The organism is Asticcacaulis tiandongensis (assembly GCF_006475605.1).
GTDB classification, from domain to species: Bacteria; Pseudomonadota; Alphaproteobacteria; order Caulobacterales; family Caulobacteraceae; genus Asticcacaulis; species Asticcacaulis tiandongensis.
Genome location: NZ_ML636837.1, coordinates 672,040 through 729,710 on the forward strand (window position 1 = coordinate 672,040; position 57,671 = coordinate 729,710).

General features: G+C 57.9%; 43 protein-coding genes (2 of these 43 only partly in view). 13 read left to right on the forward strand and 30 right to left on the reverse strand.

The window, feature by feature from the left end; genetic code table 11:
* Positions 1 to 318: the 5' portion of a signal peptidase II gene (gene lspA, locus E5201_RS03045; RefSeq protein WP_140984519.1), read on the reverse strand. Its footprint begins 210 nt before the window's first position; only the first 318 of its 528 coding nucleotides appear in the window; its start codon is at positions 316 to 318; its stop codon lies off the left edge, out of view.
* A 95-nt stretch (positions 319 to 413) separates the two neighbouring features.
* Positions 414 to 3,305, reverse strand: coding sequence for an isoleucine--tRNA ligase (gene ileS, locus E5201_RS03050; RefSeq protein ID WP_140984520.1), 2,892 nt, complete (start codon positions 3,303 to 3,305; stop codon positions 414 to 416).
* Positions 3,306 to 3,660: 355 nt separating this feature from the next.
* Between ileS and E5201_RS03055 the strand changes: the two genes are divergently transcribed.
* Positions 3,661 to 6,093 carry a glycosyl hydrolase 115 family protein gene (locus tag E5201_RS03055; RefSeq protein ID WP_140984521.1) on the forward strand — a complete coding sequence of 811 codons (2,433 nt, stop codon included), beginning with the start codon at positions 3,661 to 3,663 and terminating at the stop codon, positions 6,091 to 6,093.
* Positions 6,094 to 6,289: 196 nt separating this feature from the next.
* On the opposite strand, the gene ribF is transcribed toward E5201_RS03055, so the two are convergent.
* Positions 6,290 to 7,297 (reverse strand): riboflavin biosynthesis protein RibF, encoded by a 1,008-nt coding sequence (gene ribF, locus E5201_RS03060; protein ID WP_246050363.1) that lies wholly within the window; start codon positions 7,295 to 7,297, stop codon positions 6,290 to 6,292.
* A 10-nt stretch (positions 7,298 to 7,307) separates the two neighbouring features.
* The gene (locus tag E5201_RS03065) at positions 7,308 to 7,739 is read right to left on the reverse strand and encodes a MaoC family dehydratase (protein WP_140984523.1); all 432 of its coding nucleotides are present in this window, start codon (positions 7,737 to 7,739) and stop codon (positions 7,308 to 7,310) included.
* 313 nt (positions 7,740 to 8,052) lie between these two features.
* On the opposite strand from E5201_RS03065, the gene E5201_RS03070 reads away from it, so the two are divergent.
* Both E5201_RS03070 and E5201_RS03075 read left to right on the forward strand, forming a co-directional pair.
* Complete coding sequence (locus tag E5201_RS03070; RefSeq protein WP_140984524.1) at positions 8,053 to 8,439, forward strand: response regulator; 387 nt, start codon at positions 8,053 to 8,055, stop codon at positions 8,437 to 8,439.
* A gap of 23 nt (positions 8,440 to 8,462) precedes the next feature.
* On the forward strand, positions 8,463 to 9,404 hold the full coding sequence (locus E5201_RS03075; protein ID WP_140984525.1) for a protein phosphatase CheZ: 942 nt from the start codon (positions 8,463 to 8,465) through the stop codon (positions 9,402 to 9,404).
* 26 nt (positions 9,405 to 9,430) lie between these two features.
* Here E5201_RS03075 and E5201_RS03080 read toward each other — a convergent pair whose 3' ends face one another.
* The 11 genes from E5201_RS03080 to E5201_RS14750 form a co-directional block, all read right to left on the reverse strand.
* Entirely contained in the window at positions 9,431 to 10,300 is an 870-nt protein-coding gene (locus E5201_RS03080) for a TIGR01459 family HAD-type hydrolase (protein ID WP_140984526.1), read from the reverse strand.
* 131 nt (positions 10,301 to 10,431) lie between these two features.
* Positions 10,432 to 11,484, reverse strand: a complete 1,053-nt coding sequence (gene leuB / locus E5201_RS03085) for a 3-isopropylmalate dehydrogenase (RefSeq protein WP_140984527.1) — start codon at positions 11,482 to 11,484, stop codon at positions 10,432 to 10,434.
* A gap of 79 nt (positions 11,485 to 11,563) precedes the next feature.
* Positions 11,564 to 12,163 (reverse strand): 3-isopropylmalate dehydratase small subunit, encoded by a 600-nt coding sequence (leuD, locus tag E5201_RS03090; RefSeq protein WP_140984528.1) that lies wholly within the window; start codon positions 12,161 to 12,163, stop codon positions 11,564 to 11,566.
* A 141-nt stretch (positions 12,164 to 12,304) separates the two neighbouring features.
* The gene (gene leuC / locus E5201_RS03095; RefSeq protein WP_140984529.1) at positions 12,305 to 13,711 is read right to left on the reverse strand and encodes a 3-isopropylmalate dehydratase large subunit; all 1,407 of its coding nucleotides are present in this window, start codon (positions 13,709 to 13,711) and stop codon (positions 12,305 to 12,307) included.
* A 114-nt stretch (positions 13,712 to 13,825) separates the two neighbouring features.
* On the reverse strand, positions 13,826 to 14,749 hold the full coding sequence (locus E5201_RS03100; RefSeq protein ID WP_140984530.1) for a branched-chain amino acid transaminase: 924 nt from the start codon (positions 14,747 to 14,749) through the stop codon (positions 13,826 to 13,828).
* Positions 14,733 to 16,316 carry a 2-isopropylmalate synthase gene (locus tag E5201_RS03105; RefSeq protein WP_140984531.1) on the reverse strand — a complete coding sequence of 528 codons (1,584 nt, stop codon included), beginning with the start codon at positions 16,314 to 16,316 and terminating at the stop codon, positions 14,733 to 14,735. The genes E5201_RS03100 and E5201_RS03105 overlap by 17 nt, the downstream gene beginning before the upstream one ends.
* Before the next feature lie 11 nt (positions 16,317 to 16,327).
* Entirely contained in the window at positions 16,328 to 16,600 is a 273-nt protein-coding gene (locus tag E5201_RS03110; protein WP_140984532.1) for an ACT domain-containing protein, read from the reverse strand.
* Positions 16,578 to 18,266 carry an acetolactate synthase 2 catalytic subunit gene (gene ilvG / locus E5201_RS03115; protein ID WP_140984533.1) on the reverse strand — a complete coding sequence of 563 codons (1,689 nt, stop codon included), beginning with the start codon at positions 18,264 to 18,266 and terminating at the stop codon, positions 16,578 to 16,580. The genes E5201_RS03110 and ilvG overlap by 23 nt, the downstream gene beginning before the upstream one ends.
* A gap of 270 nt (positions 18,267 to 18,536) precedes the next feature.
* Entirely contained in the window at positions 18,537 to 19,580 is a 1,044-nt protein-coding gene (gene ilvC, locus E5201_RS03120; RefSeq protein WP_219993535.1) for a ketol-acid reductoisomerase, read from the reverse strand.
* A gap of 16 nt (positions 19,581 to 19,596) precedes the next feature.
* Positions 19,597 to 20,163, reverse strand: coding sequence for an IlvD/Edd family dehydratase (locus tag E5201_RS03125; protein ID WP_219993536.1), 567 nt, complete (start codon positions 20,161 to 20,163; stop codon positions 19,597 to 19,599).
* A 122-nt stretch (positions 20,164 to 20,285) separates the two neighbouring features.
* On the reverse strand, positions 20,286 to 20,438 hold the full coding sequence (locus E5201_RS14750; RefSeq protein ID WP_181404511.1) for a hypothetical protein: 153 nt from the start codon (positions 20,436 to 20,438) through the stop codon (positions 20,286 to 20,288).
* A 358-nt stretch (positions 20,439 to 20,796) separates the two neighbouring features.
* Between E5201_RS14750 and ilvD the strand changes: the two genes are divergently transcribed.
* Together ilvD and E5201_RS03135 are read left to right on the forward strand one after the other, a co-directional pair.
* Positions 20,797 to 22,662 (forward strand): dihydroxy-acid dehydratase, encoded by a 1,866-nt coding sequence (gene ilvD, locus E5201_RS03130; protein WP_140984536.1) that lies wholly within the window; start codon positions 20,797 to 20,799, stop codon positions 22,660 to 22,662.
* Positions 22,663 to 22,782: 120 nt separating this feature from the next.
* Complete coding sequence (locus E5201_RS03135; protein ID WP_246050364.1) at positions 22,783 to 23,508, forward strand: DUF4197 domain-containing protein; 726 nt, start codon at positions 22,783 to 22,785, stop codon at positions 23,506 to 23,508.
* 121 nt (positions 23,509 to 23,629) lie between these two features.
* Here the strand turns inward: E5201_RS03135 and E5201_RS03140 are convergent, their stop codons facing one another.
* From E5201_RS03140 to E5201_RS03155, 4 genes are all read right to left on the reverse strand, one after another.
* Positions 23,630 to 24,307, reverse strand: a complete 678-nt coding sequence (locus E5201_RS03140) for a CHAP domain-containing protein (protein ID WP_342774699.1) — start codon at positions 24,305 to 24,307, stop codon at positions 23,630 to 23,632.
* A gap of 414 nt (positions 24,308 to 24,721) precedes the next feature.
* Positions 24,722 to 25,096: a YdbL family probable chaperone protein gene (locus E5201_RS03145; protein ID WP_140984538.1), complete on the reverse strand. Its 375-nt coding sequence runs from the start codon at positions 25,094 to 25,096 to the stop codon at positions 24,722 to 24,724.
* Positions 25,097 to 25,123: 27 nt separating this feature from the next.
* Complete coding sequence (locus tag E5201_RS03150; protein ID WP_246050365.1) at positions 25,124 to 25,330, reverse strand: YnbE family lipoprotein; 207 nt, start codon at positions 25,328 to 25,330, stop codon at positions 25,124 to 25,126.
* A gap of 83 nt (positions 25,331 to 25,413) precedes the next feature.
* Positions 25,414 to 28,959 carry an intermembrane phospholipid transport protein YdbH family protein gene (locus tag E5201_RS03155; RefSeq protein ID WP_140984539.1) on the reverse strand — a complete coding sequence of 1,182 codons (3,546 nt, stop codon included), beginning with the start codon at positions 28,957 to 28,959 and terminating at the stop codon, positions 25,414 to 25,416.
* A 519-nt stretch (positions 28,960 to 29,478) separates the two neighbouring features.
* Here E5201_RS03155 and E5201_RS03160 point away from each other — a divergent pair.
* Positions 29,479 to 30,945 carry a M23 family metallopeptidase gene (locus tag E5201_RS03160; protein WP_140984540.1) on the forward strand — a complete coding sequence of 489 codons (1,467 nt, stop codon included), beginning with the start codon at positions 29,479 to 29,481 and terminating at the stop codon, positions 30,943 to 30,945.
* A 158-nt stretch (positions 30,946 to 31,103) separates the two neighbouring features.
* On the opposite strand, the gene E5201_RS03165 is transcribed toward E5201_RS03160, so the two are convergent.
* Entirely contained in the window at positions 31,104 to 32,351 is a 1,248-nt protein-coding gene (locus tag E5201_RS03165) for an MFS transporter (RefSeq protein WP_246050366.1), read from the reverse strand.
* Positions 32,352 to 32,442: 91 nt separating this feature from the next.
* Between E5201_RS03165 and dapE the strand changes: the two genes are divergently transcribed.
* A complete protein-coding gene (gene dapE, locus E5201_RS03170; RefSeq protein WP_140984542.1) occupies positions 32,443 to 33,606 on the forward strand; it encodes a succinyl-diaminopimelate desuccinylase in 1,164 nt (387 codons plus the stop codon).
* 1 nt (position 33,607) lies between these two features.
* On the opposite strand, the gene E5201_RS14755 is transcribed toward dapE, so the two are convergent.
* Both E5201_RS14755 and E5201_RS03175 read right to left on the reverse strand, forming a co-directional pair.
* Positions 33,608 to 33,769 (reverse strand): hypothetical protein, encoded by a 162-nt coding sequence (locus tag E5201_RS14755; protein WP_181404512.1) that lies wholly within the window; start codon positions 33,767 to 33,769, stop codon positions 33,608 to 33,610.
* Positions 33,770 to 33,774: 5 nt separating this feature from the next.
* Complete coding sequence (locus tag E5201_RS03175) at positions 33,775 to 34,251, reverse strand: Fur family transcriptional regulator (protein ID WP_140984543.1); 477 nt, start codon at positions 34,249 to 34,251, stop codon at positions 33,775 to 33,777.
* Positions 34,252 to 34,369: 118 nt separating this feature from the next.
* Between E5201_RS03175 and E5201_RS03180 the strand changes: the two genes are divergently transcribed.
* From E5201_RS03180 to E5201_RS03190, 3 genes are all read left to right on the forward strand, one after another.
* The gene (locus E5201_RS03180; RefSeq protein WP_140984544.1) at positions 34,370 to 36,439 is read left to right on the forward strand and encodes a TonB-dependent receptor; all 2,070 of its coding nucleotides are present in this window, start codon (positions 34,370 to 34,372) and stop codon (positions 36,437 to 36,439) included.
* A 149-nt stretch (positions 36,440 to 36,588) separates the two neighbouring features.
* Entirely contained in the window at positions 36,589 to 37,389 is an 801-nt protein-coding gene (locus E5201_RS03185) for a SapC family protein (protein ID WP_140984545.1), read from the forward strand.
* 145 nt (positions 37,390 to 37,534) lie between these two features.
* A complete protein-coding gene (locus tag E5201_RS03190) occupies positions 37,535 to 38,977 on the forward strand; it encodes an alkaline phosphatase (protein WP_140984546.1) in 1,443 nt (480 codons plus the stop codon).
* A 269-nt stretch (positions 38,978 to 39,246) separates the two neighbouring features.
* On the opposite strand, the gene carB is transcribed toward E5201_RS03190, so the two are convergent.
* Together carB and carA are read right to left on the reverse strand one after the other, a co-directional pair.
* On the reverse strand, positions 39,247 to 42,543 hold the full coding sequence (carB, locus tag E5201_RS03195; RefSeq protein WP_140984547.1) for a carbamoyl-phosphate synthase large subunit: 3,297 nt from the start codon (positions 42,541 to 42,543) through the stop codon (positions 39,247 to 39,249).
* A 140-nt stretch (positions 42,544 to 42,683) separates the two neighbouring features.
* A complete protein-coding gene (carA, locus tag E5201_RS03200; protein ID WP_140984548.1) occupies positions 42,684 to 43,859 on the reverse strand; it encodes a glutamine-hydrolyzing carbamoyl-phosphate synthase small subunit in 1,176 nt (391 codons plus the stop codon).
* A 361-nt stretch (positions 43,860 to 44,220) separates the two neighbouring features.
* Between carA and dnaG the strand changes: the two genes are divergently transcribed.
* Complete coding sequence (gene dnaG / locus E5201_RS03205; protein WP_140984549.1) at positions 44,221 to 46,125, forward strand: DNA primase; 1,905 nt, start codon at positions 44,221 to 44,223, stop codon at positions 46,123 to 46,125.
* Between the two features lie 72 nt (positions 46,126 to 46,197).
* The gene (rpoD, locus tag E5201_RS03210) at positions 46,198 to 48,258 is read left to right on the forward strand and encodes an RNA polymerase sigma factor RpoD (protein WP_140984550.1); all 2,061 of its coding nucleotides are present in this window, start codon (positions 46,198 to 46,200) and stop codon (positions 48,256 to 48,258) included.
* A gap of 65 nt (positions 48,259 to 48,323) precedes the next feature.
* On the opposite strand, the gene E5201_RS03215 is transcribed toward rpoD, so the two are convergent.
* Genes E5201_RS03215 through E5201_RS03240 form a run of 6 tightly spaced genes read right to left on the reverse strand, consistent with a single transcriptional unit; the run spans position 48,324 to position 56,583 of the window.
* Entirely contained in the window at positions 48,324 to 49,379 is a 1,056-nt protein-coding gene (locus E5201_RS03215) for a COG3904 family protein (protein WP_140984551.1), read from the reverse strand.
* 55 nt (positions 49,380 to 49,434) lie between these two features.
* Positions 49,435 to 49,617 carry a hypothetical protein gene (locus tag E5201_RS03220; RefSeq protein WP_140984552.1) on the reverse strand — a complete coding sequence of 61 codons (183 nt, stop codon included), beginning with the start codon at positions 49,615 to 49,617 and terminating at the stop codon, positions 49,435 to 49,437.
* 47 nt (positions 49,618 to 49,664) lie between these two features.
* Positions 49,665 to 51,299 (reverse strand): alpha-L-fucosidase, encoded by a 1,635-nt coding sequence (locus E5201_RS03225; RefSeq protein ID WP_140984553.1) that lies wholly within the window; start codon positions 51,297 to 51,299, stop codon positions 49,665 to 49,667.
* A gap of 19 nt (positions 51,300 to 51,318) precedes the next feature.
* Entirely contained in the window at positions 51,319 to 52,389 is a 1,071-nt protein-coding gene (locus E5201_RS03230) for a glycoside hydrolase family 43 protein (protein ID WP_219993537.1), read from the reverse strand.
* 15 nt (positions 52,390 to 52,404) lie between these two features.
* Positions 52,405 to 54,369, reverse strand: coding sequence for a sialate O-acetylesterase (locus E5201_RS03235; RefSeq protein ID WP_140984554.1), 1,965 nt, complete (start codon positions 54,367 to 54,369; stop codon positions 52,405 to 52,407).
* An 18-nt stretch (positions 54,370 to 54,387) separates the two neighbouring features.
* Entirely contained in the window at positions 54,388 to 56,583 is a 2,196-nt protein-coding gene (locus E5201_RS03240) for a WD40/YVTN/BNR-like repeat-containing protein (protein ID WP_140984555.1), read from the reverse strand.
* Positions 56,584 to 56,804: 221 nt separating this feature from the next.
* Between E5201_RS03240 and E5201_RS03245 the strand changes: the two genes are divergently transcribed.
* Positions 56,805 to 57,671, forward strand: partial view of a LacI family DNA-binding transcriptional regulator gene (locus tag E5201_RS03245; RefSeq protein WP_246050367.1) — the 5' portion only. 234 nt of this gene lie beyond the right edge of the window; 867 of the gene's 1,101 nt are visible here — the first part of the coding sequence; the start codon lies at positions 56,805 to 56,807; its stop codon lies beyond the right edge, outside the window.

Below are 57,671 nucleotides of genomic sequence, written 5' to 3' on the forward strand. Positions count from 1 at the left end.
ACCATAGGTCAGAACCGGCTTTGTACCCTTGCGCAACCAATCGATAAGAAAGACCGCTACACCAAGGGAAAACACCACCAGAACCCATCGGCCCCAGCCATCGGACGATAATAGACCGAAGCTGACGCCCTTGTTCCACACCATAGTGAAAGAGAACAACGGCGAAATCTTGACCTGTTGCAACAGGGCGAGATTCAGTTCGTATAAAATCCACCATTTCGATACCTGATCAAGGATCAGGGCGACGAGGGCGACCAGAAGGCCTTTGCGGCCGAGAGCCGTGGTGATGGGGGCGGCGAAATGGGTGTTAAGCGACATGGATGTGGCTCCCCCCCTCCGTCAGCGACGTTGCGCTGCCACCTCCCCCGTAAACGGGGGAGGATGTAAAAATTCTGGCGTCGCGTTTTATATTATTAGCCATGGGCGGCGTCCCACTCGGCCACGGCTTCGGCATCACGCAATGACAGGTCAGGATAGCGCGGGTCAGAGCCGACTTCGGGCAGGATGCGCCAGGAACGCTGGCACTTATTGCCTTCGGCACGTGGTACGGTCACGCCAATGCCCGCCGTGTCTTCAAGGCGGAACGCGCCTTCCGGAGCGGCTTCGTTTTTAAGTGTCGCCTGAGACGTGCGGAAGATTTCGGCGGCATCATTGCCTTCAAAAGCCGCGATCAGGTGGGCGTCTTCGACATAGACCACAGGGGCGGCTTCCAAGGCACCGCCAATGCGCTTTTCACGGCGTTCGATCTCAAGGGCGGCGGTGACGACCGACAGCACTTTTTCGATGCGTGCCCAGCGGTCGGCTTCGGCGGGGTTGTGCCATTCGGCGGGCACAGGTTCCAGCACACGGAAGATATTTGCGCCCTCATTGTAACGCGAGGCATGGGCTTCTTCGGTGGTGAAGGTGAGGATCGGGCCAAGCCAGCCGGTCAGGCGCTCAAACAGGATGTTGAGCACGGTGCGACAGGCGCGGCGTTTCAGATCGGACGGCTGATCGCAATAGAGGCTGTCTTTGCGGATATCGAAATACAACGCCGACAGGGTTTGCGAGGCGAAATCGGCCACCGGACGGATGACGCCTGCGAAATCATAACGCAGATAGGCGTCGCGCACATCGGCATCGAGTTGATGTACACCGTGCAGGATATAGCGTTCCAGTGACGGCAGGTCTGTATATTCCACGGCTTCGGAAGCGTCATAGCCTTTGAGCGCGCCCAAGAGATAGCGGATCGAATTGCGCAGTTTGCGGTAGGCATCGACGGTCGTCTGGATGATCTGTTTGCCGATACGCAGGTCGTCGGAATAGTCGGACAGGGCGACCCACAGGCGCAGGATTTCGATGCCGTATTCCTTGGCTACGTCCTGAGGGGCAACGACATTGCCCTTGGATTTCGACATCTTCTCGCCGTTCTCATCCAGCACGAAGCCGTGCGTCAGGACGGCCCTGAACGGGGCAACGCCGCGTGTGCCGCAGGATTCCAGAAGCGACGACTGAAACCAGCCGCGATGCTGATCGGAGCCTTCGAGATAGAGGTCGGCGACTGGGTAGGCGCTGTCGGGTTTGTTGAAGGTAAAGGCGTGGGTGGAGCCGGAATCAAACCACACATCAAGGATGTCGGTGATCTTCTCGAAATCCGCCGGATTATAGGTGTTACCGAGGAAGTCTTCGTCGGGACGCAGGAACCATGCGTCGGCCCCTTCGGTTTCGATCAGTTTGATGATGCGGTCGTTGACGGCTTCGTCTTTCAGCGGTTCGCCGGTTGCTTTGTTGACATACATGGCCAGCGGCGTGCCCCAGTTGCGCTGACGGCTGATAAGCCAGTCGGGGCGCGTTTCAACCATGGCACCGATACGGTTGCGGCCCTGATCGGGGTAGAAGGTCGTTTCCTTGATGGCGGCGATAGCTTTTTGACGGAGTTGGCCTTCGCCATCCATGCGGATGAACCACTGGGGCGTGTTGCGGAAGATGACCGGTGCCTTTGAGCGCCATGAGTGCGGATAGGAGTGTTCGACACGCCCGCGCGCCAGCAGGTTTCCGGCCTCGATCAGTTTGTTCATCACCTCAGTGTTGGCGGGGCCGAATTTACCGGCTTTTTTGCCTTCGGTCTCGATGACCTTCAGGCCCGCGAACAACGGCACATGCGGGTAATAGGCCCCGTCGGGGTCAACCGTGTCAGGGATGGCGTCGAGGCTGAAGCCGGATTTGAGCCAGATCAGATAGTCGTCCGCGCCGTGGCCGGGAGCGGTGTGCACAAAGCCCGTACCGGCATCGTCAGTGACGTGATCACCGGCCAGCATGGGGACGTCGAAACCGTAGCCTTCGTCGAATTGCGCAAGCGGGTGCGACAGGACATAGCCCTGAAGCGTTTCAGGCATAAGGCTTTCGACCTTGACAAAGGCCGTAGCATTGGCGGCTTTGAGCACGTCATCGGCCAGTTTTTCGGCCACGATCAGGCGATCACCGGCCTTGGCCCATGGCGCGAAGCCAAGGGCTTCTTCGGTAGCCATTTCGGTGATTTCATAAACGGCGTAGGCGATCTTCGGGTTGAAGCTGACGGCGCGGTTGGCCGGTATTGTCCACGGGGTCGTTGTCCAGATGACAACGGATGAGGTTTGCCCTCTGACGGGGAACTTTACCCAGACGGTGGGCGAGGTGTGGTTGGCATATTCGACCTCGGCATCGGCCAGAGCCGTGCGTTCGACCGGCGACCACATGACCGGCTTTGAGCCGCGATAAAGCTGACCTGACATCAGGAATTTGTGGAATTCCTTGGTCACGGCCGCTTCGGACGAGAAATCCATGGTGGCGTAGCGCTTATCCCATTCACCAAGCACGCCAAGACGCTTGAACTCCTCGCGCTGAATGTCGATCCATTTCGCGGCATATTCACGGCAGGCCTTACGGAATTCTTTGGCAGGCACCTCGTCCTTTTTGCGGCCCTTGGCGCGGAATTCTTCTTCGATCTTCCATTCAATCGGCAGGCCGTGGCAATCCCAACCGGGGATATAGTCCACGTCCTTACCCAGCAGGAACTGCGAGCGGACGATGAAGTCCTTGAGGATCTTATTGAGTGCATGGCCGATATGGATATTGCCATTGGCATAGGGGGGGCCATCGTGCAGCACATAGGTTTCCGCACCGGCCGCCTGACGGGCCTTACGCACCGCGTGATACAGGTCGGCGGCTTCCCACTTTTTGAGCCATTCCGGCTCGGCCTTGGGCAGGCCTGCGCGCATGGGGAATTCGGTTTCGGGCAAAAAGACCGTTTCGCGGTAGTCGCGGGGCGTTTGGGATTCGGAAGACATAGTGTCTGATATGATCTCTGGAAATGGGGGCACAGAAGGGGGCGCGAGCATATGTCCCGGCACAGGCCCTTTGATATGAGGGGCCTATACCGGGCTGGAAATTCGGAAAGTCGCCCGTATCATAGACATAACTCATGCGTTTATCAGAGGCGGGCAGGGTTGCCTAGGGTTTTTCGGGTTTGATAAGCGGCAGAGATCAAGGCAAGCCAGATGCCCCACCCGTCATCGCTCACGCGATGCCACCCTCCCCGACAAGTCAGGGAGGTATGAAGTTATCTGATAACGGGGTTGATCCGGCGGGCTATGAACGATACTGATTGTTTCTAACCTATAATGATCAAAAAGGGATGTGACCATGCGGGTCTGGCTGACGATGCTATGCGGATTGGTGTTGCCTTCGGTGGTTTGGGCGGACGCCTCATGGATCAGTGAAGCGCCGAAACGCGGCGGTATGGCCATTGTGGGGGCGTCCCCGGCTGATATTGTGGTGTCGGCCACGGATGCGCCGGTGGTCGGCATTGCTGCTGAAGACCTGAGTGAGGACATTGCACGCGTGACGGGTCAGAAGCCGTCGGTGTCTGGTTCGGGCAGCGCCACGCAGCAGATATGGATCGGTACACAGGGCGTTAATCCGCTGATCGAGGAGCTGATCAAGCGGCGCAAGATCAATGTGTCGGCGCTCAATGACTGCTGGGAATGTTATGCGGTCATCAGCGTGCAAAAGCCCATTCAGGGCGTTGACGCGGCGCTGGTGATTGTCGGTTCTGACCGGCGCGGAACGGCCTATGGCGTCTATGCCTTGTCGGAAGCGATTGGCGTATCACCCTGGTACTGGTGGGCGGATGTTGCGCCTCAGAAGAAGGCGGCGCTCTATACGGGGCAGGTCAAGTATCTCTCGGAAGGGCCGTCGGTGAAATATCGCGGCTTGTTTATCAATGACGAAGACTGGGGCCTGTTCCCGTGGGCGGCCAACACCTTTGATCCGGAAACGGGCAATATCGGGCCGAAAACCTATGAGAAGGTGTTCGAGCTTTTGCTGCGCCTGAAGGCCAACACGCTGTGGCCCGCCATGCATAAGGTATCCACACCGTTCAATGCTGATCCGGAGAATGCGAAGCTGGCGGATCGTTATGCCATCGTCATGGGCTCAAGCCATGCCGAGCCGATGTTGCGCAACAATGTGGGCGAGTGGAAAGAGGCCGGATCACAGTTCAACTATGTGATCAATGCCGAAGGGGTGAAATCCTATTGGCGCGAACGCCTGAAGACCAACCACGCCTATGAAAGCCACTATAGTCTGGGGATGCGCGGCATCCACGATTCCGGCATTGTCGGCGTCGATACGGTTGAGGAGCGCCGTGACCTGCTTGACCGGATTATTACCGATCAGCGTCAGATGCTGCGCGAGGAGGTGGGTGACCCCGAAGGTCTGCCGCAGATGTTCGTGCCCTATAAGGAGGTGCTGGAAATCTATCGGGCGGGCCTGAAGGTGCCTGAGGATGTCACCCTTGTCTGGCCGAACGACAATTTCGGCTATATCCGCCAGTTCCCCAATGCCGATGAACGCAAACGCAGCGGCGGGTCGGGCGTCTATTATCACCTGTCCTATCTGGGGGCACCGATGGCCTATCTGTGGCTGTCGACCACGCCGCCAGCCCTGATTGGTGCGGAACTGACGCGGGCCTATGATAACGGCATTGACCGTTTCTGGATGATCAATGCCGGGGATATCAAGCCTGCCGAGGTCAATCTGTCCTACGTGTTTGATCTGGCGTGGGATGTGGACGGGGTGCGCAAGCTGTCGCAGCGTGAATATCTCAATCAGTTTGCGGCAAAGACTTTTGGGGCAACTCAGTCCGAAGCCATTGGCGGGGTGCTGGATCAGTATTACCGCCTGAATTACGTGCGTAAGCCGGAGCATTTGCAATATCACCTGCCGACCGCAAGGCGTGGGCGTTCGGGTCTGCCGATCTATGAGGTGTTGCCGCGTCTCGGGGCCTTTAAGGCCATGACGAACGACCTTGAGGGCGTCAAGGCGGCGGTGCCAGAGGCGCAGCGCGACGGGTTCTTCCAGCTGGTTGAATATCCGGTCAAGGCCTCCGCGCTGGCCAATGAGCGGTTCTTTGCACTGGAATCCTTTGCGGGGAGCTATGAAAATAACCCTGAGCGCGGGATGATCCATGCCTATAAGGCGCGGGCGGCCGATGCGGCGCTCAAAGACCTGACGCGGGCCTATGGCGAGGATATTGCCGGTGGCAAATGGCGCGGGTTCATCAATGAGGAACCGGCGGATAATCTGTGGCTCTCCTATCGTCTTGCGGCCCCGATGCTGCCTGCGGAAGGGATGGCAAAAGACGGTGAACTGCCGATGGTCAAGATACATGATCCGGTGATCCGGCTTGAGGCGACGGCCAACAAGGATTGGGCCTTTGTGCAGGGATTGGGCCGTGGGGAAGGCAGCGTGCGGGCGTTGAAGGCCGGTGCGCAAAACCGTGTGACGGCAGACGTGCCGGAGGCGGGTAAATGGACCGTGACGGCGCATATTATACCGATTTATCCGACCGATGGGGCGACGGCCTGGACGCTCAATCTTGTGGTCAACGGCCAGACTAAGACACTGACCTTTGATCGTGCCGATCAGAACGCCTATTGGGCACAAGGGGTGTTGAATAATCGCCTGAGCGAAAGCGTGACGCTGGACTTGCCAGCGGGGACGCAGACCGTGTCAATCATCAGTCCGCAGGCGGATTTGATTCTGGACGGGATTGATATTCAGCCCGCGAAGTAGGTTTAAGTGTATGCCGTCATACCTCCCCATCTTTGATGGGGAGGGGGACCGCCGCGCAGCGGGGATGGTGGGGTGTCTTGTCTGAATTTGGGGCGTGCTGTTAAGTCAGTAAGATACCCCACCCGTCATCGCTTACGCGATGCCACCCTCCCCGACAAGTCAGGGAGGTATGAGGGGGCCGTCTTTAAAGTAAGCCCTAATCTTTGAAGTAGGCTTTGGCGGTTTCGGCGTCTCTGGCGATCTGAGCCTTGAGGGCGTCGAAACTGTCGAATTTCTGTTCGGGTCTGAGATAGTGCAGAAGTTCGACCTCGATGACGCGATCATAGATTTCATGATCAAGGTCGAAGATGTGGGTTTCAAAGCGTTCGGAAAGGCCGTTGACCGTCGGGCGGTTGCCAAAATTGGTCACGCTGCCGTAGACCTGCACGTCCCCATCTCCGGCATCAAGCGTCGTGCGGGTGACATAGACGCCCTTTTTCGGGCGCAGATAATCGCTCATATCGATATTGGCCGTGGGGAAGCCTATGGTGCGGCCAATCTGGTCGCCACGCGTCACGAGGCCACGATAGGCCTGAGGCCGTCCGAGTATGTGACCGGCCAGTTGTACATTGCCGTCAAGCAAGGCCTCGCGCACGGCGGATGACGACAGCTTGTGGCCGGTTTCATCCGTCTGACAGGCGGTTTCAGAGGTCGTAAAGCCAAACTGTGTCCCCAGTTGCGCCAGCAAGGGGGCATCTCCCGCGCCCTTATTGCCGAAACGGAAGTCAAAGCCACAGGCGACATGAATAATCTTAAGATGCTCATGCAGCAGGATGCGCACAAAGTCTTCGGGGCTAAGGCTTGCCAGTACCGGATCAAAGCGCAGGACAAACACCGTGCCGACCCCAAGCGCCTCAAAGGCCTTAAGCTGCTGGGGAAGTGACATCAGGCGAAACGGTTCGACCGCTTTACCAGCCTTTTGCAGGAAATAGGCCTGAGGATGCGGATCGAAGGCGATGACGGCGGACGCGGCATTGTGCCTGCGCCCTGTGGCCACGGCGTTTTCAATGACGCGCTGATGGCCCTGATGCACGCCATCAAAGCTGCCTATGGCGGCGGATACGCCTTTGGGCAAGGCTTGCGAGATGGCGGCCTCATTCAGGGCGCTGGAGCGCAGGTCACCGCCCGGTTCGAGCGTCAGAAGGAAAGCTTTGAGCGAAGACACGGACGGACTCTCAGGCTGGACGGCGCGGCGCGATGACTTCGGACTGGCCATCGGCAAACAACTTGTTACGCACCTTGGCAACGGTCGAAAGAATGACACGACTGGTCTTGAGATCGATGTCGGTAACCGTCAGGGTGATGGTGACCTCATCATCAAGCTTTACCGCCCGTTTGAAGTTCAGGTTCTGCGAGACATAGATAGAGCCGCGCCCCGGCAAGCCACCGGCGATGGTGGCGGAAATCCATGCGCCCAGCAGGGCGCCGTGTGCGATGCGACCCTTGAAAGGGGTGGTGGCGGCAAAGTCTTCGTCGACATGGATAGGATTATGATCTTCGGAGACATCGGCAAAGGCGCGGATCACGGCATCAGTGGCGGTGAAATGGCGTTCATAGGTTTGGCCAATGGTAAGGTCTTCGAGGCAGACCGTTTGGGCATCGCTCATTGATAAGGCGTCCTGAATTCTCTGTGGCCCAAAGCCTTACGCACAGTCGATGGGTTTGCCAAGCCGTCTGACGGCCTAGGTGAGGGGCAAAATCGCGGGTGGAATTTGTGCCAATCTGGTATTTTCTTTGGCATCACGGTTCACAAAAGCCCTGATTTTCATGGTTAATAACTGTTATATTGTTGAATATTATCAATATTTTTCAAAACGGGTTTTAACCCTATCTTATCGGGTTCTGGTCATTATGGGGCTCTCTTCCAAGAAGAGCCCGCATAAGGCGGCTCGTATTTATTATAGGTGGGGCGTTACACTCATGGCCGTCGATATGTCCATGCCGATCCTGGTGGTTGATGATTACAAAACCATGCTGCGGATTATTGGCAATCTGCTGAAGCAACTGGGTTTCGAGAACATCGAAGAAGCATCTGATGGCGCAGAAGCGCTGGATAAGATGAAAAAGAGCAATTACGGTCTGGTCATTTCCGACTGGAACATGGAACCCATGACGGGTTATGAGTTGCTTCTGAAAGTCCGTTCGGACGATTCGCTCAAAAGAACACCCTTCATCATGGTTACGGCCGAATCCAAGACCGAAAACGTGATTGCCGCCAAGAAGGCGGGTGTGAACAACTATATCGTCAAACCGTTCAACGGTGCGACGCTGAAGCAAAAGATCACGGCCGTTCTCGGCGAGTTTTAAGTTTACTGATAAGCAGGTTTCCAATGGGCCAGGTTGCTCACACACAGACAGAGCCGATGGATATGGACGGCGTTGACGCCGGTCTGGTCGCGGAACTGGAGCCGAAGCTGATTAACCTCATGCAGCAGTCAGAAGCCCTTGTGGCCCTGATGCGCGGTTTTTTCAAGCAGCTCGACAAACGTCGCGCCGAGGAATTTCGCGTCATTGCCGGTTATATCTCGAAGGCAAAAGAGGAAATCCGCGAACTGCGTCCGCAGGATCTGTCACAGGAGCGCATCCCGACAGCGGGGGCGGAGCTTGAGGCGATCACGCGTGACACGGAGGCCGCTACCCACACCATCATGAATGCCGCCGAGGCCATCATGGGTATGGATGCGTCCGACCCCAAAGCCTATAAGGCGGCGGTGGACGATCAGGTGATGATGATCTTTGAAGCCTGTTCGTTTCAGGACATTACCGGTCAGCGCGTTTCCAAGGTCATTCATGTGCTTCAGCAGATTGAAGAACGGGTGACCAAGCTGGCCTCTGCCCTTGGGGTTGAGGACAAGGCGGTAGAGACCTTAAGCGAGCGCGAACAGCGTGCGCGTGACCTCTTGCTCAACGGCCCGGCTATCGGTGGCCCTGAGACCGCTCAGGATGCGATTGACGCCATGTTTGATGCCCCGGTTGCGGCCCCCACACCGGCAGCACCCGCCGCACCGGCACCTGAGGTAAAGGTTCAGGCCCCCAAGGTCGAGGCCCCTAAGGCGGCCCCTGTGGCCCCCGTAGTCGCAAAAGCGCCGGTCGCACCCGTGGCACCGCCGCGTGTCACCCCGCCTGTACCGGCTCCAGTCCCCGCCCCAGTCCCCAGCAAGGCGGAAAGCGTTGATAATTCGCAGGATGATATCGACGCCTTGTTCGATATGTCGCCTGAAGATCTCAAGAAGACCAACTCACAGGACGATATTGACGCCCTGTTTGACTAATAAAAATAAATAAGTTTGGTGATGGTTTACCAGCTTAGAGCGCGGGTCACATAGCGGGCCTGCGCTTTTTGCGTTTCCAGTACCTTTGCCAGCAGGCGGGCATCGAGTTCACCGAGGTCGTTGGTGGCTTCGGTGGCATGGATACCGGCGGCGACAAACACCAGATCAAGACCTTGGCCATTGGCCCCTAAAACATCGGTCGGCAGGCCGTCGCCTATGGCCAGAATGCGGGATTTATCGGCAGGCTTACCGGTCGTCTTTTCCAGCGCCTGATAGCAAAGATCATAGATCGGGGCATAGGGCTTACCGGCCATGATCGCTTCGCCGCCAAGGCTCATATAGAGATCGGCCAGAGAACCGGCGCAGAGGATGATCTGGTCGCCGCGCTGGACGATGCGGTCGGGGTTGGCACAGACGAACGGCAGCTTACGCGCGGCGGCGATTTTGAAGGCTGCCTGATAGTCGGACAGCTGATCGGTTTCGTCGTCATAAAGGCCGGTGCAGCTAATGAAAGCGGCGGTTTCAGGCGTGCCGGACAGATCGATATCCAGCCCATCATAAAGGGCCTTGTCGCGGTCAGGGCCGACGACCCAGGCCGAACCGGTGGGGGCATAGTCTCTCAGGAACTGGCGGGTCGCATCGCCTGAGGAGACAATGGCACTATAGGCGTCATCAAATACGCCGAGATCATTCAGCTGTTTTTCAAGCCCTTCACGGGGGCGGGGTGAGTTGGAGATCAGAACCACCGGCCCGCGTTCGGCTTTGAAGCGGCGCAGGGCCTCATAGGCGGCGGGGAAATGTTGCTTGCCGTTGTGGATGACCCCCCAGATGTCGCAAAACACAGCCTCATAGTCACTGGAAATTTCGGACAGACCATTGAGCAGGGTAGAGGACATGGGAGGGTTCCTTGCAACATTCCCTCTCCCCATTAGGGAGAGGGTTAGGGTGAGGGGGTAAGGGCAGAGTGGGCGCAGTTGCCCCTCATCCGGCCTTTGAAGGCCACCTTCTCCCCTAAGGGGAGAAGGTTTTAAGCGGCGCGGATTTCGGCGACGATGGCTTTGGTGACTTCGGAACCGGCGGCGGTGCCACCGAGGTCGCGGGTCAGGATGCCTTTTTGAATGACCGCTTCGATAGCGGCATCAAGGGCATCGGCTTCGGCATTGAGGTTGAGCGAGAAGCGCAGCAGCATAGAGACGGACTTCAGCGTACCGATGGGGTTGGCCAGATCCTTACCGGCGATGTCGGGCGCTGAGCCGTGGATCGGCTCATAGAGACCCTTGCCGGTGGCCCCAAGCGAGGCCGACCCCAGCAGGCCGATAGAACCCGGCAGAACCGAGGCCAGATCGGACAGGATGTCGCCAAACATGTTTTCCGTGACGATAACGTCAAAGGATTTCGGACGGGTCACGAGGTGCATGGCCATCGAATCGACCAGCGCATGCTCAAGCTCGACATCCGAATATTCGGCGGCATGCAGTTTGTTGACCGTTTCACGCCACAGACGCGAGGTCTCGATGACATTGGCCTTATCGACCGAGGTGACCTTGTTACGGCGCTTGCGGGCGGCCTCAAAGGCGATGCGGGCGACGCGCTCAATTTCTTCGACCGTATAGACACATTCGTCCGTGGCCGAGGTTTCGGTGCGGGATTGCTTGCCGAAATAAAGACCGCCGGTCAGTTCGCGCACGATCAGCATGTCGGCACCCGAAACGATGTCTTCTTTCAGGGGCGAACGGAAAGCCTGAGAGGCGGCGACATCCATCGGACGCAGATTGGCGAACAGGCCAAGGGATTTACGCACGGCCAGCAGGCCCTGTTCGGGGCGCTTGGGCTTCAGGTCCCACTTCGGGCCACCAACGGCACCAAGGATTACGGCGTCAGCGGCCTGACAGGCGGCGTCGGTATCGGCAGGATAGGGATCGTCGCGTTCATCAATGGCGATGCCGCCGATCAGCTTTTCTTCAAACGCAAAGCTGTGGCCATAGACCTCACCAATGGTTTTCAGGGCTTCCACGCCAGCGGCGGCCACTTCAGGGCCAATGCCATCGCCGGGGAGAACGACAATCTTGAATTCTGCCATGTTCAGATACTTTCCAATAAAAAACGCGCCTGACCGGAGCAAGGCGCGTTTGTCATGATGCCGCTGCAGGCATCAGAAATCAGGCGGCGGCCTTGCCGGTTCTTTGTTCGTAAGCCTCAATAGAGGACACGCGATTCAAAATCCAGCCCATAGCGTCAACGCCTTCAAGCAGGCACTGACGCGAGAAGGCGTCGATCTGGAACACGAACACGGTGCCGTCTTCGAAACGCAGTTCGCAGGCCTCAAGGTCGATGGTCACGCGCTGCTGCGGGTTCTTCGTCAGCTTGTCGTGAATGTCCTGCGGCACGACGATCGGCAGCAGGCCGTTTTTGAGACTGTTCGAGCGGAAGATGTCGGCGATTTCTGTTGAGATCACCGCCTTGAAGCCATAGTCGGTCAGGGCCCACGGGGCGTGTTCGCGTGACGAACCGCAACCGAAATTGTTGCCGCCGACCAGAATGCGATGCTCCTCAGGATCGATGATATTGAGGATGCAGTCGGCCTTGAGCGAGCCGTCATTATTGTAACGCCAGTCATTGAACGCCACCTTGCCGAGACCGGCCTTGGTGGTGGTGGTCAGAAAGCGGGCGGGAATGATCTGGTCGGTGTCGATATTGGCTTCGGGCAGCACAACAAGGCGCGACGAGAAGGTGTTGATCGGTTCCTGATTGGACGACATGCTGTAGCCTCTGAAACATACCGGCAAAGCCGGTCATAGGATAAAAAGTCAAATCAGGGCGTAGAACCGCTTCAAGCCCTGATTTGCCGATATGGATTACGCTTAAAAGTACACTGAGCGAAGCGAAGGACTTTTAAGCGATTAGGCGATATATTGGCGCGGATCGGCCACGTGACCGGCGATGGCCGAAGCCGCAGCGGTGGCCGGTGAGGCCAGAACCGTGCGCGAACCCGGCCCCTGACGGCCCTCGAAATTGCGATTGGAGGTCGAAACCGCCAACTGACCCGGTGCGACGAAATCGCCGTTCATGGCGATACACATCGAACAACCGGGCAGACGCCATTCGGCACCGGCCTCTTCAAAGACCTTATCAAGGCCTTCGGCAACGGCTTCAAGGCGCACTTTTTCCGAACCCGGAACCACCAGCATACGCACGCCTTCGGCAACGTGGCGGCCACGCATAACTTCAGCGGCGGCCCTGAGGTCAGCCAGACGTCCATTGGTGCATGAGCCGATGAACACGACATCGACCTTAGCGACATCACGCGAATCGCCGCCGGTCAGGCCCATATATTTCAGGGCCTTCACGTCGTTTTCATTGGATGGCAAGGGCACACCGGCGCGGATAGCGCCGCCCTGATCCGGTGTGGTGCCCCATGTTGCCATGGGCTCGATGGCTGAACCGTCGATGGTGATTTCCTTATCGAAGACCGCGCCTTCGTCGGATTTCAGCGTCAGCCAGTCAGCGGCGGCGGCCTCGAAGGCTTCGCCCTTGGGGGCATAGGCACGTCCGCGCAGCCACTCGACCGTGGTCTGGTCAGGGGCGATCATGCCGCAACGGGCACCCGCTTCAATAGACAGGTTACAGACCGTCATGCGGCCTTCCATATCCAGAGATTCGATGACCGAACCGGCATATTCCAGCGCATAGCCGGTACCGCCACCAAAGCCCAGACGCTGAATGATGGCCAAAGCCACGTCCTTACCCGTGACGCCCTTTTGCAGGGTGCCGTTGACGGTGATGCGCATGGTTTTCGGCTTGCGCTGGGTCAGGCATTGCGTCGCCAGCACGTGGCCGACCTCGGAGGTGCCGATACCGAAGGCGATACAGCCAAAAGCGCCGTGGGTTGAGGTATGCGAGTCACCGCAGACGACCGTGAAGCCTGGCTGTGTCAGACCCATATCCGGCCCGATAACATGCACCACGCCGCGATTGTCAGAGTCCCAGCCAAACAGCTTTACACCGTGGTTTTTGGTGTTCTGCTCAAGGGTTTCGACCTGAATTTTGGCCTGAGGCGTGAAATAGGGGCGCTCACCATTGGCATCCGGCGCAAGCGTCGGTATCGAGTGATCGAGCGTCGCAAAGGTGCGGTCCGGACGGCGTACCTTAAGGCCACGCGCGTCGAGTTCGGAAAAGGCCTGCGGGCTGGTGACTTCGTGTACCAGATGCAGGTCGATATACAGAACCGCAGGCTTGTCGGCGGATTCATCCTCGACGATGTGGCGTTCCCACACCTTTTCAAACAGGGATTTGGCAGTCGATGACATGGTATATATTCCGTTGTGGGCAGGGGAGATTATACCCCTGAACAGAAAAAGTGAAAAGCCGCCGCAGGGTGTAACCCTTGGGGCGGCTTCCCGTTAAAGAGAAAACGACGTGGCTCAGACGTAGTCGAGCCAGCCCCATTTATCTTCGGTCTGACCGTTAAATAGGCCTGAAAAACGCGCTTGCAAGAGCTTGGTGATCTCACCGGGGCCACCTGCGCGGGTCGGGATATCATCGATCGAGCGGATCGGCGTGATTTCCGCTGCCGTACCGGTCATGAAGACTTCGTTGGCCAGATACAGCATTTCGCGCGGCAGGGCCTGCTCGACGATCTCGATACCTTCGGCACGTGCCAGAGTCAAAACCGTGTCGCGGGTAATGCCGCCCAGAATGGAAGAGGCGACCGGCGGGGTGTGCAGCTTGCCATTCAGGATGACAAACAGGTTTTCGCCAGCACCTTCGGACAGACGGCCATCGGTGCCAAGACCTAAGCCTTCGGCATAGCCGCGCGTGCGGGCTTCACGGCCGATGAGGTAGGACGACAGATAGTTGCCCGAAGCCTTGGCGGCGGCGGGGATGGTGTTCGGGGCAACGCGCTGCCATGAGGAAACGCAGACATCGACGCCCTTGGTCAGGCCGTCTTCGCCGAGATAGGCGCCCCACGGGAAGGCGGCAATGGCGACATCAACGCGGATATTGTCAGCCTTAGGCGTGACACCCAGACCACATTCGCCCAAAAAGGCGATGGGGCGCAGATAGGCAGATTTCAGGCCATTGGCCTTCAGGGTTTCCTTACAGGCCGCATTGATCTGCTCGACCGTATAGGCCATCGGTAGATGATAGATGCGGGCCGAATCGAGCAGGCGCTGGTTGTGTTCCGTTAGACGGAAGACAGCCGACCCCTTAGGGGTGTCATAGGCGCGGATGCCTTCGAAGACACCTGTGCCGTAATGCAGCGCGTGGGTTAAGACGTGAATCTTCGCGTCTTCCCATTGTTTTAGTTCACCGTTGAACCAGATTTTTTCAGCGAGCGGTTTCATGGATTTTTCCAGAGTCAGAATTTTGAGCCTTCATCTTTCTGTCGTGCAGAAAGACATATTTTTCAAAGCCATCACATATGGCGCGTAATCCGGCCCACACTGGGTCGGGGCCGCGACCACGGCCCCGATACACCTCACCCTTGATTTGCAAGCTGATTTCGGCGAACGCGCCGCCGTCGAAAGTGAAGCCCGACTGAATGATTTCACAGTCATTGACGCGGGCTTCGATCTGATAGGCGTCCACCAGCGCACGGAAACCGGCCTCAAAGGCATTCAGCCCCGAAGCGGTAACTTGCAGCGGATCGCCATTGTCACGGAACAGATCAAGCGTGATCGACACGCTGTCGCGGGTCGTTTCGGACGTGATCTTGAACAGACGCGCATCGTCCTTATCGGCATTGGAGCGCGTCAGCAGGGACATGAGTTCAAATTCATCGATCTCACCGATTTCATCGGCGCGACGTTTGAACGCGGTAAACAGTTCACCCAGAGCCAGTTCGTCCAGCTCATAGCCCAGCGCTGCCGCCTGTTTGGCGATGGCGTGACGACCGGAGTGCTTGCCGAGAACCAGATTGGATTTTTCGATCCCGACATCTTCGGGGTTCATGATCTCATAGGTACGGGCATTAGACAGCATGCCATGCTGGTGGATGCCGGATTCGTGGGCAAAGGCGTTTTTGCCGACCACGGCCTTGTTACGGACGACGACCGTGCCGGTGGCGCGCGACAACAGGCGGCTGGTGTGGGCCAGCTTGGTGGTGTCGATGCCGGTGTGCAGGCCGTAAACGTCCGGACGGGTGCGCAGGGCCATGACGACTTCTTCGAGGGCGGCATTACCTGCACGCTCACCGATGCCGTTGATGGTCAGTTCGATCTGACGGGCACCGGCCTCAAGCGCGGCCAGCGTATTGGCAACGGCCAGACCGAGGTCGTTATGGTTATGTGCCGACAGGATGATGTCCGGGTGATCCTTCAGGGCCGCCTTGACGTCCGCGAAAATCTTGAAGATTTCCTTGGGCGTGGTGTAGCCGACCGTATCGGGCAGGTTGAGCGTCGTCGCACCGGCCTCAGCCGCCGCAATGCAGACCTCGGCCAGAAAATCAGGCTCAGTACGGATCGCGTCTTCGGCGGAAAATTCGATGTCATCGAACGACTTTTTCGCGTGGGCAATGGCCTTTGCGGTGATTTCGACGACCTGAGAACGGCTCTTTTTCAGTTTGAACTCGCGGTGGATCGGCGAGGTAGCCAGAAACACGTGGCAGCGACGGTTTTTCGCCGGTGCCAGGGCGCGTGTGGCGGCGTCGATGTCTGATTCCAGCGCACGGCACAGCGACGCGAAGGTCGGGCCATGGACCTCGCGGGCGATGGTCTGAATGGCCTCTTCGTCACCGGGGGAGGAGGCGGCAAAACCGGCTTCGATGATGTCAACGCCCAGATCCTTCAGGGCGTGGGCCATCATCAGCTTGTGCTCAACGCCTAAGCTGAAGCCGGGGGCCTGTTCGCCGTCACGCAAGGAGGTGTCGAAGATCAGTACGCGGTTAGGGTCTTTGGTACGCTCGGTGCTCATGATGTTTACTTTCAGGCGCTTATCTTTTGTTGATCTTCGGCGGCGGCAGTCTTAGGGCCTTTCAGGCGCTTGATGCCGTAGAGCCGGTCGATTTGCAGACCCAGCGTGTCAATGCTACGTTTTTCATCGCGTGGCCGAACCGTGATCGTCGCCAGACGCGTGTCTTCGTCAATGCCGGTCAGTTCCAGACCGTCAATGTGAAACCCGCGACGCTCAATCAGGCCGAGAACGCGCAGAAGCGTGCCTTCCAGCCGGTCGATCTCAATACGAATCAATTGACTCATCCCAGCGCTCCTCCATCATTTCCGTGTTAGACGCCCCCGGTGGCACCAGCGGCCAGACGTTCTCGCGCGGATCAATCAAAACATGCAACAATGTCGGGCCGTCAGCCGCCAGCAAGCGGTCAATAGCCCCTTCGACTTCGTGGCGCAGCGTAATACGGAAAGCGCTGATACCAAAAGCCTTGGCGACTTCGACGAAATCGGGGTTATCCGACAGGTCGATTTCGGAATAGTTTTCTTCGTAGAACAGTTCCTGCCACTGACGCACCAGCCCCAGCGAGCTGTTGTCGAGCAGGACGATCTTCAGAGGGATACCATAACGACGCAGGGTAGCCATTTCCTGAATGTTCATCATGAATGAGCCATCGCCGGAGACGGTGACGACATGATGATCCGGCAGGGCCAGCTTGGCACCCATACCGGCAGGCAGGCCATAGCCCATAGCCCCCGAACCGCCTGAGGTCAGGTGGGCGCGGTTCTGGGTAAATTCGCAGTGCTGGGCGACCCACATCTGATGCTGGCCGACGTCGCAGGCAACGATGAATTTCTCGCCAGCCTTTTCAGACAGGGATTTCAGCAGGGCCGGGGCGTAGATACCCTTGCCGGGTGCGTCATATTTAAAGCGGTGTTGCCACTTGTTGTCCTTGTTGAACTTAACCCACTCAGACAGGTCGCCGATCTTAGGGTTGAGCGCAGGCAGGGCAATTTTCAGGTCACCGATAACCGCGACATCCGCACGGCGTGTCTTGTTGATCTCAGCCGGATCGATATCGAAGTGGACGATCTTCGCATTGGGAGCAAAGGCCGACAGCTTGCCCGTGGCGCGGTCATCGAAACGCGCACCAATGGCGATCAGCAGATCGGCTTCGTTGACGGCGATATTAGCCGCACGCGTGCCATGCATCCCCAGCATGCCCAGATACAGGTCTTCGTAGGTCGAGATCGTCCCGATACCTTTGAGGGTCGAGACAACGGGAATGCCGGTGCGGGCAACCAGATCACGCAGTTCCTGATCGGCTTCGGCCATGTGTACGCCGCCACCGATATAGAACAGGGGCTTTTTCGCGTTTTCGATCATGCTTGCGGCGGCGGCAATCGCCTTCATGTCCGGTGCAGGCGGGACATAGGCGGGCAGTTCGCCCATGTCGGACACCTCTACGAAGCTTGCGGCTACGTCCTTGGGGATATCGACAATGACCGGGCCGGGGCGGCCTTCCTTGGCGATGGCAAAGGCGCGGGCAATGACCGATGGAATTTGCGCCGGATCGCGAACCAGCCAGGAGTGCTTGACGATCGGCAAAGTCATGCCGATCAGGTCAACTTCCTGAAAGCCGTCCGTGCCCAGAAGGCTGGTGCCGACCTGACCCGTGATACAGACCATCGGGACAGAATCCATATAGGCGTTGGCTATGCCGGTAACGAGGTTGGTCGCACCGGGGCCGGACGTGGCCATACAGACGCCAACGCGGCCTGTGGCGCGGGCATAGGCGTCAGCGGCAAAGGAAGCGCCCTGTTCGTGACGAACCAGAATGTGACGCAGGCCGGACCCTGCCAGCGCGTCATAGATAGGCATGATGGCACCGCCGGGATAACCGAATAGCACATCGACCCCCAACGCTTTCAGCGTGGAGATGACTAACTGTGCGCCGGTGGGCTTATTGGTGCTCATGATGAAATCCCTTGCGCGAAAGTTTGTCGCTGCGCGCCAATACTTTCTTGCATCTTTCGGTGTTGTGAAAAATATCCCGGAAACGCTTTGGTGGCGGCCCTTCAGATATTTTCCGCTTTCTTATTGGGGCGGGTTCCGGCGAACCGGAACCCGTTTTGCCAAAAAGTCTGGACAGGGCGAAGAACCGCTTCGAGCCATGTCCAGTCCTTAATGGAACCACGAAAATGTATTTGACGCGAAGCGGCAAAACGTTTTCGTGAGGCAGGGCTTTTAGCCGTTACCCTTTTGGTTCAGCCAGCTCATGCGCGAACGCAGGTCCTTGCCGACCACTTCGATCGGATGCTCAAGGTCCTGACGCATCAGGGCGTTGTAGCGTGGACGACCGGCCATGTTCTCAAGGATCCAGTCGCGGGCAAAGTCGCCGGACTGAATGTCGTTGAGTACTTCTTCCATGCGCGCACGGGTTTCTTCGTTGATGATGCGCGGGCCGGAAACCAGATCGCCGTACTTGCAGGTTTCAGACACGAACTCGTGCATCTTGGCGAAACCGCCTTCGTACAGCAGGTCAACGATAAGCTTCAGTTCGTGCAGAACTTCGAAGTAAGCGATTTCCGGACGGTAGCCCGCGTCAACCAGGGTTTCAAAGCCGGTCAGGATCAGTTCGGTCGTACCACCGCACAGAACGGCCTGTTCGCCGAACAGATCGGTTTCGGTTTCTTCCTTGAAGCTGGTTTCGATCACGCCACCGATGGTGCCGCCGATGCCACGGGCATAACCCAGAGCTTTGCGGGCTGCGTTGCCGGTTACGTCGCGGTCAACCGCGAACAGGGTCGGAACGCCGCGGCCGCGCTGATATTCGCGACGAACGAGGTCGCCCGGGCCCTTAGGGGCTACGAGGATGACGTCAAGGTCAGGACGGGCATTGACGCGACCGTACAGAACCGAGAAGCCGTGGGCGAACAGGATCGCTGCGCCCTGAGGCGCGTTAGGGGCGATTTCGTTGGCATAGATTTCGGCGTGAGCCATGTCAGGCGTCAGAAGCGCGATGATCGTCGCGTCCTTAACGGCTTCGGCGATTTCAGCGGTCGCCAGACCGTCATGGGTGGCCTTTTGATGGCCTGCACCGCCAGCGCGCACGCCGACGATTACATCAGCGCCGGAATCACGCAGATTCTGCGCATGGGCGCGGCCTTGAGAACCGTAACCGATAATGGCGATACGTTCGCCCTTCAGGCTGTCGGGGGAAACGTCGTCATTAGTATAGATTTTCACGTCAGATAGCTCCGTTTTGGATTGGCCTGAGGGCCGGTGCATTGGGAAGTGGTAATTATTATGCCGCTGTATCAGCCGCCTGTGAGGCCGAATCCAACATTGCAGCGTATTTTGCAAGAGGGGCGAAGCCGTTTTTTACTTTTCCGCCGTTTACAGTCGCAGCAGGGGCTTCCCCGCTACGGATCGTCAGGTCGGCGTCTATGTTCAGGCGGCGACCCTTTATGTCAATGGTAATGGTGTCGGCGTTCTGAACATAACGGATGGATTTGCCGACATGGCTTATGGTGATGCCATTGGTTGACGGGGCGAATTTGCCGTTTGAAATCAGGGCGATGTCTTTCAGTTCTGCCGAAGACAGGGCCGCGAAAATGGCCGACATTTCGGCCTCGTCAGCCGCCGCGATGATGATGGCTTCACCCGATGCGACGCGGCCATCCGTAATGGCGGCAATGGCACCGGCTTCGGTGGCGAAGACGCGGGCCTTCGCTTCAAAGGGATCGCGGCCAAAACCGGCACCGGTCATCACGCAGCCCTCGCGTGCCAGTGAACCGTGCAAAATGACAAACCCCTGAGGGTTTTCTGCATCGGCAGGGGCATCAGTGATTTCGGCGATGTCGATTTTCATTTGGGCGGTCATGACAGGGCTCGGTTGATCAGGCTAAATAACGGGCATATGCGAAAAATCCCGCTCTGGGCGAAGGAGCGGGAGGATGGTTTTCCTCAAGAAATCAGGCGGTTAAGCCGTCTTCACCACTCCGGTATCATGGGGCGTACCACAGATACGCCTACCACAAGCAGGTTGAGAAGGCTTAGGAGAACGGCAGCCATAACAAAGCTCTGGCCCAGAACGCGGATGTTCTGAGTGTCTTTAGTTGCAGCAATGGCAATCGCTTTGCGCAAAATGCACGTCTCCGTTGGCGGGGCCGTTGTGGCTCCGTAGTCAGGCTATATAGACCCAAGACTCAACAAATTGCAAAGACAAAATTGGAAAATTATTTCCGGTTTGGCGGGTAATGGCAAAATTGTTAGAAAAATAATCACAATAAAAAGCATAATACCGAAAAAATATACCTGAAATTGACCTCTGTGGATTAAATGATTGCTTTGGTTGGCGTGAATCCGGAAAGCTTTCGCGGGCGCAAAAAAGTGTACGGTGGCGCCGACAGGCGCGGGCCTGTTGCATTTATGTGTAATGGTTTTATATCGCACACATAACGCTATATATAATGACACCCTGTCTCACCGAAGGTTTTGTATCATGCCCGCTTACCGTTCCCGCACCACGACATTTGGACGCAATATGGCCGGTGCCCGTGCGCTCTGGCGGGCCACGGGTATGACCGAGGCCGATTTCTCAAAGCCCATTATTGCGGTGGTCAATTCGTTCACCCAGTTTGTGCCCGGTCACGTGCACCTGAAAGATCTGGGGCAACTGGTGGCGCGAGAGATCGAAAAGGCCGGTGGCGTCGCCAAGGAATTCAATACGATTGCTGTTGATGACGGTATCGCCATGGGCCACGGCGGGATGCTCTATTCGCTGCCATCGCGTGATCTGATTGCCGACAGCGTTGAATATATGGTCAATGCGCACTGTGCCGACGCCATGGTCTGTATCTCGAACTGTGACAAGATCACGCCGGGTATGCTGATGGCGGCGATGCGTCTGAACATTCCGGCGATCTTCGTGTCCGGTGGGCCGATGGAAGCCGGTAAGGTCGTGTGGCCAGACAAAGACGGCGTGGCGCGCACCCATGCGCTCGATCTGGTCGATGCCATGGTTCAGGCCGCTGACGACAGCATCTCTGACGAGCAGGTTCAGGCCGTTGAAGAAAACGCCTGCCCGACCTGTGGCTCCTGTTCGGGGATGTTTACCGCCAATTCGATGAACTGCCTGACCGAAGCGCTGGGGCTTTCGTTGCCGGGTAACGGTACGACTCTGGCGACACACTCAGATCGTCAGGCTCTGTTTGAAGAAGCCGGGCGTACGATTGTTGAGATTACGCGTCGTTATTATGAGACGGACGACGAAAGTGTTCTGCCGCGTTCGATTGCGACGTTTGAGGCCTTTGAAAACGCCATGCGTCTGGATATCGCCATGGGCGGGTCGTCCAACACGGTGCTGCACCTGTTAGCGGCGGCGCAGGAGGCCGGTGTTGACTTCAAGATGGCCGACATTGATCGACTGTCACGCACTACGCCGTGTCTGTGTAAGGTCGCACCGGCGACTTCGGACGTGCACATCGAGGATGTTCACCGCGCTGGCGGCATTGTCGGCATTCTGGGGGAACTGCATCGCGGTGGCATGCTGCATGGCGAGGTGCCGACCGTGCATTCGCCGACATTGGCTTCGGCGATTGCCCATTGGGACATCAAACAATCCAATGATGAGCGGGTAGCCAATTTCTTTAAGGCGGCACCGGGGGGCGTGCGGACAACGCAGGCCTTTTCACAGAGCCGTCGCTGGGATGAACTGGACACCAACCGCCAGACGGGCATTATCCGTTCGGTCGAGCACGCCTTCACCAAGGATGGCGGCATTGCGGTTCTGTACGGCAATATTGCCGAGGATGGCTGCATCGTGAAGACCGCGGGCGTTGAAGAAGAAATCTGGCGCTTCAACGGGACGGCCAAGGTGTTCGAGGCTCAGGAAGATGCGACCCAAGGCATTCTGAATAATCAGGTTGGACCGGGGGATGTTGTGATCATCCGCTATGAGGGGCCGCGCGGCGGGCCGGGCATGCAGGAAATGCTCTACCCGACCTCCTATCTGAAATCCAAGGGTCTGGGTAAAAAGTGCGCCCTGCTGACGGACGGGCGTTTTTCGGGCGGGACATCGGGCCTGTCGATCGGTCACGCGTCGCCTGAAGCGGCGCAGGGTGGTCTGATTGCGCTGGTTGAAGACGGTGACCGGATCGAGATCGATATTCCGGCGCGGTCGATCAAGCTTGTGGTGTCGGATGCGGTGCTGGCCGAGCGTCGCGCAGCGCAACTGGCCCGTGGCAAGGATGCCTATACGCCGAAAAACCGTGAGCGTTATGTGTCCAAGGCCTTGCAGGCCTATGCCGCCATGGTGACGTCAGCGGATACCGGCGCGGTAAGGGATTTGTCGTTGTTGGGTAAGTAGTTCATGGCGCGTTCATCTTTGGCGACCTAGGTAGAGTAAATAGCCTCACCCCAACCCTCTCCCTGATAGGGGAGAGGGGGTTTAAAAGGACGTACGGAGATGGATAGACGGGTTTTGTTGATGTCCCTGATATCGGCGGGGATTGCGTCAGGGGCGCAGGCCCAGAGCCTGAAAGATATCCTGAAAGGGATTGCCCGTTCGCAGGTGGCACCGCAGCCCGAAGGCAGCGCTGTAACCGGTGGTTTGACTCAGGCCAGTGCTGCGCAAGGCTTGCGGGAAGCCCTGAGCCTTGGGGCCGTGGCTGCCGTGACGAGGGTTGGGCGCGCTGACGGTTACTGGGGCGACAGCCTGATCCGCATCCCCTTGCCGAAAACCTTGGCCAAGGTGCAAACGGGTCTGGCGCAGGTGGGTATGTCCGGGGCTTTGGATGAGGTCCACCTTAAGGTCAATCGGGCGGCGGAAGCTTCGGCACCGGTCGCACGGGGCCTGTTTGTCGATGCTATCAAATCCATGACGCTCAATGATGCGGTGGGTATTGTCAGGGGCGGCTCGACCTCAGGGACGCAGTACCTGCAAAAAGCGACAACGCCACGCCTGACGACCCTGTTTACGCCAACCATCGAAGACGCCCTTGAAGATACAGGCGCGGTCAGGGCGCTGGGGAATGCCATTTCACGCAATGGCCTGAGTAGCTATGTCAAGAAAGAACCCAAGGTTTATCTGGGGGAATATGCGGTGGGTAAGGCGCTGGACGGGCTATTCTATTACGTCGGGCGTGAGGAAAGTGCCATTCGCACCGATCCGGCTAAGCGTACGTCCGAGATTTTGCGGGCGGTGTTTGGGTAGGGCTTGAATTGCCCCCTCCGTCAGCGACTTCGCGCTGACACCTCCCCGCTTCGCAGGGGAGGATTAATGACCATAAAAAAAGCGCCTGATGGAGCGCTTTTTTTATGGCTGTTGAGCCGGATTATTTCTTTTTGGCGGCTTTTTTCGCGGGCTTTTTGGCCGGTGCGTCAGCGGTCAGGGCATCAGCCAGTGACGGGGCGCTGGCGCGGGTGCTGGTCTGCATGGCGGCGGGGGGGAGGGCCGAATTGTCCTGCTTCTCGAGGACCTGAGCGATCAGCGGTTGCGGCATATAGGGCTGAGGCTGGGAAGGAAGCTGAGGCGTTGCGTTTTCGCTGTTATAGATAAAGCCGTAGATCGGATAGACGGTCGAACCGAGGTCGTTAAGCGGGCCGTACCATACCTTAACGGCTGACCAGTCATTGTTCGGAGACACGTCCACCACGGTGACGTTTTCTTCAACCTGACCGCGGCGGCCATTAATGGGCGACCAGTTGGCGTGGGTGATCTGAATAAGGCGATCGGTAATGACCTGAGAGACGACGGCCACGTGACCGCGGCTCATTTTACCATGCTTTTGGAAAACCAGAACGGCGCCGGATTGCGGGGCGTCACCACGTTGATACTTGCCTGAAGCCTTTTCCCACCATGTCCAGGCATCGCCATAGATGTCCATGTTGGTGATCGAGCGTGCGAAGGTCACGCACTGCCAGTAAGGGGACTTAGTGGTTTGCGCCATGGCGCTTTGGGTACCAAAGGCAAGACACACAGTAAGGGCAAAAGCCGCCAGTTTTTTCAGCACGCGCACGCTCCGGGTTGATTTGAAGCGTTTGGACGCTTCTCTCTTAGCAGGGGTGGTCGCGGAATGAAAAACCTGAAGCCTAAAAGCCCGCGACAAATCAGTTACAGGATTTGATACATACTACAGGGGAATTTACAAAGTGTTTATTTTGGTAAAAGTGACAATTTTCCCACAGAAAATATGATGGGCGTCAAGAAAGCGGTTAAGAATCAATTAACTATAATTGTAATGGCGGCGTAAAATTTTTTGTCGGGAATATATGCGGGGCGCAGGAGGTAAGAAACCGGCAAAGGGGGCGGGTCTGTTGATGTCACCCCTCACCCCAGCCCTCTCCCCCATGGGGAAGAGGGAGGTAAAACAAAATAACAACCGTTATTTGCCTCGGGGCTAAAGGGTGCAGGGCCTGAGGCCCTGCTATTTTTGCTTCCAGCTGCCGGAAGTGTCTTTGTAGAACTCACCGGCCTTGAGCTTGGGCAGGATGACGTTGTTGAACGCCGAAGCACCGGCAGCGGCAGGGGACACACCGTTCTGGCTGGCGGCCTGTGCGTAGACGCCCGCGCGACCGGTATTGATTTCATCAACTGCAGCCTTGGTGGCGGCATCGCCCGGCTTAACGAAGCCAAGGTAACCATCGGATTGTTCGCCAACGATACCAGCGGCCTTGGCGGCATCGACCTTTTGACGGGCGGCGGATTGTGCCAGAGCCGGTGTGGTCAGGGCCACGGTGCCGGTAACAACCACAGAAGCGGCCAGAACCGCGCTCATCAGGGACAGGGTAATCTTTTTCATGTCTTTAATCTCGCTCTCTTGTCCGGATCAGAACAGGTCGGGGTTTTGTTTAACCAGCGCCTTGACGTCTTCATCAAGGCTGATGCGGACATTGTGATCAAGCTGGGCGTAGATGGTGATCGGATCGACCTGCAAACGAATGGTCGGGGTACAGGCCGAAGCCAGTGTTGCTGTCAGTAGAGCGGCTCCGATTATCAGCGGGCGCTGTCCTGCGGTAAAAATCAGTCGGGTCATAATATACAGCTCCGTAGCGGAAAATCGGTCAGTCAGTTGACTATATATAGGCGGTATAATCTGAACCTGACCTGAATGCGATGTCAATTTTGTGAAGCGTCGGTGTCAGAATCCAGTGTTTGTCCACTTTTGAGGCGGTCGAAGTCGGCCAGATCCTGTAGCAACTGATCTAGGTTGAGGGTCATGCCCAGATGCAGATCGACGCCGGTGCCGGACGGCAGGTCAATCGGCTTGGTGGCCCATGTGCCTCTGAGGTAGTCAATGATGCCAATACGGGCTTCTTTTTTCTCGGGCGGGTCATAATTGCCCTTAATGCGGAAATTGAAGCCCAGACGGCCGTTATCGAGCGAGGCAATGCTGGCCTCAAGGTTTTCATAAGCCAGATTTTCAAGCGCCTGATAGGCCATGTTCTCAATGGCGGTGCCTTCGACGGCCTGAACGGGCAGGTTGCCGCTTTCGGGGGTAGCGGTGGCGCTGCCGTCGGCGGAGCCTTGCAGGGCGGTGCGGCTGATGGATATGCGGCCCGGTCCGTCGCCTTTAAGCTCGCCCTTGTCAAACTGGAAGGTGCCGTCACCGGACAGGGCAAAGGGCACACGGCCCGATACTGTGCCTTCGAATTTCATGTCGCGGCCAAAATCGGTGGCCGAGATAACCTGACCGAAGTTCAGGCGCTCAAAGCGCAGGGCACCGGTAAAGCCTTTGGTGGAATCAAAAGGAACATCCATCGGGTCAAGCAGGACGTGGCCGCCCGGTGTGGTAACATCGGCGCGTTCAAGGGTGACATAGTCGCCGAAGAACTGAAGGTTTGCGTCAATATCGCTCAGGGGGATGACCGACATAAAGCGGTCGAGGCGCAGGGACTGTCCGGGATCGGAGGCGAGTGGGGCCAGAGAGGTGAAGGTCATTTCCCCCCTAAGGCCGTTGGCCTGCCCCAGCGGGCCGTTGAAATCTATGCCTTTCAGCGTCAGGATGCCGCCTGAGTCGCCACCGTCCTTGTGCCAGCCGAAATGACCTTTGAAATCAATGCTGCCGGAGACGTCACGGGTGGCGACGCCCGCCACGGCAGGGGTCAGGTCAAGCGGTTGCAGGCCGTCAGGGGTGAAGGTGAGATTGTCTGCGGTAATATCGGCGCGACCAACGCCGGTTCTGACGTCAGAGGTAATGTCGATCGTAGCGATCGGATCGGGGGCACGGGTCAGAACGGCGGAGCTATAGGGGGAGACATAGAGGCGTCCGTTCAGGGTGCGGGCGTCCTGTTCCACATTGCCCTTAATGCCGACGGGGTGGAAGCGCGGGGCCTCAAGGGCGTCTTCGGCGCGCAAGGTTTCAAGGCCGACGGTAAAGGCCAGACCGTCTGGCAGGCTGCGGGCCGTAAACCGGCCATTGCCTTCGGACAGGCGGGCCTGATAGTCTGGGGCGTCGCCCTTAAGGCCGGTAAAGGTACCCTGTGCGCGCCACTGGCCATCAGGAGTCAGGCTGACAAGCGGCGCACCGGCGCGGCAGATCCGGCCGGTAACATCAGTGAGTCTGCCGCCGATATCGGCGCGGTCGGCCCGAAGGTCGATACAGTCACCGAGGTCGATCAGCGTGCCTGAGGCGCTATAGTGGAACAGGCCGTTCATCTTAAGGTCTGCGCCATAGAGCGGGGCGAAGCTGATGCGGCTTTGGGCGTTGAAACGGCCACGGACGGCGCCATTGGCCAAAAGCGTAATGTCGGAGACCCGCGCCGTGGTTTCGGGCAGGTCACCGCCGGTCAGGCTGAGGTTCAGGGCGCCGGTGCGCTGGCTTGAAACAATGGGCCGGTTGGGCAGGGGGGTGACCAAGATGCGTCCGCCGGTGGCCGGTATCAGGCGGGCTGGCTGTTTCAGGCGCAGGTCGAAGCCCGTGTCATCTATGATCAGTTGTGCGCCCCTGGCTTCAAGGCTGAAGCGTTCAACGGCGCGCGACAGTGAAACCATCACGTCGGGGCTGTCGGGCGGTAGGGGAACGGGGGGGGCGTCCGGTGTGGCGGTGGCCAGCGCCCTTTGGTAGCTGAGGTTTGCGGCTTCGCGGCTGGCGGCCAGATCGCTGGCGCGTTTGCGGGCGGCGTCGGCAAGGCCTGTGTAACGGGCGTCAGGGCTGCGGAGGTCGGTGTCTATGCGGGCTGTGAAACCGGTTTCCGGCGCGATATGGGCCTCACCTTTGACGGTCGCATCAAGCCGGTTGAGGCTGAGGTCGTTCTGGACAAACCGGCCTGAGCGGGCGCGACCGGCAAAGTCTATATCGGTGCGCTCATCGGCATGGCCGAGGGTAAAATCATCAAAAACGATGTCTGTGTTCTGAAGGCGCAGGCTGCCCTGTGTGAAGTCACCGGCGGAGCCTTTGACAGGACCGGTGATCTGAAGGGTTGGCGCATTATCCGACAGGCGGGCCTCAAGGGATAGGTTTTCGCTGCTGAGATACAGGTCGCGGGTAGAGATATCGTCGGAATCGAGGCTTTGGGCGCGCAAGGCCACATGGCTCTGGCCTGCAAAGGCGCTGATGTTGTCGGCCAATGTGCCGTCGGCGCTTAAGTGCGCTTCAAGCTGTTTGGCCTTAAGGGCTGGGGATGTAATCCCGCCCGCCCGGACGCCAAGCGTGGCCTTAAGCGGGCCGTCAAACAAGGCGTCGGCCTTATCGCGATAGGGCAGACGCGCATCGAGGTCGGCACGAATGCTGTTCAGAACGGTGGGATCGGTTGTCTCTGAGATCAGAGACAGGGTGTCGGCGCTCAGTTCCGCCTGAATTTGCAGGGCTTCGCCGGTCTGGGCGTCGGGCACGGTGCGCAGGTGTACCTTACCGGAGGTGAGCTGGCCCTGAGCCCGTGCGCCATTCAGATCGGCGGGCTTAAGGGTGATGTCGGCGGTTTTCAGGCGTCCATTGCTTAGGTGCGCATCGCCTGTGCCGGCAAAACGGCCATAGGCGGTGTGGGCTGTGATCCTCGCATCCCTGATCAGGATGATATCGGGCGGGGCGCTCTGGGAGTCGTCAGGGCTGGTGCGCTCAAGGAACGGCTGGAGGGTGCCGAGGTGCAGGCCCTTGTCGTCATAGGTGAAGCTCAGTTCGGGGCGATTAAGGGTAATCTGTTTGATGCGCGCCAGAGGCAGGCCCGCCTTGAACAGGCTGAGCTCGTAATCAACTGAAAAGTCCTTTAGTACCAGATCAGGCTCTTCGGGCAGGCCGATAACCGCATGGCCGGTGACGCGTTTCAGGCTGAGGCGTTCGATGTGGATTTCGGCAGGTATGCCCTGACGGCCAAGCCAGCCTTCGGCCAGTTCGCGGGCAATATCCTTGCGCGCGGCGACGGCCAGAACCCCCAGGGCGGCCGTACCCAGAAGGGTGAGCATCAACCAGCCGCGGGCGCGGGATTTAGGTTTCGGACGGCGCGGCGGGGGAAGGCTGCCGCCGCCGTGACCCTCATCGGCATTGCCGTTACCGCCGTTGCCCGGCGTCGGGTCAGGTGTGGGTTTTTTGCGTGCGCCTTTCGGGCCTTTGCCGTTCGGGCTTACGGCGCGGGTAAAGGCGACCATCGGCGGCAGGCGCACAGGAAACAGCAGGTCATTATCCCTGTCTGTGGGCCTGTCTTCGGCCTGATCACCGGACAAATCCAAAGGGGGTAATCTCGTAGAGGGCACGCCTGTGCTTTCCGTGGGTTGGTACGCAGGGGTACCATGGTTAAACTATATGTCTTAAAAAAGATGATCCGGTTTACAAAGCGTGAAAAAAGTGGCGGCCAGACCCCGTCGCCGCCTTCATTCAGGGTACGGAAAAATGGGTGCATTCGTCTGCGGTGCGCCGGTTTCGATAAACGGACATCACAGGAAAATAAATTCCTTGCAAAAAAATATGCGCTTCTAAGCGCCTTATTAACCTTACAGATATAGAGATACGGGACTTTTTCGTCTCCTGAGCGTGTGAGTGGCTTAAGGGATGCGTCTAATTTTCGCCTTGTTTTGGCGTATTGAAGACTGTTAATAACTCACAGACTGGCTTTTTGTGCATATTTTTATAATATGCCGAAATGAATCACCGTATGCACTTACTTGCGGGGTGATCGGACATTTCGGGCGGTGAAGCGTTCGTAGTTCACGATCCTTTCCTTCAGGTGTGCATCTGTATGACGGGGACTGATGACTCAACTTGACCCACGCCGACAGCCTGTTCGCCTTACGCCAATGATTTTTCTGGCGGCGGCGACCCTGACTGTCGGGACGCTGTTATGGCGGGTAGTTCAGCCCATGCCCGCAACAGCGACCGAAATGGATCCGGCAGCCATTCTGGCGCTTGAGACCCGTGCCCTTACCGAAGCGGCGTCGCGTCCCGGTTTCGCGCAGCCGGTCAATGTGCCGGTGATCGTGCGCGCCGGTGAAAGTCTGGCGCAGGCCGTGGCCCGTACAGGCGTTTCCAATTCAGAGGCTCAGGCCGCTGTCAATCTGTTGTCTCAGGCGTTTGACGTCGTCAATATCAACAAGGGCATGAGCTTTCAGGCCGCAATCGCCAAGCCTCAGGAAGGTTCACGCGAGACGGCACAGCTTTTGGGGCTGACGCTCAGAACCGGCCCGGCCAAGCAGCTTACCCTGACCACAAGTCATGACGGCGCCATGCGACTCAGGGCGCTTGAGGAGTCCGTGCGCGATGAGCGCCGCGTGGCCATTGGCACGATTGACGGGTCATTGTTTACCTCAGCCGCCGCCCTTGGAGCGCCTCCGGGCCTGACGGGCGAGGTCGTGAAACTGTTCGCTCACAAGCTCGATTTCGAACGTGACATCAAGGCCGGTGATACGTTTAAACTGGTGTTCGACCGCAAGGTGACCGAAAGCGGTCGCGTAGTGGAAACCGGTAATCTGCTCTATGCCGAAATCGCCGCCAAGGGTAATGTCACCCGTTTCTATGCCTTCCAGCGTAAGGGCGACAAGGAGCATCAGTTTTTTGACGAGACCGGCAAGAATATCAAGGGCTTCCTGCTGGCGACGCCGGTAGCGGCTCCGCGCCAGACCTCAGGCTATGGCATGCGGACCCACCCGATTCAGGGCTTCCGCAAGATGCATACCGGTGTTGATTTTGGTGCGCCTACGGGGACGCCGGTCTATGCCGCCGGTGACGGTGTTGTGGCCGATGCCAAGTGGTGGGGCGGCTATGGCCGCTGGGTGCGTGTAACCCATACCAAGGAATGGCAGACCGGCTATGCCCACCTGTCGCGTATTGCTGTAAAACCCGGGCAGCGTGTCAAGCAGGGTGAACTGATTGGTTATGTCGGCTCAACGGGCAATTCGACCGGCCCGCACCTGCATTTCGAAGTGTGGCACAAGAACCGTCCGATCAATCCGCGTGACGCCAAGGTGCCGCAGGGCACGATTCTGGCGGGCAATGATCTGGTGACCTTCAAGGCGCGCAAGCATGAGATCGACTCCATGATTGCCATGGCCGACACCAAGCGCACCCAGGACAACCAGTTGTCTCAGACGCTGGCCATGAAGGCCTCACCCTATCAGTACGAAAGCGGTGAAAACGCCAATAAGCTTGTGGCCAAGTCCGAGCGTACGCAACGTAATGTGGCCTTGAAGCCGGCTTTGTCCTCCACACGTGGCAGCCAATAACCTCATATTGAAAGTCCTTCGGCCGGTGGCCTCAGTGTACTTTCAATATGTATCAAAGCGGTCGGATAAAACCTCGGGGCGGCCCGTTGGTTTTATCCGGCTTTTTTTGTTTAAAGATGGGCCCGCCACTCTGACCCATCAGAGATGAGGATAACGGCCTATTCCAGTCGGTCGGCCTTATAGAGGGTCGGGAAGAGTTTGACCCACGCGCCGGTGGCGAGCAGGGCACCAGCCCCGCCAAACAGAGCGGCGGCTACGGGGCCTAACAGGCGGGCAATCAGGCCGGTTTCAAAATCACCGAGTTCATTAGAGGCACCGATAAACAGATAGGACACGGAGCCTACGCGGCCGCGCATGGCATCAGGGGTGACAATCTGCACCAGCGTGCCGCGCACATAGACGCTGATCATGTCAGAGGCCCCGAGCACGGCCAGCGCCGCCACGGACAGAAAGATATTGGTCGAGAGGCCAAACAGGATGGTCATCAGGCCGAATACGGCGACGCCACCATACATCCATTTACCGGCATTGTGGCGCAGGGGGTATCGCGACAGATAAAAGGCCACCAGCACCGCCCCTATGGCCGGTGCGGCGCGTAAGGCGCCATAACCTATCGGGCCTGCGTGGAGGATGTCTTTGGCAAAGACCGGCATCAGGGCCGTGACGCTGCCGAGCAGGACGGCAGCGAGGTCAAGCGATAGCGCGCCGAGAACGATCTTATTGGTCCAGACATAGACCAGACCTTCCCTGACCATGGCGATTTTTGAGCCGGTCTGGGGTTCGGGTTTTGTGTTGGCCTTCATGGTGATGATCATCACGCCAGCGATGACAAAAAGAACGGCGCTGACGCCATAGGCAAAGACGGTGGAAATGGCCACAAGACCGCCCCCTATGGCCGGGCCGGCTATGGAGCCGATCTGCATGGCCATGGAGTTTGAGGCAATGGCATTGGGCAGAAGGCGGCGCGGCACAATCATCGGGGCAATGGCCGAGGTGGCGGGCGCAATCAGCGAGCGCGTGGCCCCCAAAACCGAGGCCAGGGCGATCAGGCCCCAGATCGGCGGATGATCCATCAGCGACAGACCGAGATAGCCTGCGGCAATCAGGGCCTGAGCGACAATGGTGTAGCCCATGATTTTTTTGCGGTCATGGCGATCAGCCAGAATGCCTGCGGGCAGGGTCAGGCAGAACATCGAGATGAACTGCGCCAGTCCCATGATGCCGACATAGAGAGCGGCTTCGGCAATGGAGGAATCGCGGCGCGCGATCTCATAGATCTGCCAGGCGATGACAGCGCTCTGGGAGGAGAAACCAAGCACGGCCGCCAGCCTGCCGATCCAGAAATTCCGGTAGGCGGGGATGGAAAAGGGCCCTTTTGGCTCAGGTTCGGGAGCAGGATCGGTCACGATGTTAAATCCGCAAAAACACACACACGGAGGGAGTGGCTCAATACAAAAGCCTTTGCATTCAGGTCGCCCTCGTCTTACACCACAGCGCATGACGAATACACAAAAACCTTCTGTAACAGAGCTTGATCCGGTTTCGCTGACGCAGAGCCTGATTAATCATGCGTCGGTGACGCCTGCCGATGCCGGTGCCATGGACAAGGTGCAGCGTACGCTTGAGGCGCTCGGGTTCCGCTGTCAGCGCCTGAGGTTCGGTGAGATCGAAAACCTCTATGCGCGGCGCGGTGAGGTCTCGCCCAATCTCTGTTTTGCCGGTCATACGGATGTCGTGCCCGAAGGCGCGTTAGAGGGCTGGCGCTCCGATCCGTTTGCGGCGGCGGTCGAAAACGGTGTGCTGACCGGGCGCGGGGCAGTCGATATGAAGGGCGGGATTGCCGCGTGGATTGCCGCTGTGTCGCGCATCGGTGAGGTGGCGGGGTCGCTATCGTTCCTGATTACCGGCGATGAGGAAGGCGAGGCGCTTGATGGCACTAAAAAGGTCGTTGAGTGGTTGCAGGAAACCGGTGAGGTGATCGATCACTGTATTGTGGGTGAACCAACCTCAAGTGCCGTTTTGGGCGATATGATCAAGGTCGGCCGTCGCGGCTCGATCAATGCGACGATTACGGTGACCGGCAAGCAGGGCCATGTCGCCTATCCGCAGCGGGCGCTTAATCCCGTGCCGGTGCTGGTGGATATCATGGCCGAGTTGAAAGCTCGCGTGCTGGATGATGGCTATGAGCGGTTTTTACCGTCAAACCTTGAGATCACCACCTTTGATGTCGCTAATCCGACGACCAATCTGATCCCGCAGGCGGCTTCGGGGCGGATCAATATTCGCTTTAATCCGGCCCATTCGGGCGCGGCCTTACAGGCGTGGATTGAAGGGGTGGCGGCGAAGGCGGCTGAAGGCTCAGGGGCGAAGGTTGAGGTGAAAGCGGCGATTTCCGGTGAGGCGTTCCTGACCGAAGGCGGGGCCTTTGTTGACCTTATTCAGGATGCGATCCGCGAGCAGTTGGGGGTTGAGGCCGATCCGTCAACGACCGGTGGCACGTCGGATGCGCGGTTCATTCGCGCCCTGTGTCCGGTGGTGGAGTTTGGGCTGGTGGGGCAGACCATGCACCAGGTCAATGAAGCGACACCGGTGAAGGATTTGTATGATCTGGCAGATGCCTATCAGCGGCTGATCGGGCTTTATTTTGAGCGGATGGCCTGAGTTATTTTTGATGGCGCAGACGTGAAACAGGAATGGCGACCCAGTCGGCCTCCTGCCCCCACGCCTCACCCAGAAACGTATTAACGTCTGCGCCCAGTAATTCGCCCTGACCGGCGAAAAACAGCACGCGATGCGCCCCAATGGTTTCAGTAATGTTTTCCATTGGCTTTAGCGGCAGGCCTTGCAGCGGCCCTTGGCTTCGATGGTGACGCGTTCGACCTTGAAGTCGCTTTCGAGGGCTTTTTGCGTGATGCCGCTCAGGTTTAAGGCCACTTCCTCGCTCTTGCCGCAACATTCGCAGAGCAAAAAAGCCGCTGAATGGGATTCGGTGTGGTCGTGGCAGGCGACAAAGGCGTTGAGGCTTTCGATGCGGTGGATCAGGCCCATCTGCTCAAGAAAGCTCAAAGACCGGTAGACGGTCGGCGGCTTGGCCGCGCCTTCGGGGTGAAAGCGGTCGATCAGGTCATAGGCCTTGATGGGGCCATTGTGCGCCAACACCAGCTCAAGGGTGCGCAGGCGTGGCGCGGTCATGCGCTCACCGGCGGCGAGGCACAGGGCCTGTGCTTCGGCAAGGCGCGCCTCAATGCCGTTGCTGTCAAGGGCATGGTCGTGATGATGATCGTGATCGCAGGCGGCGTGAGTCATGGTCGTAATGTAGTGTCGGACAACGCGAAGTGCAATCGTAAAGGGTTTTCAGGCTTGACTTGAATTATGTTATTACATAACGGGAGTAGATTGTGCGTCTGTGACTCCGGAGTTTCCCATGTCTCGTCTGTCGTCTTGTCTGTTCTGCTCGTTTCTGGCGCTTGGGGCCAGTGTGCCGGTTCTGGTTATGGCGGGAGGGGCTTTGGCGCAGACAGTGGCTGAGGATGAGGTCACCGAGATTATCGTCACCGGCACGGCCTATGGCGTTTCCAAACATGCCCTGACCAGCAATGTCGATGTACTGACGCGCAATCATTTGAGCGAAAAACCGGCGCAGGGGCTGGGGGATCTGCTGGCTGGTTTGCCGGGGGTGCGGTCATCGAATTTTGCGCCCGGTGCCAGCCGTCCGGTTATTCGTGGTCTGGATGGGTTTCGCGTGCTGGTGCTGAATAATGGCATGGGGTCGGTCGATGCCTCGGCCATGTCGCCGGATCACGCGGTCGGTACCGATCCGCTTGAGGCGCAGCGTATTGAGGTGCTCAGGGGGCCGTCGGCGCTGATCTATGGCGGCAATGCCATTGGCGGCGTCGTCAATATTATCGACGACCGGATTGCCACGACGCCCGTCAAAAACGGCGTTGAAGGCCGCGCCACGGCACAGGTATCGAGCGGCAATAACGGCAAGCAGTTAGGGATCAATGCGAAGATCGGTGACGGGCCGGTGGTGGTGACCTTTGATGTGCTGCGCCGAAAAAGTGATGACTATGAAACCCCGGTCGGGCCGGAGTCGCGCTATCTGACTGATCTGGAGGGCGAAGAACCGGACAGCGCCCGCCGTCAGGGCAATTCGGGCGTTGATCTGAAAAACTACGGGGCCGGGATTTCCTTTGTCGGTGCATCCGGCTTTGTCGGGCTGGCGGTTAAAAAAACTGATAGCCGCTATGGCGTGCCGGGCCATGTGCATGCCCATGAGGAGGACGCACATGATCACGACCACGACCACGACCATGAGGAACACGGCGACGAGGGTGTGACCATTGGGCTGAAGCAGACCCGCTATGATGTGCGTTCCGGACTGGATGTCGCCTTTGCCGGTTTCAACCGCATTGAGGTTGATGCGGGCTATACCGATTATCAGCACACGGAATATGAAGGTCATGAGGTCGGTACACAGTTCTTCTCGGAAGGCTATGAGGTGCGGGCCAATCTGATCCGCCGCCAGATGGGGGCTTTGAGCGGGGCGGTGGGCTTAAGTCTGTCTGAACGCGATTTCGAGGCGCAGGGCGATGAGGCCTTTGTGCCGTCAAGCACGACGAAGGATGCCGGTATCTATGGGCAGTTCCGCTGGGATCGTGAGGTCTGGGGGCTTGAGGGCGGGGTGCGGGTCGATCGCAAGACGGTCAGCGCGACAGGCTTTTCACGCGATTTCGATAATCTGTCGGTGTCGGCGGGCAGTTTCTGGCGTCCCAATGACCATGCGTTTTTTGGCCTGAGCCTGACGCGGTCTGAGCGCGCGCCTTCGGATGTGGAACTGCTGGCCAACGGGCCCCATGTCGGCACAGGTGCCTATGAGGTGGGCGACGTGACGCTGAACAGCGAGGTCGGCACCAGCCTTGAGCTAACCGGTCACTGGACGGCGGATGAGCACACGGCCTTCACCATCGATGCGCATATTTTCGCCAGCCGCTTTGAGGACTATATCGATCTGCGCCCGACCGGTGCGGAAGAAGACCATCTGCCGGTCTATCAGTTTGTTCAGACCGATGCCGATTTCCACGGCTTTGAGCTGGAGGTCGGGCGTGACCTGTGGAGCCGTGGTGCGCAGTCCTTACGGTTTGAAGCCACCTATGACTATGTGCGCGGCAAGAGCGACCTGGGCAATGTGGCGCGGATATCGCCGTCTGCACTAACAGGGCGGCTGGAGTATGAAGGGGTTAAGTGGCGCAGTCAGGTTGAGGTGCGCCACGTGCGCGATGCCGACAAGAATCTGGCGGAATTTGAGACCGCGACCGAGGGCTATACGCTGGTCAACCTGTTTGCGGCCTATCATATCGCGCCGTCCGTGTCGCTGTTTGGCGAGGTGCGCAATATCGGCGATGTCGAGATTCGCGAGCATGTGTCTGTGCAGAAGCATCGCGTGGTCGGGGCCGGGCGCAGCCTGCGTACGGGACTGGTGTACCGATTCTGATTACAGGGGGCCGGATGCTCCTCTGCCCCCTGTCTAAGTCACGGCAGGGTGTATGGCGGCGGAATATCAGACAATATCTTGCGTAAGGGCCTAAGCTTGCGCTAGAAGCGATGTTCCTTAGTTTCACACATTAACGATAAAGAGCGATTATGGTTGACCAAGCGCCTCAGGATCAGAACCTGCTGACAGGGAATGTACTGTTTTATAAAAACCCCGAGCCTCTGAGCCTCGAAGCGCACGGTGCGCTTGGCATCAGTGCTTCGACGACGCCGCATGCCTTTGTGGCGGAAACCAATGTAGTGCCTTTGACGGTTGCGGAATTCCCGGCCGCTTCTTTGAGCTATCCGATCGTGTTCATCGGTGACACCCGTATGCCCGTAGCGGCCATGGGGCTGGCCAGCGGTCAGAACATGTTTGTGTCGCCTGAAGGTGTGTTCCGTCCGGACGCCTATCTGCCGGCGTTTGCGCGTCGTTATCCCTTCGTTTTTGCTAACGACGATCAGGATCAGCGCATGATCCTGTGTGTCGATACGCAAGCTTCGGTGATCACCGCCACTAACCCTGACGTGCCTTTCTTTGAAGGTGGCAAGCCGACAGCTTTTGTCGATAACGCCATGCAGTTCTGCACGGACTTTGAAAACGAGCGCCGCCGCACCGAGTCTTTCGTCAATCTGCTGAAAGAACTTGATCTGCTGGCCCCGCGCGAAACCCTGTACCGCCCGAACAACCCCGATGGGACGCAAGGTGAGCCGCAAAAGATCGCCGAATATTTCGCGGTTGATGAAGCCAAGCTCAACGCCCTTTCGGGTGAAAAGCTGGTGGAACTGCGTGACAATGGCGCTTTGATGCATATCTATGCGCACCTGACCTCGCTTCTGTCGTGGGACAAGCTGATTGCCCTGACGATCGAGCGTAACAATCAGGCACCGGCTCCGGCCAACGTCAACTAAGCCGTTTGGTCTGACGATAATCTCAAAGCCCCGAAGGTGACTTCGGGGCTTTTTGTTTGCGCATTTCAGGCTTTGTCATCAAACTGTTGCGCGGCGGGATTACTCGGCGGGTATGTTTGGCGTTATTGCCGTGAAAGGATAGCGAATGCGTATTTTCACTCCTATGGTGGTTGGTTTAGCGCTGGGGGCCCTGACGGTCACCGGTGCCATGGCACAGGAAACGCCTAAGCGGGCGAAGAACGTCATTGTCATGATTTCCGACGGGGCCAGCCCGAACACCTGGGACGCGGCCAGCTTTTACAGGTTTGGCGGACGTGGAAAGGAAGCCTACGACAAGTTTGATGTAAAGCTCTATGCTTCAACCCATCCGCTGAATACATCGGGTACGCCGACCCTTAGTAATGAAGGCGCTGTGACCTTTGATCCTGAGCGTATCTGGGATGATGCGAAAAGTGACAGCGTCTACAAAGGCGGCACGGTTGGTGATTTTAAAGGCTTTTTCACCGGCTATGACTATGCGCGCACTAATGTCACCGACTCGGCAGCCGCAGCGACCGCTTTGGCGTCAGGCCATAAGACCTATAACAGCGCCATTAACTGGTCGAACAATGACCAGAAGCTGAAGCACATCGGGGAATATACGGTCGAAAGCGGTCGGGCTTTGGGCGTTATTTCTTCGGTTCAGATAAGCCATGCGACCCCTGCCGGTTTTCTGGCGCACAATATCAACCGGAATAACTATGCCGAAATCGGGCGGGAGATTGTTACCTCCGGTCTGGCGACGGTGGTCATGGGGGCGGGGCATCCGTACTTTGACAGCGATGGCAAGCCGGTAGCCGAACCAGCTGAGGCGGCGTTTCGTTATGTCGGCGGTAAGGACGTCTGGGGTGACCTCAAGGCCGGAAAAACGCCTTACAAGCTGATTGAAACCAAGGCTGATTTTGAGGCTCTGGCTGACGGGAAGCTTGATTTTAAGGGCAAGTCGAAAATCCTTGGGACGGTGCAGAACAATGCCACGCTGCAATATTCGCGTTCGGGCCTGACAGCGGGTGACAAGCTTGAGAACCAGCCTGATCTGGCGACCATGACACGCGGGGCGCTCAATGTATTGTCTAAGGACGAGGACGGCTTCTTCCTGATGGTCGAAGGCGGGGCCGTGGACTGGGCGGCGCATGCCAATAATCTGCCGCGTCTGGTGGAGGAGCAGGTTGACTTCAATCTGGCGGTCGAAGCGGCGGTGAAATGGGTCGAGGCCAACAGTTCGTGGGATGAGACCCTGATCATTGTTACCACCGATCATGGCAACGGCCTGCTGCTGGGGCCGGATTCGGGCGACAAGGCCCATTCGCCTATCATCAGTCAGGGACGGGGTAGTTTGCCGCTGGTGCGCTGGCATACGGATAACCATACGCGGGAACTGGTGCCACTGTTCGCCAAGGGCGCGGGGTCGGATTACTTCCTGAAAGTGGCGAAGAAGCATGATGGTCTGGCGCGCTATGATGTGCCGGAAACAAGCTGGTATTATGTCGATAATACGGATGTGTTCCGTGCGGCGGCCAATGCCTTTGGTATTGAGGTGGCTAAGTAATCAGGGGGTTACCCCTCGTCCCGGCCCTCTACCCGGAAAGGAGAGGGAGGATAAAAAAAGCGGAGACACAGGGAATGTGTCTCCGCTTTTTATCTAAATGCCCCCTCCGTCAGCGACTTCGCGCTGACACCTCCCCCGTAAACAGGGGAGGATGTAAGGGGATGGACGATGTTTCACACCTCAGGGCTGATGGGTGCAGGGCCTGAGGCCCTGCTTTTATCCTGTCGCGCATCTTACCCGAAAACCGGTTTCCACTTTTCGGGATGCGCTTAGGCGTATTCCTGAATGGAACGGACATCCAGTTCACCGTTGGCCGTAGCGGCAATGGCGCGGGCGGCGGCGAGCGCGCCATTGGCTGTGGTGTAGTAGGGAATCTTCATCATCAGGGTCGTGCGGCGGATCGAGAAGGAATCAAGCAGGGCCTGCTTACCTTCGGTGGTGTTGAACACCAGAGCGATGTCGCCGTTTTTGATGGCATCCAGAATGTTCGGACGGCCCTCAAGTACCTTTTTGATGCGTTCTACCTTAAGGCCGTTTTCCGCCAGATAGTCCGCCGTGCCACCGGTGGCGACGATCTCAAAGCCGAGACCGGTCAGGGTCTTGGCGGCTTCGAGGATGACCGGCTTGTCCTGATCCTTGACCGAGACAAACACCTTGCCTTTGGTCGGCAGCTTGACGCTTGAGCCTAACTGCGCCTTGGCGAAGGCACGGGCAAAGGCGTCGAGAATGGTTTCGCCTTCACGCACCCAGTCAAGACCCATCACCTCACCGGTCGAACGCATCTCAGGGCCAAGCACCGTATCGACATTGGCGAAGCGGGCGAACGGGAAGACGGCTTCCTTCACGGCCACGTGGTTGTAGTCGCGTGGTGTCAGACCAAAACCGGCCAGAGGCTCATTGGCCATGACCTTGGCAGCGATACCAGCCAGAGGCTGACCGAGCGTCTTGGCGACAAACGGCACGGTACGCGAGGCGCGCGGGTTGACTTCGAGGACGAAGATTTCCGGGTTGGTGTAGGGGTTCAGGATAGCGAACTGAACGTTCATCAGACCTTTGACGTTCAGGGCGCGGGCCAGTTCAACGGTCTGACGCTCAAGCTCCTTGACGGTTTCAGGCTTAAGCGAGAAGGGCGGCAGAGAACAGGCGGAGTCGCCCGAGTGCACACCGGCTTCTTCGATATGTTCCATGATGCCCGCAACAAACACGTCACCGGAACCGTCGGCCAGCGCATCGGCATCGACTTCGATGGCCGCGCTGAGATACTGATCGATCAGGACGGGGGAGTCGCCCGATACCTGAACCGCTTCACGCACATAGCGGGTCAGTTGCTCGTCGTCGCGAATGATTTCCATCGCACGGCCACCCAGCACATAGGACGGGCGGATAACGATCGGATAGCCAACCTTATGGGCCGCGGCGAAGGCTTCTTCGGGGGTGCGGGCAATGGCGTTGACCGGCTGTTTCAGGTTGATCTGTTGCAGCAGTTGCTGGAAGCGTTCGCGGTCTTCGGCCAGATCGATAGCGTCTGGTGAGGTGCCGAGGATGGGGATGCCTTCGTCCTCAAGCGCCTGCGCCAGTTTCAGAGGCGTCTGGCCACCAAACTGAACAACAACACCGGCCAGTTCGCCGGAGGATTGTTCAACGGCGATCAGTTCCAGCACGTCTTCGGCGGTCAGGGGCTCGAAGTACAGGCGGTCAGAGGTGTCATAGTCAGTCGAAACCGTCTCGGGGTTACAGTTGACCATGATGGCTTCGATGCCGAGTTGCTTATAGGCAAAGGCGGCATGACAGCAGCAGTAGTCGAACTCGATGCCCTGACCAATACGGTTGGGGCCGCCCCCCAGGATGATCGCCTTCTTGCGGTCGGACGGCTGAGCTTCGCACTCAGGTGTTTGGCCGAGCGCACCGGTTTCGTAGGTCGAATACATATAGGCCGTCGAGGACGCAAATTCGGCGGCGCAGGTATCGATGCGCTTGAAGACCGGACGCACGTTCAGGCCGCGACGGTGGGCGCGAACGTCTTTCTCGCTCTGGCCCGTCAGCTTGGCCAGACGCACATCCGAGAAGCCGAGACCTTTGAGGCGGCGCATGTCGGCGGCGTCCTTAGGCAGGCCGAGCGCGCCGATTTTGGCTTCTTCAGCGACGATGGTTTCAATCTGGCGCAGGAACCACGGCTCATACAGGCAGGCGGCCTGAATGTCTTCGACCGATAGGCCGTGACGAAAGGCCTGAGCAATGACGCGCAGGCGGTCAGGCGTCGGGCGACCGAGTTCGCGGATGACGGCTTCCTTGACGGCTTGCTTGTCCTGAGCATCGGCACCGGGGATGGCGACCTCATCAAAGCCTGACAGGCCGGTTTCCAGACCGCGCAGGGCCTTTTGTACCGATTCAGCAAAGGTACGGCCAATGGCCATGACCTCACCGACCGACTTCATGGAGGTGCCGAGCAGTGGCTCAGAGCCGGGGTATTTCTCAAAGGCAAAACGCGGGATCTTGGTGACCACATAGTCGATTGACGGCTCAAAGGAGGCCGGTGTCACCTTGGTAATGTCGTTTTGCAATTCATCAAGCGTAAAGCCGACGGCCAGCTTGGCGGCGATCTTAGCGATGGGGAAGCCGGTAGCCTTGGAGGCCAGAGCGGAAGAGCGCGATACGCGCGGGTTCATCTCGATGACGATCATGCGGCCATCGGCAGGGTTAAGCGCGAACTGTACGTTCGAGCCGCCGGTTTCAACGCCGATTTCACGCAGCACCGCCAGCGAGGCCGAACGCATGATCTGATATTCCTTGTCGGTCAGGGTCAGGGCAGGGGCGACGGTGATCGAATCGCCGGTATGCACGCCCATCGGATCGACGTTTTCAATCGAACAGACGATAATGCAGTTGTCCGCCTTGTCGCGGACGACTTCCATTTCGTATTCTTTCCAGCCGACGATGGATTCTTCGATCAGGACTTCGGTGGTCGGCGACAGATCAAGGCCGCGCTCGACGATTTCCTTGAACTCTTCCTGATTGTAGGCAATGCCGCCGCCGGTACCGGCCAGCGTAAAGGACGGGCGGATAACCGCCGGCAGGCCACCAATGAATTTCAGAGCTTCGACCGCTTCGTCCCAGGTGTGGGCGACGGCGGATTTGGCCGATTCGAGGCCCAGCTTGTCCATGGCTTCGCGGAACTTCTGGCGGTCCTCGGCCTTGTCGATGACCTCGGCCTTGGCGCCGATCATTTCGACATTGTATTTTTTGAGGATGCCCGCCTCATCGAGCGCCAGCGCCGTATTCAGCGCCGTCTGGCCACCCATGGTCGGCAGGAGCGCGTCGGGGCGTTCCTTGGCAATGATCTTTTCAACGAACTCAGGGGTGATCGGTTCGATATAGGTCGCATCGGCCACGTCCGGATCGGTCATGATCGTCGCCGGGTTCGAATTGACCAGAATGATGCGGTAGCCTTCTTCGCGCAAAGCCTTACAGGCCTGAACGCCGGAATAGTCGAACTCACAGGCCTGACCGATAACAATAGGCCCTGCACCGATAATGAGGATGGACTTAATGTCTGTACGTTTGGGCATGGTCGGTCTTTCGTCTTAATCGGTGCGTACACAAGCTTGCACAAAGAGCGGGCAGTAAAACTTACTGTCCGGTGCGGCTATTTTTGTTTTCAGGCTAAGGGGGTGCTTTAGAGCCTTGGGGACGCTAAAGCAACCTCTAATTAGGCGGGAACCCGTGCTTTACGGATGTTGTCGGCGAAGCGTTCAAACAGGTAAAGGGAGTCGATCGGGCCGGGGGAGGCTTCGGGGTGGTGCTGCACCGAAAATACCGGTGCATTGGCCAGTGCGATGCCGCAGTTGGTGCCGTCAAACAGGGACACGTGCGTTTCGACTACGCCCTCAGGCAGCGAGTCGCGGTCAACGGCAAAGCCGTGGTTCATCGACACGATCTCGACCTTTGAGGTGGTGATGTCCTTTACGGGGTGGTTGGCGCCGTGGTGGCCCTGTTCCATCTTGAGGGTTTTGGCACCTAAGGCCAGCGCCAGAAGCTGGTGACCGAGGCAGATGCCAAATACCGGCACGCCGGAAGCCACGATCTTCTTGATTTCAGGCACGGCATATTCACCGGTCGCCGCCGGATCGCCGGGGCCGTTCGACAGAAGCACGCCATCGGGTTTCAAAGCCAGAATGTCTTCGGCGGAGGTTTTGGCGGGCACGATCTTTATTCTGGCACCGACATCATTGAGGGCGCGCAGGATGTTTTGCTTTACACCGTAATCGATGACGACCACGTTGAAGTCGCCGCCGTCATTGGATTTGAAGCCTTCGGCCCACGTCCATTGCTTGGTGGTGTAGGCAGCGGATTCAGCAACTGTGGCGTCCTTGGCCAGATCAAGGCCGACCAAGCCTGCCCAGTCAGCGGCTTTTTTCTGTAAGGCCGGAATGTCGAACTTACCTTCGGGGTCGTGGGCAATAACGCCATGCGGCATGCCTTTTTCACGGATGCGACGTGTCAGAGCGCGGGTGTCTATGCCCGACAAGGCGACAATGCCGCGTGACACCAGCCACTCATTGAAGGACAGTTCCGAACGCCAGTTGGCAGGCGGGGTCGGGGCGTCGCGGAAGATTGCACCCTTGGCGGCGTTTTTCGGATCGCTGCCCAGTTGTTCGACGTCTTCGGCATTGACGCCGACATTGCCGACATGCGGGAAGGTGAAGGTCACAATCTGATCCATATAGGACGGGTCGGTCAGGATTTCCTGATAACCGGTCATGGCGGTGTTGAAGCAGACTTCGCCGAGCGTGTCGCCGACAGCGCCTGCGCCGAAACCCTGATAGACCGTACCATCGGCCAGAACCAGAACGCCGGTTACACCTTTTAACAGTTCAACGGACATGGGGGTTCACTCTCCTTGGGGGCGCATATGGGGCAGATTGCAGATAAACGGCGGGACTCATAGGGATAATGCCCCGCGCGGTCAACGTGATTCCGTTCACGAAATACACAGTATTATTAGCACGTATCACTTCGGGGGTCTGTGGGGGACAGAGGCGCGAAAAAGAAGAAAAGCGCAAGGGGAAAGATGGAGGAGATAAAAAAGCAGGATGCCCCACTCTCCCTCCCGAGGCAGATCAGAGTTGAGAGTCACCTTTTGTCCCCTCTGGCCAGACAAGCTGGCCACCTCCCCCGTAAACAGGGGAGGAGGTAACAGGTGTTTTATGCCTTAACTTTGTGGGACAAAGGGGTATATGTAAGGCGTGCGCTTCGATGATCATTTTTTAGAAGAACTGAAATCCCGTCTGCGGCCTTCCGAGGTGATCGGCCGCACAGTGAAGCTGCGCCGTCAGGGTCGCGAATGGGCGGGGCTGTCGCCTTTTTCCAAGGAAAAAACGCCGTCCTTCTATGTCAATGACGATAAGGGTTTTTATCACGACTTCTCAAGTGGCAAGCACGGGGACATTATTTCCTTCCTTCAGGAAACCGAACGCCTGAGTTTTATGGAGGCGGTCGAAAAGCTGGCGCTTGAGGCGGGCATGGCCCTGCCGGTGCAAACGCCGCAGGCCGCACAGGCGGAAATGAAGCGCCAGTCCCTGACCGACTGGATGGAACTGGCGGCCAAATGGTTTGCGGCGCGGCTTTATGACAAGTCGCCGGGGGCGATGGCGGCACGGGAATATCTGCAAAAGCGTGGCCTGACGGATGCGGATATTGCGCATTTTGGTCTCGGCTATGCACCGAAGGAGCGCACGGGCCTTAAGGACGCCTTGGTGCAAAAAGGGGCCAAGGTCTCCGAACTGGTGGAATGCGGCCTGCTGATCCAGATTGAGGGTTCGGCACCCTATGACCGTTTCCGTGACCGGCTGATGTTTCCGATTGAGGATGCGCGGTCAAAGGTCGTGTCGTTCGGCGGGCGGGCGCTCAATCCTGATGAGAAGGCCAAGTATCTTAACGGGCCGGAAACGCCGCTGTTCCACAAGGGAGCGCTTTTGTACGGCCTGCCCAAGGCGTTGAAGATCATGGGGGAGAACCGTGGCGGCGATCTTGTGGTGGTTGAGGGCTATATGGATGTGCTGGCCTGTCAGCGGGCGCAGATTGCGGCGGTGGCCCCGCTGGGGACGGCCCTGACCGAAGAGCAGATCGATGTATTATGGCGCAGGCATCCTGAGCCGACCCTGTGTTTTGACGGCGACGGGGCGGGACAAAGAGCTGCCAATCGGGCGCTGGATCGTGCCTTGCCCAAACTCAAGCCGGGGAAGTCGTTCAAGGTCTGCCTGATTGCCGGTGGGCAGGACCCTGATGACCTGTTGCGGGAAAAGGGGGCTTTGGCCCTGAGGGAAGCGCTGACGGTTACGCAGCCTTTTGTCGAGGTTCTGTTTAAGCGTGAGCAGGAGCTGGAACCGCTCGATACACCGGAACGCAAGGCCGGGTTTAAGAAGCGGTTGCGGGCCTTGTCGGCGCAGATTGAGGACAAGGATCTGTCCGAAGCTTATCGGCAGGATTTGCTGGAGCGGTTTGACCGGCTGTTTGCCCCTGCACAAGGGGCGGGGTTTCAGCCACGTAACGGCTTTCAGAATCAGAATTTTCAGAACCGGCCGTTTCAGAAGGGTAAGGGCGGCAGATTTGCCGAACCGCCCAGCTATGTCACCCCCGAAGGTGGACGGGCGGCCAAGGCCCTGTCTGTGGCGCTTGACCCCATAAGTGCGGCCGTGGCGCAAGGCTTGCTGGATCATCCCGAATGGCTTTCGGATCATGTTGAGGCGCTGGAGACCTATGGTTTGGGCGATCCGGCGCTGGAAGGACTGGCAAAAGCGGTGGTTGGGGCAAGTTTTATCCACGATCCTCTTGACAGGCAGACCCTTAACCGCCATCTGAAAAACCAAGGCTATGACGCATTGTTAGGCGGGATTCAGACGGCAGCCCTCAGATCGGCTTCGCCATTCCTCGCACAGGACATATCACTCGCGGATGCTCATAACCGTTGGCTGACTGCGTTTAACGCGCTTGCGCGTTTGACAGCGCTGGAGCGTGCCCTTATTTCTGCCAAGACTGGCGCAATGCAGAGTTTTGATGCAGAAATTTTCGCCCGTACCAAACTGGAACGCGATGTCTTACGGAAAGCCTTGAAAAGCGGACAGATTTTTGAAGAACCAACGACGGAATAAGCTTGATTTCTCGTTGAAAACCTTCGTTATTATTAGGCCAGACGCGGTATTTGCCGCACGGCGGAGACATAAATGAGCCAAGCGACGGAAAAACCCGAAGCCGAAACATCCTCTGACGGCCCCTTGCTCGACCTTACCGATGCAGGCGTCAAAAAATTCATCAAACAGGCCAAGACCCGTGGCTATGTGACGATGGATGAGCTGAACAAGGTGCTGCCTTCCGAGGAGTTCACGTCCGAGCAGATCGAAGACACCCTGGCCATGCTCACCGAAATGGGCGTCAATGTCGTCGATTCCGAAGAAGACGTGGCCGAGGGCGGCGAGCTTGTCGTGCGCGAAGAAGCCGGTGCGGTGGTCGAAACCGCCAAGACCTCGGCCTATGACCGCACGGATGATCCGGTGCGTATGTACCTGCGTGAAATGGGCTCGGTTGAGCTTTTGTCACGCGAAGGCGAAATCGCCATTGCCAAGCGCATTGAGGCCGGTCGGGACACCATGATCCGTGGCCTGTGCGAATCGGCGCTGACCTTTGAAGCCATTATGGTGTGGCGCGAGGAACTGGAGTCCGGTCGTATCCTGTTGCGCGAGATTATCGACCTTGAAGGCACCTATGGTGGCGGCCCCGATGCCGGCCCGACGGCGGCACAGCTTAATGGTGAGGAAGAGGAAGAAGCCGAGGATACAACCGTTATCGCGGCACCTGCCCCGGCACCGGTTATAAAGGCGCCGGAACCCGCCAAGGCGGTATCGGTCGAGGTTAAGGAAAAGTCGGGTGATGAGGACGATGATTACGTTCCGCACGACGAAGCCGAGAAAAAGCCTGAGGCCGAAGAAGAGGACGAGGACGATTTTGACGATGGCGCTGGCCCGTCCGTATCGGCCATGGAATCCGAACTGCGCGAAGGGGTTATGGAAACCCTTGATGCCATTGCGGCGGAATTTGAAACCACCTATCGTCGGGCGCAGGAAAAGCTTCTGACCGCCAAGCTGGAAGGCCATGCGGTCGATCCGGCTGACCGTGCGGCCTATGATGAGGTGACCGCAGCGATTACGCGTCACCTTAAGACGCTGAAGCTGAATAACCAACGGATCGAAGCCCTTGTTGAGCAGCTCTATACGATCAATAAGCGTCTGATGAGCCTTGAGGGGCGTCTGCTGCGTCTGGCCGATTCCTACGGTATTTCGCGTCAGGAATTCCTGCAGCACTACTATTCGCGTGAACTCGATCCGCAATGGACGGACAAGGTGCGCGATCTTGGGGTGCGCTGGCAGAAGTTTGTCGACCTCGAAGGGCCTTCGATTGCCCGTATCCGTGGCGAAGTCTCGCAACTGGCGGCCGATATGGGCGTGGCAGTGGATGATTTCCGCCGTATCGTTCAGACGGTACAAAAAGGCGAGCGTGAAGCCCGTCAGGCCAAGACCGAAATGGTCGAAGCTAACTTGCGTCTGGTTATCTCGATTGCCAAGAAATATACGAACCGTGGTCTTCAGTTCCTCGATCTCATTCAGGAAGGCAATATCGGCCTGATGAAGGCCGTTGATAAGTTTGAATATCGCCGCGGTTACAAGTTCTCGACCTATGCGACCTGGTGGATCCGGCAGGCTATCACCCGCTCGATTGCCGATCAGGCGCGCACCATCCGTATTCCGGTGCACATGATCGAGACGATCAACAAGATCGTACGTACCTCGCGTCAGATGTTGCATGAAATCGGACGTGAACCGACGCCTGAAGAGTTGGCGGAAAAGCTGGCCATGCCGCTTGAGAAGGTGCGCAAGGTTCTGAAAATCGCCAAGGAGCCGATCTCACTTGAGACGCCGATCGGGGATGAAGAAGATTCGCATCTCGGTGATTTTATCGAAGACAAGAATGCCGTTCTGCCTATCGATGCGGCCATTCAGTCTAACCTGCGTGAAACCACGACCCGCGTGCTGGCGTCACTGACACCACGTGAGGAGCGGGTTCTGCGGATGCGCTTTGGTATCGGTATGAACACTGACCACACCCTTGAGGAAGTCGGTCAGCAGTTTTCGGTTACCCGCGAACGTATCCGTCAGATTGAAGCCAAGGCGCTGCGTAAGCTGAAGCATCCGTCGCGCTCACGCAAGCTGCGGTCGTTCCTGGATTCGTAGGTTCGGTATATTTTAAAAAGACGCCCGTTGTCAGTTATGGCAGCGGGCGTTTTTTTTGCCTGTAATCAGAAGTCCTGATTGTAGCATTGATCGGCAAAGTAGGTGATCTTGTCCCTGACTGGCTCCAGTTCCATGCTCGCCCCCCAACGGTAATCGCGACTGTCGGCCTCAATCCACAGGCCAAGGCTTTGGGTCTGACTGAGGGCGGCGACCTGTTCCTTGCTCAACTGACGGACGATCCACAGGACGCTTTCGAAGGGTACGAGATTGGGGTTGTCTTCGCGCGGAAGGGTTTCCTGATCGTCAAAGGTCAGATAGGCGCGTTTGGCCCACTCATATTGTGCGAGCGTGAGTTCGGGCGAGGTGGCAATGCCCGCCGTGACGGTGACTTCGCGGTGCTGGTTACACAGGAATACCGTGCGGACGGTGACATCATGCTGCACCTGTTCCAGACGCAGATAGGGCAGCATATTGACCAGCTTGATTTCGGCCGTGGTGATGTGTCTGCCGTTATTGGCAAAACGCATTTTCAGGGCCTGAGCGGGGGGCAGCCAGGTTATGTCGGTATGGCTGGTAAAGGCGGCGGTTGTATAGGCCTGAGACTGAACGCCCATACGGTCGAGATAATCGACGATCAGGGCGGTAATGGTCTGGGCCTGACCCAGGTCGCCCTGATTGGTTTGGGTCGAAAACTGGTGCAGGCCAAGTTGATTGTCACGTGTCAGGAAGCGATATACGCCGCCCGCAAAGGCATAGGAACAGGCGCTGGCGCAGATGGCCGTTGAGGCGCTGTCGGTATCGTCGGGATTGCCGACGGCGGTATCAAAGCCCTTGTCACGGATGACTTCACCGAGTTCCAGTCCGCCGAACAGATTGCCGCCGGGGGAATCAAACACGACCGTTGCCCACGCTATATTGTGCGTTTTGACAAAGTCCAGAAAGCGCGGGCGGGCGTCTTTATCGAAAGCGCCACGGGCATAGACTGTGCCATGCGCGCCTGCGCTGGCCGATTGTGAGGAAACGACGAAGTGAAAGCCCAGAGTGTCTTCGTAGGCTTCGGCACGGGCCTGAGGGGCGGCGAGAACCAGCAATAAAACAAAAGCCGTTAGCCTGCGTATCATGTCATCACCCCGCCCCTGAGTATCGCTCGAATAGTATCGCTGGGCAGGGATTTAATCAATCGGGACGGTGCAGGCTTTCGGGGTGGTTCGGATCGATGCCCAGCCACTGAAACCAGTCGCGCTTGGGTAACGGACAGGCGAATGGAGACGGGGGCTGGGCGGATCGGTTCTGACGCGTATCTATGGCCTGCAAATAGACGCAGAGGTGTTCGTGATAACGGTTAAGGGCCGGCGTCATGAGTTAAGCAGCGTTTCCATAGTTTTATCATGGTTTTTTAAATGAACTCATGTGAGTCCGCTACCCGATATTTTCAGAACCGGTGTGAAGGTCGGCCTTTGATCCGGCAGGCGAACATTCAGACCGTTAACAGACAGGCCGAAATCGAGCGGTGCGCCATGGCCCAAAAGTTCCACGCGTTCGATATTGCCCTTGCGTTGGGGGGCACCTTCGGCAAAGGCGGTCAGGCTCATGAAGCCGTTGTCCGGCCAGTCCTGCCCCAGGGCATAGAGCGTGTCGCCCCTGGTGGTGTAGCGGATGTCCTGAGGACCGAAGCCTTTTTGAGCGCTTTCATTCTGCATGCCTTCGGTGAAACGGGCGGGGCCTTCGCCGTAAATATTCCAGACGCGGGTGGCAAAAATCGCCTCACCATTGACCGCCATCCATGACGCCATGTCTTGCAGGATTTTGGTGGCCTTTTCGTCGACCTCGCCTGAGCCGCGCTGAGGCACTGACAAAAGCATGTTTCCGTTTTTCGAGACCACATCGGTCAGGCGCTGAATGACGTCCTTGGCGGTTTTATAGCCATCGCGTTCATAGAGGCCGCGATCATAGTGCCAGTCGCCAAGGCACGTGCAGGTCTGCCAGTAGTCCTGACGCAGGCGGTCGGAGAAGCCACGTTCGACATCATCGACAATGGCGCGCTTCTGCCAGTCCTCAAGTTTTTTGCCCGTAGCGACGGCCTCAAGTTTGCCGTCATGCCATTTCCGGTTCTGGTTATAAAAGTGGGCGGTGGCGTCAAGGCCCGCCTGCTCGAGCGGCAGGCCGTAATTGTCATAATAGACGAAATCGGGCTTATATTTATCGACCAGATCGTTCTGACGCAGTAGCCATTGTTTGGCGTACCACGCGTTGGGCGAGGTCTCCAGCCACTGGCCGGAGTGGGTATTGTGATGGGCTTGCATGTCGGCAATCGAGGTAATGCCGTCAGGAGGCACCATGTCGCCATGCGTGCCGGTATAGAGTTCCTGAGGGTCAAGACCTTCCCACCACTTGCCCTTGCCATCGGCCTTGGTCAGGCGGGCGGCGTCATAACGTACGCCGCGCATCGGGCCTTCGGGGTCATAGCCGTAGGCCGTCTGCCACCAGTGCCAGGCATGGGCGGCGTGGTTCGAGACGCCAAAGCGCAGGCCAGCGGCCTTAACCGCCTTTTCCCAACGGCCGACAATATCCATCTTTGGCCCGACATTCAGCGTATTCCACTTGTGGAATTTGGAATCGTACATATCGAGATTGTCATGGTGGTTCGCCATGGAAACGATATATTTCGCACCGGCATTCTGAAACAGTTTGACCTGTGCCTCAGGGTCCCATTCGGTGACCTTCCATTGGTTCATGATCTCCATGAAACCGAAATGGGCGGGGTGGCCGTATTTGCGAATATGGGCGTCATATTGCCAGTGGCCCTGAATATACATGTGCCGCCCGTACCAGTCGCCGGATTCCGGCACGCATTGCGGCCCCCAGTGTGACCACAGGCCGAGCTTGGCGTCTTTGAACCAGTCAGGCGTCTGATAGCTGGCCCCTAAGGATTCCCATGATGGCTTAAAGGCTGAAGACTGTGCTGCGGCCGGTTGGGCGGCGATTGCGGCCCCACTTAGGGCGGCGGCGCTGCCCAGCATCTGGCGTCGGGTCTGGTTCATGGGGTTTCCTCAGATTTTTTTAGGGTTTGTAAGGGGGGACGGGGGATGGGTCGAGATCAAGATCAACGCGCTGACGGGTGATGACGATGCGGTCGCCTGTGTCATCGACCTCATAGAGCTTGCCACGGGCGTTACCGAAAGGGCGGTGCACGATCAGCATCGGCTGGCCGTCAAAGGTGTCAAACAACATGCCGTGGCCGGAGCCTTGGCCGAGCAGCATGGGCAATTGCTCCCAAGGCCCCTTGAGATCTCCGGTTTTAGAGCGGGCCTGTGTCTGGAAATAACCGTCCTTACCCCAGCTTGACCAGATCATGATCAGTGATCCGTCCTGTGTGCGCCTGAGCTGCGGCCCGTCGGTGACATAGGCCTTTACGTCCTGTTGCGGGGCTGTCCATTCGGAGTCCGAGCCTTTGAACAACGGAACAGACGGGCCTTTGGCGGTCAGGTCGTCATTGAGCGGCAGGGCGGCCATGACGCCGTCGCGGGTTTGAATCCATTCATGGGCATAGACCATCCATGGCTTGCCTTCAGGGTCTCTGAACAGGGTGCCATCAAGCGAGAGAATATCTTTGGGTACAACCGGTTCGGCGTCGCGCATGACGGTGAACGGGCCATCCAGCGTGTCGGATACGGCCAGAATAGTGCTGCGGCGGTAAAGGTCGCGGCCCGTATGCGGGCTTTTGCCATTAGGGGTGGCTTCGTTGTGGGCTGTGACAAAGAGATAATATTTGCCCTGCCATTCATGGACTTCGGGGGCCCAGCCGCCACCATCGGCCCAGATGCCTTCGGGCAGTTTGAAGACAAGTTCGGCCTTCGACCAGTGTTTCAGGTCACGGCTTTTGTAAGCCATGACGCCCACACCTTCTGTGCCGCTGACGCGCGCGATATTCGAGGTGAACAGATAATAGGTCTGGCTTTGTTTGTCCGCGACAATGAACGGGTCATGCAGGGGCATGTCGGGAAGGGTCAGGGTCGCCTCAAATGCCCTGGCACTCAGGGCGGGTGCGGAGGTCGCGGGTTTATCCGCGCAGGCCGTTAAGGCGAGCGCGGACATAAGACAAAAGGCGGGGGCAGTTACCAGCAGGCGCATAGACATTTCCTCAGACTATTTAGGTATGTCTATCTCAAACGGGGTAACCGGCAGATCTCCGGCGCTATAGAGATTAATATAGGGAGAATCGGCCCAGGCGTAGCGCACCTTAACGGCGTCAACGGGGGCGTTTTTGAGAATGATGGTGTCGCCTTCGGCGCGGGCATCGGCATAGGTGCAGGCGTTTTGCGCGTTACAGGTTTCAAAGCCGATAGCCACAACGGCGCTATAGGTTTTCAGGCTGCCCTGAGTGTCGTTAAAGGAGATGACAAGGTCCGAGCCTGAGCGTTTGACGCCGGTCGGTTCGGGACTCAGGGCCACAGTTTCACCATAGGCGATGCGGCGTAAGCCCAATGCCAGACGGTCGCCGACAACTTTTTTCTGTGACGGGTGGATGTCTACGCGGTCGCCGAAATCGATCGACACGGCCAGTACGGCGTTTTTGTCAGCATTGACGGTGCGGCGCTGCACCTCGCGCAGTTCAGCCCAGCCGGAGGTGACCGGTTCCGTGGCGACCGGGCCGAAATTGGCCAGATGCACGACGGCAAACGGCAGGTCAGGCTGACGGAAAGCTTTGCGCCAGTCGGCAAACAGGGTCGGCAGGAGGGTGGCATACTCGGTGGGCGAATAGACGTTCGATTCGCCCTGATACCAGGCCACGCCCTTGAGGGTATATGGCGCCACAGGGGCGATCATACCGTTATAAAGGGGAGACAGGCCGGAGGTATCTAACCACGGCATGGTCGGTAGTGTGGCCTTAAGGCCGGTCAGAGGGGTCGAGACCTTATAGCGCCATTCGGCAGGCAAAGGCACACGGGTGCCGTCCTTAAGGATGACCGCGCGGGCATCCGTTGGCCCCCACAGGCCGCCGCCTCCGGCACCATCAAAGGCGCGCACGGCGATGATATTGTTGCCACTTTTGAGCAGGCCTTTGGGCAGATCATAGAGGCGGGATTTGTTCCAGCTTTGGGTTGCGCCAATCGGTGTGCCATTGACATAGGTGGTGTCGGCATCGTCAACTGCGCCGATTTCGATGGCCACGGCGTTGTCTGCCTGAGCTTTGGTCAGGGTGACATGGTTGCGGAACCAGACCACGCCATCAAAGAAAGCAAATTCCGGTATGCCCCAGTGCTCCCACTGGCGTGTGGGGGTGACACGGGCCCAATCGCTGTCGTCAAAACGGGTACTGGCCCATGTGCGTTTAACGGCGGCGTCCGGCTCGTTCTTTTCCCACCAGTTGACGGTCAGGTCACGCCATCTGGCCTCGGCGCCTTTGGGGTCGGTAGCATAGAGCGATAATATCTCGAGGGACGGCGCGTAGTCGCCGGTTTGTCTCAGGCCGTCCTGACTGATCCAGGCCTGCGCGGCGGTGCCGCCCCATGAGGAATGGATCATGCCGACGGGGACGCCGGTTTTGGCGTGCAGGGCTTTGGACATGAAGTAACAGACGGCAGAACTTTCGCCTGTGGTGTCAGGTGAGGCGATGTTCCAGTCCGGTTTATAGTCCAGATCGCGCAGGGGGCCACCGGCGCGGGCATCACGATTGAGGGTCACAAAGCGGATATGGTCGTTGGCTGAGTCGCGGATTTCGTTACGGGCATTGGTGGTGTAACGGGTCTGGAACTCCATGTTCGATTGGCCCGAACAAAGAAAGACGTCACCGGCGACGATGTTTTTTAGGGTCGGGCCGTTTTTCAGGCTAAGTGTATAGGTCGTGCCGGTGGCCAGCGGGGTGAGGGTGGCTTCCCAGCGCCCCGTAGCGTCAGTGGTGATGGTCAGGGTCTGTGTGCCGATGCTTAAGGTGACCGGTTCGCCCGCCTCAGCAAAGCCCCAGATAGTCACCGGTGTGTCGCGTTGCAGCACGGCATTGTCACCGAAAATCTGGGCAAAACGCGGTGCCGCCTGTAATGACAGGGGCAGGGCCAATGCCGTGAGCGACAGCATCAGGGCTTTGAGCGGGGCTTTGATGGGGGCATTCATAGGCAGGTTTCCTGTCATCTATTGCGGGCTGGGGGGTGTACTATCCGTCGAAGGGCGGACAAAATCACCTACCATAATACCGCGACCGCCAACGCCTAAATAGAGGCGGCCGAAAATGCGCGGATCGCCGACAAAGCTATAGAGTGCGCCGAACTGTTGTTTGTCATTGGTCAACCTGACCCAGCGTGCGCCGATATCCGGCGACATATAGATACCCTCGCGGCCATTCAGCTTGCCCCAGACAAACAGTGCCGGATAGTTTTCCTTGGGGTCACCGGCTCCGAAGGTCACGGCCCAGACGGTTTCAAAGCCCGGCACATTCGAGAAGGTCTTGCCGCCGTCATCGGAGACATTCAGGCCGTTCCAGCCGCCCAGCCACAAATGGCCTTCGTTGTTGGGGGCGGCGCGCATGCGGCTGCCCCATTCGATGATCGAGGTTGACCCTGTCCTGAACGAGGTCCCAGCGTCTTCGCTATAGTAGACGGTCTTTTTGCGGTTATCATAAAGGTAGAATTTCAGCGGATTTACGCGGTCGGATACCGGATAGATATGGCTTTCGCTGTTGAGCGGTGCGCCGGTGGATTTCACCCATGTCTGGCCATAGTCCGACGACACATAAGGCACCGAGTTTTTGGGAATCCACATAATGCGTGAGGCATCGGCATTAATGGCTATGCCCATGGTCTCCGTGCCGTGGTTTTGCGGATCGTTGATGGTTTCGGGGTGGGATGCGAAGCCGCGCCAGTTTGTGCCGCCATCAGTGGATATATAGCCATAGGGGCGTTTGTCCGACGTGCGGACAATGATTTCAGGCTTGTCTTCGGCAAAGTCGATGCTGCGGTTGCTGCCGCCATTGGGGTCGAAATAGGTGGCACCTTTGACGTCAAACAGATCGTCATGGCGGAACCCGCCAATGTCGCCGAGCGCGCTCAGAAGGTGTGCGCCTTTGGGGGGCGAGATGAGTTCGAGCGGAGCGGTCTCCTCAAGGCCTTGATTGGTGAACAGCCATTCAAGTTTGTCGCCCTTGTCGAAGTGGATCAGGGTGCGGCTTTCCCACAGGCCATAGCCGGTGACATAGAAACTGCGGTCAGGGTTAAAGGGATCGATCTCAATGTCAGCGATCCAGTGACCGAGGCGGTCGTGCCTGCCCCCCGAAAAGGGCACAAGCCAGGGCGCATCAGAGGTATTGAAGTGTGAGGCCTTGCTTAAGGGTTTCCACGATTTACCGTTGTCGGTCGAGCGGAAGATTTCATCGCCCGACCCCCAACGGTTTAACGTGGAGACAAGTAAGGTGCCGGGGTTGTTCCGGTCAAGCGTCAGGCCGGCATAGCCAAAGGTTTCACCTGCCGGTTTAAGCGGGGTAATGTCGTCCCATTTGCCGGTAGCGGGGTCATAGGTTTTAACCGCGCCATCGGTGACGCCGTTGGGGCCCAGATTATTACCAAAGGTCAGGAACAGCTTGCCGGTGGCATCCCGTTCGGCATGATGCGGCATCAGGTTTTTCGGGGCACCTGCGACCGGTTGCCAGTTTTGGCCTGCATCGGTGGAAACATAGAGGCTTTGGCCATTCCGGTCTTCGACCCCGGCATAAAGCGTCGGGCTTTTTTCGTCCGCCAAGACGAACAGGATATGTTTGGCGGGCAGGGCAGTCTTTTGCCAGGTCAGACCGGAATCAAGGCTTTGCCACAGGCCGTTTTTGCTGGTGCCGAGATAGAGGGTGGTGCTGAGGTTCGGGTCAACAATCAGCCGTTCGCCGGTTGAACGCCCGTCTTCGTTGCCACCGAGATAAAAAGGCAGTTCCGTCTTCTTCCATGTGGTGCCGCGATCCGCAGAGATAAGCAGCGCCGCCTTGCGGTTATATTCGCTTTCGTGGGTGTAAAGCCCGCCCGCCAGATAGACAAGGTCAGGGTTTTTCGGGTCAAGTCCGATGCTTAGGACACCCATCAGGGCGGCATCGTCACGCCCCAGATGATCGAGCAGCGGTATCCAGCGGTTTTGCGCCGGATCATAGCGGTAGGCCCCGCCAATATCGGTGCGGGCATAGAGCAGGCCCTGTTCAGTCGGATGAAACACAAGGCCCGGCACGAAACCGCCGCCGCGCATATCGGCATTCTTCCAGACATAGCGCAAAGGCTGAGGGGGGGGTGAGGCTGAGGGTTGTGTTAAGGCGGGCGTGGCGACAAGGCACAGTCCTGCGAGGACCCCGGCAATCATGCGGTACATGCTTATTTACTCCCCTGAATTTTATTATATGTTTGCGCTATCATGGAATTGGCGCACCGTTTTTGCAAGCGGAATTATTTTTCACAAGTGAAACATTTGGCGCGCTTATTTTGTGATTTTTGAGGGGTAGTTGAAGGGGGCTATGCGAGGGCTTTACGCCAGAGTGAACAACGTGTCATAATTGCATCAGAAAAAGGGATTTAGCGGCTACGATGACGATTCGCAGCCAAGGGGTCAGACTATTGGCGCGTAAAATCAGCCGTCGCGGTGGCAGCATCGTTACCATCCATGATGTGGCCCAGCATGTCGGGGTTTCGCCCATGACTGTTTCGCGCGTGATCAATGCCGAAAAGAATGTGCGCGAAGAGACACGCAAAAAGGTGCTTGAGGCCATAAAGGTGCTCAACTATTCGCCCAATATGGCGGCGCGGTCGCTGGCCAGCCAGGATTCGACACGTGTCGCCCTGATCTATTCCAACCCCTCCATGTCCTTCCTGAGTGAGTTTTTGCTCGGCATTTTGCAGCAAAGTTCACAGAGCGGCTGTCAGCTGCTGATTGAAAGCTGCGAAGGCCCCGAGGGGGTTGCCGATGTGCTTGATAAGCTGAGAACCGTGGGGGTGGACGGTGTCATTCTGCCGCCGCCGCTCAGCGACTCAACCCGTGTGGCCAAGGCGCTCAAAGACATGAAGCTGCCGTTTGTCGGGGTGGCGACTTCACGGCCTTTGCCGGATGTCTCAAGCGTGTCGATTGACGATTTCAAGGCGGCCTTTGCCATGACGAGCCGTCTGGTGGCATTGGGCCACAAGCGCATTGGATTCATCAAGGGACACCCCAATTCGTTCTATAGTGAGCTAAGGTATAATGGGTATGTCGAGGCCCTGACCAAGGCGGGCATCAAGGTTGATCAGGCCTGTGTCGGACAGGGCTATTTCACCTATCGTTCGGGCTTTGATGCTGCCGAAAGTCTTTTGTCACGCCCGGATCGCCCGACGGCGGTCTTTGCCAGCAACGATGATATGGCGGCGGGCGCGGTGGCGACGGCACATCGGCTGGGGCTTGAGGTGCCGGATGATGTGACC

Coding starts and splice junctions, on each gene's coding strand:
- E5201_RS03175 (WP_140984543.1), bottom strand. CDS start 34,251: ATGACTCACGCCGCCTGCGATCACGATCATCATCACGACCATGCCCTT.
- E5201_RS03215 (WP_140984551.1), bottom strand. CDS start 49,379: ATGATACGCAGGCTAACGGCTTTTGTTTTATTGCTGGTTCTCGCCGCC.
- E5201_RS14755 (WP_181404512.1), bottom strand. CDS start 33,769: ATGGAAAACATTACTGAAACCATTGGGGCGCATCGCGTGCTGTTTTTC.
- E5201_RS03220 (WP_140984552.1), bottom strand. CDS start 49,617: ATGACGCCGGCCCTTAACCGTTATCACGAACACCTCTGCGTCTATTTG.
- E5201_RS03055 (WP_140984521.1), top strand. CDS start 3,661: ATGCGGGTCTGGCTGACGATGCTATGCGGATTGGTGTTGCCTTCGGTG.
- E5201_RS03240 (WP_140984555.1), bottom strand. CDS start 56,583: ATGATTGCCGGGGTCCTCGCAGGACTGTGCCTTGTCGCCACGCCCGCC.
- leuC (WP_140984529.1), bottom strand. CDS start 13,711: ATGTCATCGACTGCCAAATCCCTGTTTGAAAAGGTGTGGGAACGCCAC.
- carA (WP_140984548.1), bottom strand. CDS start 43,859: ATGTCCGTTGAACTGTTAAAAGGTGTAACCGGCGTTCTGGTTCTGGCC.
- E5201_RS03145 (WP_140984538.1), bottom strand. CDS start 25,096: ATGAAAAAGATTACCCTGTCCCTGATGAGCGCGGTTCTGGCCGCTTCT.
- E5201_RS03185 (WP_140984545.1), top strand. CDS start 36,589: ATGGTTGACCAAGCGCCTCAGGATCAGAACCTGCTGACAGGGAATGTA.
- E5201_RS03225 (WP_140984553.1), bottom strand. CDS start 51,299: ATGAACCAGACCCGACGCCAGATGCTGGGCAGCGCCGCCGCCCTAAGT.
- ileS (WP_140984520.1), bottom strand. CDS start 3,305: ATGTCTTCCGAATCCCAAACGCCCCGCGACTACCGCGAAACGGTCTTT.
- E5201_RS03080 (WP_140984526.1), bottom strand. CDS start 10,300: ATGTCCTCTACCCTGCTCAATGGTCTGTCCGAAATTTCCAGTGACTAT.
- E5201_RS03160 (WP_140984540.1), top strand. CDS start 29,479: ATGACTCAACTTGACCCACGCCGACAGCCTGTTCGCCTTACGCCAATG.
- ilvC (WP_219993535.1), bottom strand. CDS start 19,580: ATGCACCGGCCCTCAGGCCAATCCAAAACGGAGCTATCTGACGTGAAA.
- E5201_RS03230 (WP_219993537.1), bottom strand. CDS start 52,389: ATGCGCCTGCTGGTAACTGCCCCCGCCTTTTGTCTTATGTCCGCGCTC.
- E5201_RS03180 (WP_140984544.1), top strand. CDS start 34,370: ATGTCTCGTCTGTCGTCTTGTCTGTTCTGCTCGTTTCTGGCGCTTGGG.
- E5201_RS03105 (WP_140984531.1), bottom strand. CDS start 16,316: ATGAGCACCGAGCGTACCAAAGACCCTAACCGCGTACTGATCTTCGAC.
- rpoD (WP_140984550.1), top strand. CDS start 46,198: ATGAGCCAAGCGACGGAAAAACCCGAAGCCGAAACATCCTCTGACGGC.
- ilvD (WP_140984536.1), top strand. CDS start 20,797: ATGCCCGCTTACCGTTCCCGCACCACGACATTTGGACGCAATATGGCC.
- E5201_RS03135 (WP_246050364.1), top strand. CDS start 22,783: ATGTCCCTGATATCGGCGGGGATTGCGTCAGGGGCGCAGGCCCAGAGC.
- dapE (WP_140984542.1), top strand. CDS start 32,443: ATGACGAATACACAAAAACCTTCTGTAACAGAGCTTGATCCGGTTTCG.
- carB (WP_140984547.1), bottom strand. CDS start 42,543: ATGCCCAAACGTACAGACATTAAGTCCATCCTCATTATCGGTGCAGGG.
- E5201_RS03070 (WP_140984524.1), top strand. CDS start 8,053: ATGGCCGTCGATATGTCCATGCCGATCCTGGTGGTTGATGATTACAAA.
- E5201_RS03235 (WP_140984554.1), bottom strand. CDS start 54,369: ATGAATGCCCCCATCAAAGCCCCGCTCAAAGCCCTGATGCTGTCGCTC.
- E5201_RS03190 (WP_140984546.1), top strand. CDS start 37,535: ATGCGTATTTTCACTCCTATGGTGGTTGGTTTAGCGCTGGGGGCCCTG.
- leuD (WP_140984528.1), bottom strand. CDS start 12,163: ATGTCGTCCAATCAGGAACCGATCAACACCTTCTCGTCGCGCCTTGTT.
- E5201_RS03100 (WP_140984530.1), bottom strand. CDS start 14,749: ATGAAACCGCTCGCTGAAAAAATCTGGTTCAACGGTGAACTAAAACAA.
- E5201_RS03150 (WP_246050365.1), bottom strand. CDS start 25,330: ATGACCCGACTGATTTTTACCGCAGGACAGCGCCCGCTGATAATCGGA.
- ilvG (WP_140984533.1), bottom strand. CDS start 18,266: ATGAGCACCAATAAGCCCACCGGCGCACAGTTAGTCATCTCCACGCTG.
- E5201_RS03075 (WP_140984525.1), top strand. CDS start 8,463: ATGGGCCAGGTTGCTCACACACAGACAGAGCCGATGGATATGGACGGC.
- E5201_RS03125 (WP_219993536.1), bottom strand. CDS start 20,163: ATGAAAATCGACATCGCCGAAATCACTGATGCCCCTGCCGATGCAGAA.
- E5201_RS03110 (WP_140984532.1), bottom strand. CDS start 16,600: ATGAGTCAATTGATTCGTATTGAGATCGACCGGCTGGAAGGCACGCTT.
- leuB (WP_140984527.1), bottom strand. CDS start 11,484: ATGGCAGAATTCAAGATTGTCGTTCTCCCCGGCGATGGCATTGGCCCT.
- E5201_RS03065 (WP_140984523.1), bottom strand. CDS start 7,739: ATGAGCGATGCCCAAACGGTCTGCCTCGAAGACCTTACCATTGGCCAA.